59 protein-coding genes and 1 tRNA gene (1 of these 60 running past the window's edge) are annotated in these 54,314 nt (G+C 63.6%); 26 read left to right on the top strand and 34 right to left on the bottom strand.

Annotated features, from left to right (window positions below; all coding sequences use genetic code 11):
* Positions 1-829: the 5' portion of a helix-turn-helix domain-containing protein gene (locus PCJ49_RS13250; protein WP_269911321.1), read on the bottom strand. It extends 356 nt beyond the left edge of the window; 829 of the gene's 1,185 nt are visible here — the first part of the coding sequence; it begins with the start codon at positions 827-829; its stop codon lies beyond the left edge, outside the window.
* A 495-nt stretch (positions 830-1,324) separates the two neighbouring features.
* Here PCJ49_RS13250 and PCJ49_RS13245 point away from each other — a divergent pair, with 495 nt between their 5' ends.
* Both PCJ49_RS13245 and PCJ49_RS13240 read left to right on the top strand, forming a co-directional pair.
* Positions 1,325-2,113 (top strand): trypsin-like peptidase domain-containing protein, encoded by a 789-nt coding sequence (locus PCJ49_RS13245; protein WP_269911320.1) that lies wholly within the window; start codon positions 1,325-1,327, stop codon positions 2,111-2,113.
* Positions 2,114-2,253: 140 nt separating this feature from the next.
* The gene (locus PCJ49_RS13240) at positions 2,254-2,553 is read left to right on the top strand and encodes a hypothetical protein (protein ID WP_269911319.1); all 300 of its coding nucleotides are present in this window, start codon (positions 2,254-2,256) and stop codon (positions 2,551-2,553) included.
* A 233-nt stretch (positions 2,554-2,786) separates the two neighbouring features.
* On the opposite strand, the gene PCJ49_RS13235 is transcribed toward PCJ49_RS13240, so the two are convergent.
* The 4 genes from PCJ49_RS13235 to ccmA form a co-directional block, all read right to left on the bottom strand.
* Positions 2,787-3,422, bottom strand: coding sequence for a polymer-forming cytoskeletal protein (locus PCJ49_RS13235; protein WP_269911318.1), 636 nt, complete (start codon positions 3,420-3,422; stop codon positions 2,787-2,789).
* Positions 3,406-4,836 (bottom strand): M23 family metallopeptidase, encoded by a 1,431-nt coding sequence (locus PCJ49_RS13230; protein WP_269911317.1) that lies wholly within the window; start codon positions 4,834-4,836, stop codon positions 3,406-3,408. Before PCJ49_RS13230 ends, PCJ49_RS13235 begins: the two co-directional genes overlap by 17 nt.
* A gap of 223 nt (positions 4,837-5,059) precedes the next feature.
* A complete protein-coding gene (gene ccmB / locus PCJ49_RS13225) occupies positions 5,060-5,725 on the bottom strand; it encodes a heme exporter protein CcmB (RefSeq protein WP_089288834.1) in 666 nt (221 codons plus the stop codon).
* A complete protein-coding gene (gene ccmA / locus PCJ49_RS13220) occupies positions 5,722-6,441 on the bottom strand; it encodes a heme ABC exporter ATP-binding protein CcmA (RefSeq protein ID WP_269911316.1) in 720 nt (239 codons plus the stop codon). The genes ccmB and ccmA overlap by 4 nt, the downstream gene beginning before the upstream one ends.
* 767 nt (positions 6,442-7,208) lie before the next feature.
* On the opposite strand from ccmA, the gene PCJ49_RS13215 reads away from it, so the two are divergent.
* The gene (locus PCJ49_RS13215) at positions 7,209-8,336 is read left to right on the top strand and encodes a type III PLP-dependent enzyme (protein WP_269911315.1); all 1,128 of its coding nucleotides are present in this window, start codon (positions 7,209-7,211) and stop codon (positions 8,334-8,336) included.
* A gap of 280 nt (positions 8,337-8,616) precedes the next feature.
* Positions 8,617-9,309 (top strand): TorF family putative porin, encoded by a 693-nt coding sequence (locus tag PCJ49_RS13210; RefSeq protein WP_269911314.1) that lies wholly within the window; start codon positions 8,617-8,619, stop codon positions 9,307-9,309.
* 210 nt (positions 9,310-9,519) lie between these two features.
* Here the strand turns inward: PCJ49_RS13210 and PCJ49_RS13205 are convergent, their stop codons facing one another.
* Complete coding sequence (locus tag PCJ49_RS13205; RefSeq protein ID WP_269911313.1) at positions 9,520-10,116, bottom strand: shikimate kinase; 597 nt, start codon at positions 10,114-10,116, stop codon at positions 9,520-9,522.
* Between the two features lie 259 nt (positions 10,117-10,375).
* Here PCJ49_RS13205 and PCJ49_RS13200 point away from each other — a divergent pair, with 259 nt between their 5' ends.
* The 3 genes from PCJ49_RS13200 to PCJ49_RS13190 are packed head-to-tail and all read left to right on the top strand — an operon-like array spanning position 10,376 to position 13,346.
* Positions 10,376-10,513, top strand: coding sequence for a hypothetical protein (locus PCJ49_RS13200; protein ID WP_173012469.1), 138 nt, complete (start codon positions 10,376-10,378; stop codon positions 10,511-10,513).
* Positions 10,497-12,332: a hypothetical protein gene (locus tag PCJ49_RS13195; RefSeq protein WP_269911312.1), complete on the top strand. Its 1,836-nt coding sequence runs from the start codon at positions 10,497-10,499 to the stop codon at positions 12,330-12,332. The genes PCJ49_RS13200 and PCJ49_RS13195 overlap by 17 nt, the downstream gene beginning before the upstream one ends.
* Before the next feature lie 3 nt (positions 12,333-12,335).
* A complete protein-coding gene (locus tag PCJ49_RS13190) occupies positions 12,336-13,346 on the top strand; it encodes a site-specific tyrosine recombinase XerD (protein ID WP_269911311.1) in 1,011 nt (336 codons plus the stop codon).
* 52 nt (positions 13,347-13,398) lie between these two features.
* Here PCJ49_RS13190 and PCJ49_RS13185 read toward each other — a convergent pair whose 3' ends face one another.
* The 4 genes from PCJ49_RS13185 to rlmN all read right to left on the bottom strand — a co-directional run bounded on the left by PCJ49_RS13185 (position 13,399) and on the right by rlmN (position 17,031).
* Positions 13,399-13,980: a periplasmic heavy metal sensor gene (locus tag PCJ49_RS13185; protein ID WP_269911310.1), complete on the bottom strand. Its 582-nt coding sequence runs from the start codon at positions 13,978-13,980 to the stop codon at positions 13,399-13,401.
* Positions 13,977-14,534 carry a hypothetical protein gene (locus PCJ49_RS13180; protein WP_269911309.1) on the bottom strand — a complete coding sequence of 186 codons (558 nt, stop codon included), beginning with the start codon at positions 14,532-14,534 and terminating at the stop codon, positions 13,977-13,979. The genes PCJ49_RS13185 and PCJ49_RS13180 overlap by 4 nt, the downstream gene beginning before the upstream one ends.
* Positions 14,535-14,548: 14 nt before the next feature.
* Positions 14,549-15,154 (bottom strand): RNA polymerase sigma factor, encoded by a 606-nt coding sequence (locus tag PCJ49_RS13175; RefSeq protein WP_269911446.1) that lies wholly within the window; start codon positions 15,152-15,154, stop codon positions 14,549-14,551.
* A 677-nt stretch (positions 15,155-15,831) separates the two neighbouring features.
* Complete coding sequence (rlmN, locus tag PCJ49_RS13170; protein ID WP_089288740.1) at positions 15,832-17,031, bottom strand: 23S rRNA (adenine(2503)-C(2))-methyltransferase RlmN; 1,200 nt, start codon at positions 17,029-17,031, stop codon at positions 15,832-15,834.
* 164 nt (positions 17,032-17,195) lie between these two features.
* Between rlmN and PCJ49_RS13165 the strand changes: the two genes are divergently transcribed.
* The 4 genes from PCJ49_RS13165 (at position 17,196) to PCJ49_RS13150 (ending at position 21,154) form a co-directional block, all read left to right on the top strand.
* Positions 17,196-17,567: a hypothetical protein gene (locus PCJ49_RS13165; protein ID WP_269911308.1), complete on the top strand. Its 372-nt coding sequence runs from the start codon at positions 17,196-17,198 to the stop codon at positions 17,565-17,567.
* Between the two features lie 68 nt (positions 17,568-17,635).
* On the top strand, positions 17,636-19,087 hold the full coding sequence (locus tag PCJ49_RS13160; protein ID WP_269911307.1) for a methyl-accepting chemotaxis protein: 1,452 nt from the start codon (positions 17,636-17,638) through the stop codon (positions 19,085-19,087).
* Between the two features lie 374 nt (positions 19,088-19,461).
* Positions 19,462-19,668 carry a hypothetical protein gene (locus PCJ49_RS13155; RefSeq protein ID WP_269911306.1) on the top strand — a complete coding sequence of 69 codons (207 nt, stop codon included), beginning with the start codon at positions 19,462-19,464 and terminating at the stop codon, positions 19,666-19,668.
* 25 nt (positions 19,669-19,693) lie between these two features.
* Entirely contained in the window at positions 19,694-21,154 is a 1,461-nt protein-coding gene (locus PCJ49_RS13150) for a methyl-accepting chemotaxis protein (protein ID WP_269911305.1), read from the top strand.
* Between the two features lie 30 nt (positions 21,155-21,184).
* On the opposite strand, the gene PCJ49_RS13145 is transcribed toward PCJ49_RS13150, so the two are convergent.
* A complete protein-coding gene (locus PCJ49_RS13145) occupies positions 21,185-21,685 on the bottom strand; it encodes a hypothetical protein (protein WP_269911304.1) in 501 nt (166 codons plus the stop codon).
* Positions 21,685-23,919, bottom strand: a complete 2,235-nt coding sequence (locus PCJ49_RS13140; protein WP_269911303.1) for a S9 family peptidase — start codon at positions 23,917-23,919, stop codon at positions 21,685-21,687. Before PCJ49_RS13140 ends, PCJ49_RS13145 begins: the two co-directional genes overlap by 1 nt.
* A 284-nt stretch (positions 23,920-24,203) precedes the next feature.
* Between PCJ49_RS13140 and PCJ49_RS13135 the strand changes: the two genes are divergently transcribed.
* The 3 genes from PCJ49_RS13135 to lnt all read left to right on the top strand — a co-directional run bounded on the left by PCJ49_RS13135 (position 24,204) and on the right by lnt (position 28,186).
* The gene (locus tag PCJ49_RS13135; RefSeq protein ID WP_269911302.1) at positions 24,204-25,778 is read left to right on the top strand and encodes a diguanylate cyclase; all 1,575 of its coding nucleotides are present in this window, start codon (positions 24,204-24,206) and stop codon (positions 25,776-25,778) included.
* Positions 25,779-25,827: 49 nt separating this feature from the next.
* Positions 25,828-26,511: an HAD family phosphatase gene (locus PCJ49_RS13130; protein WP_269911301.1), complete on the top strand. Its 684-nt coding sequence runs from the start codon at positions 25,828-25,830 to the stop codon at positions 26,509-26,511.
* Positions 26,512-26,593: 82 nt separating this feature from the next.
* The gene (gene lnt / locus PCJ49_RS13125; protein WP_269911300.1) at positions 26,594-28,186 is read left to right on the top strand and encodes an apolipoprotein N-acyltransferase; all 1,593 of its coding nucleotides are present in this window, start codon (positions 26,594-26,596) and stop codon (positions 28,184-28,186) included.
* Positions 28,187-28,198: 12 nt separating this feature from the next.
* On the opposite strand, the gene PCJ49_RS13120 is transcribed toward lnt, so the two are convergent.
* The 11 genes from PCJ49_RS13120 to PCJ49_RS13070 all read right to left on the bottom strand — a co-directional run bounded on the left by PCJ49_RS13120 (position 28,199) and on the right by PCJ49_RS13070 (position 36,173).
* Entirely contained in the window at positions 28,199-28,645 is a 447-nt protein-coding gene (locus PCJ49_RS13120) for a PIN domain-containing protein (RefSeq protein ID WP_269911299.1), read from the bottom strand.
* Entirely contained in the window at positions 28,642-28,887 is a 246-nt protein-coding gene (locus tag PCJ49_RS13115) for a type II toxin-antitoxin system prevent-host-death family antitoxin (RefSeq protein WP_269911298.1), read from the bottom strand. Before PCJ49_RS13115 ends, PCJ49_RS13120 begins: the two co-directional genes overlap by 4 nt.
* 71 nt (positions 28,888-28,958) lie before the next feature.
* The gene (locus PCJ49_RS13110) at positions 28,959-29,384 is read right to left on the bottom strand and encodes a nuclear transport factor 2 family protein (RefSeq protein WP_269911297.1); all 426 of its coding nucleotides are present in this window, start codon (positions 29,382-29,384) and stop codon (positions 28,959-28,961) included.
* A gap of 70 nt (positions 29,385-29,454) precedes the next feature.
* Positions 29,455-30,351, bottom strand: a complete 897-nt coding sequence (locus PCJ49_RS13105) for a ParB/RepB/Spo0J family partition protein (protein WP_269911296.1) — start codon at positions 30,349-30,351, stop codon at positions 29,455-29,457.
* Positions 30,344-31,153: a ParA family protein gene (locus tag PCJ49_RS13100; protein ID WP_089288747.1), complete on the bottom strand. Its 810-nt coding sequence runs from the start codon at positions 31,151-31,153 to the stop codon at positions 30,344-30,346. Before PCJ49_RS13100 ends, PCJ49_RS13105 begins: the two co-directional genes overlap by 8 nt.
* A 45-nt stretch (positions 31,154-31,198) precedes the next feature.
* On the bottom strand, positions 31,199-31,804 hold the full coding sequence (gene rsmG, locus PCJ49_RS13095) for a 16S rRNA (guanine(527)-N(7))-methyltransferase RsmG (RefSeq protein ID WP_269911295.1): 606 nt from the start codon (positions 31,802-31,804) through the stop codon (positions 31,199-31,201).
* A 66-nt stretch (positions 31,805-31,870) separates the two neighbouring features.
* On the bottom strand, positions 31,871-33,730 hold the full coding sequence (gene mnmG / locus PCJ49_RS13090) for a tRNA uridine-5-carboxymethylaminomethyl(34) synthesis enzyme MnmG (protein ID WP_269911294.1): 1,860 nt from the start codon (positions 33,728-33,730) through the stop codon (positions 31,871-31,873).
* An 86-nt stretch (positions 33,731-33,816) separates the two neighbouring features.
* Positions 33,817-34,116, bottom strand: a complete 300-nt coding sequence (locus PCJ49_RS13085; protein ID WP_269911293.1) for a hypothetical protein — start codon at positions 34,114-34,116, stop codon at positions 33,817-33,819.
* 70 nt (positions 34,117-34,186) lie between these two features.
* Complete coding sequence (gene mnmE, locus PCJ49_RS13080) at positions 34,187-35,503, bottom strand: tRNA uridine-5-carboxymethylaminomethyl(34) synthesis GTPase MnmE (RefSeq protein WP_269911292.1); 1,317 nt, start codon at positions 35,501-35,503, stop codon at positions 34,187-34,189.
* Positions 35,504-35,547: 44 nt separating this feature from the next.
* Positions 35,548-35,916: a (2Fe-2S) ferredoxin domain-containing protein gene (locus PCJ49_RS13075; RefSeq protein WP_089288751.1), complete on the bottom strand. Its 369-nt coding sequence runs from the start codon at positions 35,914-35,916 to the stop codon at positions 35,548-35,550.
* Positions 35,913-36,173 carry a DUF6489 family protein gene (locus PCJ49_RS13070; RefSeq protein ID WP_089288752.1) on the bottom strand — a complete coding sequence of 87 codons (261 nt, stop codon included), beginning with the start codon at positions 36,171-36,173 and terminating at the stop codon, positions 35,913-35,915. Before PCJ49_RS13070 ends, PCJ49_RS13075 begins: the two co-directional genes overlap by 4 nt.
* A 186-nt stretch (positions 36,174-36,359) precedes the next feature.
* On the opposite strand from PCJ49_RS13070, the gene PCJ49_RS13065 reads away from it, so the two are divergent.
* From PCJ49_RS13065 to PCJ49_RS13055, 3 genes are all read left to right on the top strand, one after another.
* Positions 36,360-38,402 carry a thioredoxin domain-containing protein gene (locus tag PCJ49_RS13065; protein ID WP_269911291.1) on the top strand — a complete coding sequence of 681 codons (2,043 nt, stop codon included), beginning with the start codon at positions 36,360-36,362 and terminating at the stop codon, positions 38,400-38,402.
* 71 nt (positions 38,403-38,473) lie between these two features.
* Positions 38,474-39,169 carry a dienelactone hydrolase family protein gene (locus tag PCJ49_RS13060; RefSeq protein ID WP_269911290.1) on the top strand — a complete coding sequence of 232 codons (696 nt, stop codon included), beginning with the start codon at positions 38,474-38,476 and terminating at the stop codon, positions 39,167-39,169.
* Positions 39,170-39,278: 109 nt separating this feature from the next.
* On the top strand, positions 39,279-40,253 hold the full coding sequence (locus PCJ49_RS13055; RefSeq protein ID WP_269911289.1) for a quinone oxidoreductase: 975 nt from the start codon (positions 39,279-39,281) through the stop codon (positions 40,251-40,253).
* Positions 40,254-40,306: 53 nt separating this feature from the next.
* Here PCJ49_RS13055 and dnaQ read toward each other — a convergent pair whose 3' ends face one another.
* From dnaQ to PCJ49_RS13030, 5 genes are read right to left on the bottom strand one after another with little or no spacing between them, the layout of a single operon-like run.
* Positions 40,307-40,987, bottom strand: a complete 681-nt coding sequence (dnaQ, locus tag PCJ49_RS13050; RefSeq protein ID WP_269911288.1) for a DNA polymerase III subunit epsilon — start codon at positions 40,985-40,987, stop codon at positions 40,307-40,309.
* A complete protein-coding gene (coaE, locus tag PCJ49_RS13045; protein WP_269911287.1) occupies positions 40,980-41,654 on the bottom strand; it encodes a dephospho-CoA kinase in 675 nt (224 codons plus the stop codon). The genes dnaQ and coaE overlap by 8 nt, the downstream gene beginning before the upstream one ends.
* A complete protein-coding gene (locus PCJ49_RS13040) occupies positions 41,651-42,499 on the bottom strand; it encodes a shikimate dehydrogenase (protein ID WP_269911286.1) in 849 nt (282 codons plus the stop codon). Before PCJ49_RS13040 ends, coaE begins: the two co-directional genes overlap by 4 nt.
* Positions 42,500-42,512: 13 nt before the next feature.
* Entirely contained in the window at positions 42,513-43,127 is a 615-nt protein-coding gene (locus PCJ49_RS13035) for a nucleoside triphosphate pyrophosphatase (RefSeq protein WP_269911285.1), read from the bottom strand.
* Positions 43,127-44,008 (bottom strand): pyruvate, water dikinase regulatory protein, encoded by an 882-nt coding sequence (locus tag PCJ49_RS13030; RefSeq protein WP_269911445.1) that lies wholly within the window; start codon positions 44,006-44,008, stop codon positions 43,127-43,129. Before PCJ49_RS13030 ends, PCJ49_RS13035 begins: the two co-directional genes overlap by 1 nt.
* 540 nt (positions 44,009-44,548) lie before the next feature.
* On the opposite strand from PCJ49_RS13030, the gene hemE reads away from it, so the two are divergent.
* From hemE to PCJ49_RS13005, 5 genes are all read left to right on the top strand, one after another.
* Positions 44,549-45,595, top strand: a complete 1,047-nt coding sequence (hemE, locus tag PCJ49_RS13025) for a uroporphyrinogen decarboxylase (RefSeq protein WP_269911284.1) — start codon at positions 44,549-44,551, stop codon at positions 45,593-45,595.
* 25 nt (positions 45,596-45,620) lie between these two features.
* Complete coding sequence (locus PCJ49_RS13020) at positions 45,621-46,670, top strand: hypothetical protein (protein ID WP_269911283.1); 1,050 nt, start codon at positions 45,621-45,623, stop codon at positions 46,668-46,670.
* An 85-nt stretch (positions 46,671-46,755) separates the two neighbouring features.
* A complete protein-coding gene (locus PCJ49_RS13015) occupies positions 46,756-47,310 on the top strand; it encodes a NifU family protein (RefSeq protein ID WP_089288762.1) in 555 nt (184 codons plus the stop codon).
* A gap of 294 nt (positions 47,311-47,604) precedes the next feature.
* Positions 47,605-48,699: a glucosaminidase domain-containing protein gene (locus PCJ49_RS13010; RefSeq protein ID WP_269911282.1), complete on the top strand. Its 1,095-nt coding sequence runs from the start codon at positions 47,605-47,607 to the stop codon at positions 48,697-48,699.
* Between the two features lie 105 nt (positions 48,700-48,804).
* Complete coding sequence (locus tag PCJ49_RS13005) at positions 48,805-49,395, top strand: malonic semialdehyde reductase (RefSeq protein WP_269911281.1); 591 nt, start codon at positions 48,805-48,807, stop codon at positions 49,393-49,395.
* A 29-nt stretch (positions 49,396-49,424) separates the two neighbouring features.
* On the opposite strand, the gene ddpX is transcribed toward PCJ49_RS13005, so the two are convergent.
* Positions 49,425-49,976, bottom strand: a complete 552-nt coding sequence (ddpX, locus tag PCJ49_RS13000; RefSeq protein WP_269911280.1) for a D-alanyl-D-alanine dipeptidase — start codon at positions 49,974-49,976, stop codon at positions 49,425-49,427.
* Between the two features lie 128 nt (positions 49,977-50,104).
* Here ddpX and tsaB point away from each other — a divergent pair, with 128 nt between their 5' ends.
* Positions 50,105-50,791 (top strand): tRNA (adenosine(37)-N6)-threonylcarbamoyltransferase complex dimerization subunit type 1 TsaB, encoded by a 687-nt coding sequence (tsaB, locus tag PCJ49_RS12995; protein ID WP_269911444.1) that lies wholly within the window; start codon positions 50,105-50,107, stop codon positions 50,789-50,791.
* A 1-nt stretch (position 50,792) separates the two neighbouring features.
* Positions 50,793-51,299, top strand: a complete 507-nt coding sequence (locus PCJ49_RS12990) for a GNAT family N-acetyltransferase (protein WP_269911279.1) — start codon at positions 50,793-50,795, stop codon at positions 51,297-51,299.
* On the opposite strand, the gene PCJ49_RS12985 is transcribed toward PCJ49_RS12990, so the two are convergent.
* Entirely contained in the window at positions 51,296-51,544 is a 249-nt protein-coding gene (locus PCJ49_RS12985; protein ID WP_269911278.1) for a sulfurtransferase TusA family protein, read from the bottom strand. The genes PCJ49_RS12990 and PCJ49_RS12985 overlap by 4 nt on opposite strands.
* Positions 51,545-51,640: 96 nt before the next feature.
* On the opposite strand from PCJ49_RS12985, the gene PCJ49_RS12980 reads away from it, so the two are divergent.
* On the top strand, positions 51,641-52,063 hold the full coding sequence (locus tag PCJ49_RS12980; protein WP_089288768.1) for a MucR family transcriptional regulator: 423 nt from the start codon (positions 51,641-51,643) through the stop codon (positions 52,061-52,063).
* Between the two features lie 115 nt (positions 52,064-52,178).
* Here the strand turns inward: PCJ49_RS12980 and PCJ49_RS12975 are convergent, their stop codons facing one another.
* The 3 genes from PCJ49_RS12975 to PCJ49_RS12965 form a co-directional block, all read right to left on the bottom strand.
* On the bottom strand, positions 52,179-52,511 hold the full coding sequence (locus tag PCJ49_RS12975; protein ID WP_269911277.1) for a hypothetical protein: 333 nt from the start codon (positions 52,509-52,511) through the stop codon (positions 52,179-52,181).
* Positions 52,512-52,695: 184 nt separating this feature from the next.
* Positions 52,696-52,772 (bottom strand) — tRNA-Arg (locus tag PCJ49_RS12970).
* Between the two features lie 127 nt (positions 52,773-52,899).
* The gene (locus PCJ49_RS12965; protein ID WP_089288770.1) at positions 52,900-53,106 is read right to left on the bottom strand and encodes a hypothetical protein; all 207 of its coding nucleotides are present in this window, start codon (positions 53,104-53,106) and stop codon (positions 52,900-52,902) included.
* A gap of 164 nt (positions 53,107-53,270) precedes the next feature.
* Here PCJ49_RS12965 and PCJ49_RS12960 point away from each other — a divergent pair, with 164 nt between their 5' ends.
* Positions 53,271-53,645 carry a hypothetical protein gene (locus tag PCJ49_RS12960; RefSeq protein WP_269911276.1) on the top strand — a complete coding sequence of 125 codons (375 nt, stop codon included), beginning with the start codon at positions 53,271-53,273 and terminating at the stop codon, positions 53,643-53,645.
* A 138-nt stretch (positions 53,646-53,783) separates the two neighbouring features.
* On the opposite strand, the gene PCJ49_RS12955 is transcribed toward PCJ49_RS12960, so the two are convergent.
* Positions 53,784-54,203 carry a hypothetical protein gene (locus PCJ49_RS12955; RefSeq protein WP_269911275.1) on the bottom strand — a complete coding sequence of 140 codons (420 nt, stop codon included), beginning with the start codon at positions 54,201-54,203 and terminating at the stop codon, positions 53,784-53,786.
* Positions 54,204-54,314 lie beyond the last annotated feature (111 nt).

Genomic DNA, 54,314 nt, shown 5'->3' with positions numbered 1-54,314 from the left:
TGGTGACCACCGGTTCTGATTCCGGCACGGCCGGATCAGCGGGCGGCGGCGGGGTCATGCCCTGGCCCAGATCGGGCAGCTGCGGCACCTCGCTCTCCTCCTCCCCCATCGGGCCGGCGGGGCTGGTGTCGGTGGCGGGCATCCCGGCATCAGCGGCGGTACCGGCCGGGTTGGCCGGCGGCAGGGCCGGGCCGGGGGCTGCACCGCTGGCCCCGATTTCAGGCGCGGTGGGGCTGGAGGCGCCGACCAGCGCTTCCACCTGCCCCGCGCTCATCTGCGTGGTGGTGGGTGGCGGCGGTGGCGGGGTGGGCAATTGTTCCCCATAGATCAGCTTGGACAGACGTTCCGGCAGTTCCGGCACCAGATCGCCCACCGATCGGTCGGACGCCGACAGCGCATACCAGCCCCCATAGACCAGCAGGCCCAACAGGGCCGCAATCAGCATCACCGCCCCACCCGGCACGCGATTTTCATTCACCGGTACGGGGAAATAGAGTTCCTGGACCTGATCCTGGCCGGCCGAGTCCTGCTTGAAACGCTGCAAAATGGCGCCGGCATCCAGCCCCACCGTCTGGGCATAGGTGCGCAGGAAGCCCACCGTATAGGCCTGACCGGGCAGGTCGCCCCAGCGCCCCTCTTCAATCGCTTCCAGGTAATGCTGGCGGATGCGCAGGCCCGCCGCCAGCTCCGGCAGCCCATAGCCCAGCGCCTCGCGTTGCTGGCGCAGCCATTCGCCGACATGGCGCGGGCCGGCGACCGGCTGCGGTTCCGCCGCAGCAGCCCCCGCCATGTCGCGCATATCCTGTGATCGCCCGTGATGATCCGCCATGGCTCCCCTGCCGGTTTGGCCCCAGCCCCTCCGATGCCGGCACCGGTCCCGGTGACGGGCGGTGTCGGAATGATCTGCCTCTCTCTTAACAACCCCATCCCTGCGGCGCAACAAGGGTACCGGGGGATCGGGGGTGTGACAATTGCGGGCAGCACACGATTGTACACCTCGCCAACGCATGGGGGTGCGGCATCAGGGCCGACTGGTGGTGCGCCAGGAACATCATTATAAAGGCGTGGAACGTGATGTCTGGGTGCCGAAGGCAGGTGTCGCCCCATCATGCTTGTTCGACCGCTGGTGCGGCGGGGTTACTGGAACGGCAAACCGTCCCCCCGATGCCGGACCACCAGCGGGGTTCGATCCATGGATAATGTTTGCGATGTACGTGATTTACATGGCCCTCGGGCTGCTGATCGGCCTGCCGTTCGCCGGCATTTTCTATTACGCCATCTGGATGGTGCTGACCGGCGATCCGGGTGGTCCCGACCACCGGCTTTGACGGGCGGCGGGCGGCGTCGCTGTTTTCCGGGGCTGGCTTTCCTGGCGGCGCTGCTGCTGCTGTTCAGCCCCTTTCCCGCCCTGGCGGGGGTGGGCGATGTGCCGCCGCTGCGGGCCCCCGGCGTGGCGGCGGATGATGCGCGGCGCATCGTTGATATCAACACCCCGCCCTGGGACGCCGTGGCGCGGGTTCAGACCAATATCGGCAGCCGCTGCACCGGCACCCTGGTGGCGCCCCGGCTGGTGCTAACGGCGGCGCATTGCCTTTATAATCACCGCACCCGCCAGCTGTTGCAGCCGGTTTCCCTGCATGTGCTGTTCGGCTACGCGCTGGGGGAGTATCGCACCCATCTGACGGTGGAATCGCTGCAGGTGGGGGCCGGCTATGACGGCACCAAACCAGGGGCCAGCCTGGGGCGTGACTGGGCCTTGCTGCGCCTGTCCGGCGATGCCGGCGTGCGGCCGCTGCCCTGGCAGGGCACGGCACCGATGGCGGGGCAGACGGTGGCGGTGGCCGGTTTCAGCCAGGATCGCACGCATCTGTTGATGGTGGACCGCGATTGCCCCCTGCGGAACCTGCAGGAAACCGATGCCGGCCGGCTGCTGATCCATGGCTGTTCGGCCAGCCGGGGCACCAGCGGCGGGCCGGTGCTGCAGCAGGAAGGCGGCGTCTGGCGGGTGGTCGGCCTGAACATCGCTGCCGGTGCCGGCGGCAATATCGGCCTGTGGCATCCCGCCATCCAGGGTGCCATCACGGGCCGATCCAGCCCCGCAGCGGCACCCTAATCCCTTTGGGTTACTCAGTAAAAGACGGGCATGTCCCCGTCCGATCACAGCTTCCCGACGTTTGTTTGTGGCAGGGTTTCGGCTCGAACCCCATGCGTCCGTCATTTTGGCGGCGTTCCACAGAATATAGGGAAAAGCAGATGCGTCGTTCCATCGCCGCCGCGCTCGCGGTCCTTCTCGCCGCCGGCAGTGCCTTGCCGGCGCTGGCGCAGAGCAACTCCACGCCGGCCCCCGCTGAAGGGGCCCAGGCCACTGGCAGTGCCGCCGGGGCCGGTGCCGCCGGTGTCGCCAGCGGCACCCTGACTACCGCCGCGGTTGTCGGCGCCGTTGCGGCCGCCGGCATCATCGCCGTCGCCGCCTCGGGTGGGGATGATGATGAGCCGAACGGCAGCACCCCGCCGGCCACCAGTACCAGCACGGCCACCAGCACGGCCCGCTGATCCACTCCAACTTCAAATGTCACGGCTTGCCGCTGCTGAAACCCTCGCCCCTGGCGGGGGTTTTTGCTGTGGCCCACTGCCAGCGCCTATCCCGGCACCCGCTCAAGAAGACGGGCCCCGCCACTGGTGGGGCAGATAATCAAGAACATGCCCCTTGTTGGCCAACGATCACGGGCCCGTGACCGCGTAAGCGCCCGGCGACTGAACGTAAAGTCCCCCTCCACCGGTCACGATCAAGAGAGATTGATAAGAGGCTGGTCAGGCCGAACCTGTTCGTTGGTAGGGGGAGCTGTCTCCGGTTCCGTCTTCTCGGCCGGGGCTGCGGCCACGGGGTCGGTCACGGTCGACTCGACAGGTTCCAGAGCGGGGGGAACGTCATCGGTGACCGGTGGCGGTTCTGCCTCAACCCCGGCTTCGCCCTTCGTCTCCACCGGGGCGGCCAGCATCCGGGGGGCGGCATCGGCGCCGCGCCGGCGGACCGCGCCTTCAAAGCTGGCACCGGGGGCGATTTCCAGCATGGTCTGTATGACATCGCCACTGACGCTGGACCCGTTCAGCAGGAACACCTCGTCGGCATTGATCTCCCCCTGCACCCGGCCATGGATACGCACGGTGGCGGCGAAGATATGGCCCTGTACGCTGCCGGTGGCGCCGATGATCAGCCGGGCGCAGCGCACATCCCCGCGGATGCTGCCTTCCACATGCACTTCGCCCGGCGTGTCCAGATCGCCGGTGATCACCATGTCGCGGCTGATGATGGAAGGCATGGCCTTCTTTTCCGCCCCGGTCTGGCTGCTGCCATTGCTGCCGGATGGGCCATTGCCGGGGCGGGCACCGGCCTCGATGCGTTCCTTAACCTTCGCAAACATGCCGGCTTTTCTCCATGAAACGCAGGGGATCCACGGGTTTGCCTTCCAGCAGAACCTCGTAATGCAGATGCGGGCCGGAGCTGCGGCCGCTATTGCCCAGGGTGCCGATCTGGCTGCCGGGGTCCAGAATGTCGCCTTGCTTCACCAGCACCTTGCCCAGATGGGCATAACGGGTATGGACGGCGAAACCATGGTCCACCTCCACCATGCGGCCATAGCCTTCATCGAAGGTGACGGCCACCACCTTGCCGGCGGCCGGCAGGGTGACGGGGGAGCCCTCGCGGGCCACCAGATCCAGGCCGGTATGGGTGGCCCATTCATTGGTGAAGGGGTCGCGCCGGCTGCTGAAACCGCTGGAGGTATAGAAATTATCCACCGGCGGGGTCAGGGGCAGGTAATTGCTCAGGGAGCGTAATTTGGCCTGACGGTCCAGGCTGGCCTCCAGCTGCTGCAGGGCGGCCACCGCTTCCGGCGGCAGTGCCGCTTCCGGCAGGGCGGGCAGGCCGACCAGCGGGCCACCGCTGGCGGCTGGCTGGTCGGCCATGGCGGACAGAACCTTATCCAGATTGATGCCGGTGCCCTTCAGCTCGCTTTCCAGCATCCCGACGCGCAACTGGGCATGGCCGTTCAGGCGGGACAGCAAGGCCACCTGACCGGCCGCCACGGCCGACATGCGCTGTTCGGCGGCGGCCAGCCGCACGCCCATGGCGTCACGCTCCGCCTTGGCGGACTCTGCTTCGCCATAGCGGCGCAGGGCGTCGGCCTGCGCCTCTGCCAGGGCGCGGGACAGGCCGCTGCTGGCCAGCAGCAGGGTGGGCAGATTGCCTTCTTCCTGCGACAGCCCGCCGATGGACAGTTCCAGTGCGGCGGCGGCCGCCTGGGCGCGGCGGGTGGCAAATTCCTGGCTGGCCTCTGTGATGGCGGCCAGCGATTGTTCGGCAGCGCTGAGATGGCTGCCGCCCTCCTCCCCCTTGATGCGCAGGGGGGCCAGTTCGGCGCGCGCCGCCAGCAGCACCTGGCGCAGCGGCTTACCGCCTGGCTGCTCCGCCTCCGCCAGGGCATTGAAGGCGGCATCGATGCGGGTGCGGGCCTCCTGCTCTTCCGCCAGGGCGGTGTTCAGGGCATTGCGGGCATTGTCCAGCTCCTCCGCCATGCGGGAAAGCTGGTCGCGGCTTTCGGCCAGCTGGCGGGCCAGGGTATCGGCACCCTGCTCCACATTGGCGATGTCTTTCCGGCTGTGATCCAGGCTGACACTGACACCGATCCAGCCGCCCAGGGCGGCGACCATGCCCAGCAGGGCCAGACCGACATAAAGCGCCGGGCGCAGGCGCTGGCGGGGACCGATGGTGACGGAACGGACGTGATCGTCATCAACAATGATGACCTGTTCGCTGCGTGTGAAGAAACCCAGCAAATCACCCCCCCGTCAGCATTTGGCCGGGCCTGTTGTGCCATGGCCGGTAAAGCCATGGCGGCCCTTTGATTCCAGACCCCGTCATCGCTGAACCTGTTGAGATGATCTCACCGCAATCAGGTTTGGTGGCGGTTCCGGCCGGGAAATCGACCTTATGGGAACCCTGCCTTTCGGGCAAGCCGTAATGGGGGGTGTTATATCCCAAAGATATAGGCTGGGGCCGTTAATCCAGGGCCGTGCGTAGGGCGGCGGCCACGGCGAAGGGGGCCAGTGTGGCCGCCCCAGCCAGCAAACCGCCCAGCAACAGCAGATGCGGCCGGGCGCTGTGGCCCATCAGGGCGGCATCGATGGCGGCAGCGGCGAAGATCAGCGCGGGGATGTATAGCGGCATCACCAGCAGCGGCAGCAGCACGCCCCCGCGCCGCGCCCCCAGCGTCAGCGCTGCCCCCACCCCGCCGATCAGGCTGAGCAACGGCGTGGTGATGGCAAGCGCCAGCAGCAGAATGGGAAAACCCTCGGCCGGCAGGTTGAGGAACAGGGCCAGCAGGGGGGAGGCCAGGATCAGCGGCAGGCCGGTCACCAGCCAATGGGCCGCCAGCTTGGCCACCGCCACCGCCTCCAGCCCCGGCGGGGACAGTGCCAGCAGTTCCAGGCTGCCATCTTCATGATCGGCCTGGAACAGCCGGTCCAGCGACAGCAGGGAGGCCAGCAGGGCCGCCACCAGAATGACGCCCGGCGCGATGCGGGCCAGGATGCCCGGCTCCGGCCCGATGCCGAAGGGGAACATCACCACGCACAGCACGAAGAACAGCACGGCCATGGCGGCATCGGCCCCCTGGCGCAGGGCCAACCGCAATTCCCGGCGCAGCAGATGCCAGATCGCCTTCATGCCGCTTCCCCATCGGCTGCTTCATCATCGGCATCGTCCGCATCGGCGCTGAACCGGGAGACGTCCAGCACCTGGGCGCCCGGCAGATCGATGGCGCTGTGGGTGGACAGCACCACCATGCCGCCATCCCCCCGGTGCCGCGCCATCAGGGCGGCCAGCCGCGCCACCGAGTCGCGGTCCAGGGCGGTGGCCGGTTCATCCAGCAACCACAGGGGCGCATGGGCCGCCGGGGCCAGGGCCAGCCGGGCCAGATTGACCCGCTTCTTCTGCCCGGCCGACAGGTAGCGGCCGGGCATATCGGCGATGTGCGACAGCTCCACCTGGGCCAGGGCGGCCTGCGCCCGGACCGTGGCATTGGGCAGCCCGTCCAGCCCGGCCCAGACGCAGAGATTTTCCAGCGCCGTCAGGGCCGGTTTCACCGCATCCTGGTGGCCGGCATAGCGCAGCCGGGCGCGGTGCGCCTCCATATCCTCGGCAATCGGGCTGTTCTGCCAGAAAAGCCCGCCGGCAAAGGGGCGCGACAGCCCGGCCAGCAGGCGCAGCAGGCTGGATTTGCCGCTGCCATTATGGCCGACCAGCAGCAGCGCTCCGCCGGCGGCCAGGCTGAATTCCAGCTGGGTGAAAACCAGCCGGGCCCCGCGCAGACAGGTGAGCGCACGCGCTTCCAGCAAGGCGCCCGGTGAAGCGGCGGCAGTGGGGGAAGGGGCGGCACGCACGATGATCGGTCACTCCGGCAGCGGGGTCGGGGCCGCACGATGCCAGAAAGGGCGGGGCGGATGCCAGGAAATCCGCCAAAGAAAACGGCCACCGCGGGGGCATCTGCGGTGGCCGAGAATATCACCGGTTCGGGGCAGAACCGGTTTTGACAAGGGCTGATCCGCTGAGGGGGGCACCTGGGGGCGGCCGAGACGGGGTGTCTCAAAACGCATCGGCATTTCCCAGAACCTGAGCTGATCGGCCCGTGAGATAAAAATGGGCGGCGAAAGTGGCGAAATTTTGATTTGAATCGCCTGCGCCCCTGATCTGCAGAATTTAATCGAACCGACACAAAAAAGCGCTTTATCCTCACGGGCTTCGGCCCTATATAGCGCGCATTCGCAGCGCACGTGCCTATGGCCCCCACACCCGTCGCCGCCTGCTTTCAAGGATGAAAGCACATAAAGGTGGATGACGGAGCCGTCGACCCGGTGGGGTTATGCAACGACGTAACGCGTATCCTCGTCCGTCCCTTAAGCAAGGCGGCGAATTGGAGGCTACGATGGTACTTGTTGTTGTCGGTGGGCCCGCCGTGCCTGCCCTTCTCCGTCTTTTCAGTCAGCTCCCGGCCTATGGCGTGCGGGGCATTGCTGGTTCTGTGACCAGTATCTGACCCGCTTGGGCCGGCCGTTGCGGCACGCTTGAGCGGAACCGGACCCGGGATGGGTCCGGCTATACTGTCTTTTCCACCCGACATCATCCAATTTGCTTGGCCTCGGAGTCCGCGATGACCGAGAAGATCGCCCGTTTCTTTGCCGAACAGTCCCCCGCCACCCCCTGCCTGGTGGTGGATCTCGACGTCGTGCATGACAATTATGCCAAGCTGGCCGGCGCCATGCCGGACGCGCGGATTTTCTATGCCGTGAAGGCCAATCCGGCCCCGGAAATCCTGCGCCTGCTGGCGCAGTCCGGTTCCTGCTTTGACACGGCATCGGTGCCGGAAATCCAGTATTGCCTGGAGGCCGGCGCCTCGGCCGACCGCATCTCCTTCGGCAATACCATCAAGAAGGCAGCCGATATCCGCACGGCCCATGAACTGGGTGTCAATCTCTTCGCCTTTGACAGCATCGAAGAGCTGGAAAAGATCGCCGACCATGCGCCGGGGGCGCGCGTCTTCTGCCGCATCCTGACCTCGGGTGAAGGGGCTGACTGGCCGCTGTCGCGCAAGTTCGGCTGTGAACCCGCCATGGCCAAGGAACTGCTGCTGCAGGCAGCGACCATGAATGTCGTGCCCTATGGCGTGTCCTTCCATGTCGGCAGCCAGCAGCGCGACCTGCGCCAGTGGGATATCGCGCTTTCCACCTGTGCGGAGATTTTCCGCGCCTGTGAGGAAAAGGGTGTGGCCCTGAAGATGGTCAATATGGGCGGCGGCTTTCCCACCCGTTATCTGAAGGATGTGCCGACCAGCCAGGCCTATGGCGAGGCGATCAATGAGAGCCTGCGTCGCCATTTCGGCAACCGCATCCCGGAAACCATCATCGAGCCGGGGCGCGGCATGGTGGGCAATGCCGGCATCATCCAATCTGAAGTGGTGCTGATCTCCCGCAAATCGGCCAATGACGACAAGCGCTGGGTCTATCTGGATATCGGCAAGTTCGGCGGTCTGGCAGAGACGATGGACGAGGCCATCAAGTATCCGATCCAGACCGAGCGCGATGGCCCGGCCGCCCCGGTGATCCTGGCCGGCCCCACCTGCGACAGCGCCGATGTGCTCTATGAAAAGGCGGAATATCACCTGCCGGACAGCCTGAAGATCGGCGACAAGGTGACCATTCTGGCCACCGGCGCCTATACCACCACCTATAGTGCGGTGAATTTCAACGGTTTCTCACCGCTGAAGGCTTACTACATCTGATCCGGGCCTTATACCCGATCTGGTTACCCGCACAGGCCGCCCCACAAGGCGGCCTGTGCTTTTATGTGCAAACGTTCATAATTTAGGCAGGTTTGGCGCAACTGCGTATTTATTTTGCAACAGTCGGCGGGATTGTTGCACAGCAATATAACGGTATCTGGCCGTTCAGTGAACAAACCTACATATTTCGGTTGTCTGGGTCTGGCCTCCGGCAAACTGGCATCGCTTTTGCTGTTGTGCGGACGGACCCTAAACATAATGCCTCATAATGGAGTGGTTCATGCGTTTCTCCCGGTTGCTCGCCTCCACGGCCGTTGTTGCCCTGATGTTCGCCGGCGCGTCCGCGGCCCAGGCTGAATCCCCGTTCACCTTCACCGGTTCCGCCGCCATCACCTCTGATTACGTGTTCCGTGGCGTCAGCCAGACGCAGGAAGATCCTGCCTTCCAGGCCGGCCTGACCGTCAACCATGAAAGCGGCTTCTTCGTTGGCGCCTGGGGCTCCAATGTCGATTTCGGCACCGATGCCGATGTCGAGCTGGACGTGTTCGGTGGCTATACCAACACGGTGGATAACCTGACCTATACGGTTACTGCCCTCTACTACACCTATCCGGGTGCGGACAGCGATCTGAAGTATAATTACTTCGAGGCGGGCCTGGATCTGGCCTATGCCATCGACAAGCTGACCCTGACCGGCAAGGTCTATTACTCGCCGAAATTCTTCGGCACGGCGGGCGGCAATGCCTGGTACCTGTCGCCGGGCTTCAGCTTTGCTGTGACCGACATGATCTCGATCAACAGCGCCATCGGCTTCAATGAGCTGGAAAACGGCACCGATTACAAGGATTGGAGCGCCGGTGTGGCCCTGAAGTTCGCGCCGTTCACTGTTGATCTGAAGTATATCGACACCGACGTGAAGGGCGACAAGAACGCCGATTCGCGTTTTGTGGCGTCCCTGACCTACGCCTTCTGATCGGGCGTCGCTTACACGGGTGCCGTGGCACCCCCAGCAAATGGTCCAGGAAGCGGCCGGCCCCTTATCGGGCCGGCCGTTTGCTATTATACCAATCTCCCAGGCCCGTTGAAAAAGCCGACCGCTGATCTGATGATTTAGGGTCTGGTCAGACGGTGAATGTGTTCAGAGTTCTGGTTGGCAGGAGCCAACAGCGGGTTCACCCTTGGTTTAATCTTCACCGTCCGGGATGGGAACCGCATCGGCTGCCCCCCCGTCCCCCAGCGCCAGATGGGCGCGCAAGGCCGCCAGCACCCGTTCGGTGGTCTGGTCGGGCGGGCTGTCGTCGCTGTCCACCGTCAGGTCGGCTTCGGCATAGACGGGGTAGCGGATTTCCATCAGCCGGCCCAGAACCTCCCGCGGTTCGCCCTGGCGCAGCAGCGGCCGATGGTCGCGCCGGGCCGTGCGCTGGACCAGCAGGTCCAGATCGGCGCGCAGCCAGACCGACAGCCCATGGTCACGGATCATGGCGCGGGTCTGCGCATCCATGAAGGCACCGCCGCCGGTGGACAGCACCTGCACCGGCGGCTGTTCCAGCAGCCGGGCGATGACGCGGCGTTCCCCATCACGGAACCCCGCCTCCCCGAACCGGTCGAATATTTCCTGGATGGTGCAGCCGGCGGCCCGTTCGATCTCATGATCGGCATCCACGAAGGGCAGGCCCAGCCGGGCGGCCAGCCTTTTGCCGATGCTGGTCTTGCCGGCCCCCATCAGGCCGATCAGCACGATGGTCTTGGGAATGGCGGGGCCGGAGCTTTTGGCGGACATGGGCTTTCTGATCCAATGAAGGCGGCCGGAATGTGGCAGCGTTGCCAGCCCCGGCACCGGGCGGTATGGTGGCGGGGTTGGTTTGGCCGGTGTCGGCGGTTTCCATAGCATGGGCCGACCGCCATCCGCATCCCCCAAGGCCGGGGGGCCGGCCCCGCCCCTGTGGCGGGGGCCCGGCAACCGGCCCGATCGGCCCCCGTTACGACGCGCCGGGGGCGGGGTCGTTCCTTTTCCGTGGCGCGCCTGGAACCGGTTGTTCATGAGCAAGCTGTTGTCGATCCTGCTGTTGCTGGTCCTGGTTACGGGGGTGGGCGGTTTCGCCTTCCTGGCCACCTGGGACATGCCGGCACCCTCGCAACCGGTGGAACGGGTGATACCGAATGACCGGTTCGGCTGATCGCCGCAGGGCGCCGGTGCGGGCGCTGCTGCTGGCCGGGGTGGCGCTGGGCCTGCTGGCCGGTCCTGCCCTGGCGCAATCGGGGGCGCCTGTGCCCCTGTTCCCCCAGGCCCGGCCGGCCGATCAGCCGCCGGCAACCTCTCCGGCACCGGCCGCCCCCGCGCCTGACCGCCCCGCGTCCGATCCGCTGGCGGCCCCGGCCAACGATGGGGCCGGGCGCAGCGCCCTGCCGCTGGACACTCCCCCGGCGGACGGGGCGGGCGGCGGCGGCGATGCTGCCGCCAATGCCCCCAGCCCCCGCGCCCCCAGCGGCATGATGGTGGAGGAGTTGAAGGCCCCCGATCCAGATGGGGTGGGCACGCTGCGCGCCAATGAGGGCGGTTTTCCCGCCGATCTGTGGGCCGGCACCTCCCGCGTGGAGGCCGAAGCGCTGCTGGCCGGCATCCCGGCCGGCCTGTCTTCCCCCGCGCTGCGCGACGGCACCCGCCGGCTGCTGTTGAGCGTGGCCGACCTGCCCGCCGGGGAACCGGCAGCGCGCAGTCTGGCCGCCCTGCGGGTAGAGGCCTTGACCCGCATTGGCGATCTGGCCGGGGCTGATGCCCTGCTGGACATGACCAACGAACCGTTGAAGGACGAGGCGACGGCCACGGCCTGGACGGAACTGACCTGGCTGGCCGGCGACCGCGAACGGGCCTGCACCCGTGTCGGCGATTTTCTTGGCCGGTTCAACCATGCTTCCTGGCAGAAATGGCAGATGGTCTGCCAGATCGCTGCCGGCAATACCGATATGGCCCTGCTGGGCATCGATATCCTGCGCGAACAGGGCGACAAGGACGATATCTTCTTCCGCCTGACCGAAGCGGCAGCCGCCGCGCAGAAGACCCCGGTGAAAGGGGTGGCGGAACCCAGCCCGGTGCAACTGGCGCTGATGCTGGCATCCGGCCGCCTGCCCCCGCCGGAGATGAAGGTGAATGCCGCCGGCCCGCTGGCGGCCCTGGCGCGGGCGGAACAGATCCCGCTCGTGCAGCGGGTGGGCTTTGCCGAACGCGCCGCCCTGCTGGGCGGCATGGAGGCCACGGCCCTGACCGCCTTTTATGAACAGGTGGAAGGCGGTGACCCCAAGGCCATGACGGCCGCGGCGGCCCGCAAGGCCACCCCTTTGTTCCGCGCCCAACTGGTGAAGGCGCTGCGCGCCGAACCGGCTCCCGCCGCCAAGGCCGGCCTGTTCAAGGCCGGCATGGTGGCTGCCAGCACCGGCCAGCAGGCGGGCACCTATGGCCGGCTGCTGCTGGAACAGACGGCAGATTTCCGCCTGACGGTGGGGTTTGCCGTGGTGGCCCCGCTGGTGGCCCGGCTGGCCCTGCTGCAGGATGATCCCAAGGCGGCGGCCCCCTGGATCACCCTGGCCCGCGATGATTACAACGCCAACAAGGATGAAGGGGCCTTTGCCCGGCTCTGGCCGCTGGCCGCCGCCTATGGGCTGGTGCGGGAGGTGGAGATCGACAAGACCCGCTGGCTGCGCGATCTGGGCGGCAATGCTGCGCGCGATCAGGCCGATCAGGTGCTGTTGATCCTGTCGGCCCTGGAACGCACGCCCGATCCGCAGCCCCCCTTTGCCGATGGCAGCCCGGTGGGCGGCAAATCCAAGGCGGCGGCTTGGCTGGATGCGGTGGCGCTGCTGGGGCCGGAAGGGGTGGCCGGTGCGGCGGCGACGGATATTGCCGAGATTGTCGCCAATCTCAACCGCGCCGGCTTGAAGGATCAGGCCCGCCGTCTGGCGGTGGAGGCCATCGCCAGCCTGCTGCGTCCGGTCGGCTGAACCATGGCGGTAACGGGGGAAAAACCGACCGGGGCCAAGGCACGCCCTGGCCGCCCGCGCAAGGCGCCGGCCCCGCTGCCGCCCTGGGTGGATGGGTTTCTCGACATGATCGTGGCGGAGCGCGCCGCCTCCGCCAATACGCGTGATGCCTATCGCCGCGATCTGGGCGATGTCGCCGCCTTCCTGGCCGCCCAGGCCCGCCCGGCACTGGATCGGGCCAGCAGCGACGATCTGCGGGCCTATCTGGACCATCTGGCCGCCGATCAGGTGAAGGCAAAATCATCCGTGCGCACGGTGGCGCGGCGGCTGTCGGCCCTGCGGCAATATTATAAGTTCCTGGTGTCGGAAGGGGTGCGGGCGGAAGACCCGGCCTCTGTGCTGGACACCCCACGCCAGGGCCGGCCGCTGCCCAAGATATTGGGGGAAGCGGATGTGGTGGCCCTGCTGGCCGCAGCATCCCGCCGGGGCGCGCCGGAGGGGCGGCGGCTGAATGCCCTGCTGGAAATCCTCTATGCCACCGGCCTGCGCGTCTCCGAACTGGTGGGGTTGCCGGTGGCGGCGCTGATGCGCGATGGCCGCGCCCTGGTGGTGCGCGGCAAGGGCGGCAAGGAACGGCTGGTGCCGCTTTCCGTGCCGGCGCGCGAGGCGCTGACGGCCTATCTGCCCGACCGGCCCTATTTCATGACGCCGGGGCGGGAGAGCAAGCAGCAGCATTACCTGTTCCCCTCCCGCGCGGCGGCAGGCGTGCTGACCCGCCAGCGTTTCGGCCAGTTGCTGAAGGAACTGGCGATGGAGGCGGGCCTGCCCCCGTCCAAGGTCAGCCCGCATGTGCTGCGCCATTGCTTTGCCACCCATCTGCTGGATCATGGGGCGGATTTGCGCTCGGTGCAGAAGATGCTGGGCCATGCCGATATCGGCACCACGCAGATTTACACCCATGTGGTGGGCGAACGGCTGAAACAGACGGTGGAACGCCACCACCCGCTGGCGCGCGGGGGGCCGAAGAAAGGGTAGGGGGCTGCCCGTCTGTCATTTCCCGGCCTCCCCCGCGCAAGCGGGGAAGGCATCATTGCGCAGACGGCGGCGGGTTCACCATGCGGTCGCGGTTCATCGGGATGGCGCCGGGATGGGGTCCCATTCCGTCACCCGGTTCCCCCTCCGCCCCGCCACCGTCGACAAATCGACGGGAAAAGCGGGACTCGGCCAGTTTGCGCCGACCCTCCGGCGACATCTTCGCCAGGGCTTCCACGATTTCCGCAACGCGCGCCCGGTCCAACGCATCCCGCTTGGCGGAAAGCTGTTCAAACGCGGCCAGCAGGGCCGGGGCGTCGAACGGGTCGGCTTTGACCAGCTCCAGCATGGTTTCAAACTGGCCCCGCACCTCCGGCCCGGCCAGCCTGAACCGGCCGCCGCCTTTTTCCAGCACATCGCGCAGAATATCGGCATCGGCGGGCGGCAGGTCGTTCAGCGACTGGCGAAACAGCATCAGGTCACGTGCCGGGCCCGGCATCGCCCCGCTGATGGCGGGTGAGCCTGCTACCGGCTGGCGGCTATGGCCCAGCCAGTCCGGCACCAACATGCCCAGCAGGAAAAGGTTCAGGCCGACCGACCCCAGCAGGGCGGTCCGCAACAGGTTCTGGCCACTCATTCAAACAGGCTTTCCAGGGAATAGGGGGCCAGGAACAGGGCGGGCAGGTTGCTGCCCGTCTCCTCCACCGGGTGGGAAGCCATGGGGGCGCCCGCCGGTTTGGTACTGGCGGAACTGGCGTGCAGCGGCGTCAGCATCCCCACCAGCAGGCCGAAGGCCGTGCAGCTGGCCAGGCTGGCGGCGCGCGACCAGCCGGGGGAGGGCAACAGCCCCCATAAAAGCGCCAGCAATCGGCCCCGCCCCCAGCGGGACGCCGGGCGCTGCGGTTTGCGGTTGCTGTTGACCGCCGGCCCCGGCAGCGGCAATGCCGCCAGCGCGCCCGACACCACGCGGTCCAGCCGGGCTGCATCCACCTGCGGGGCCGGCATGGCATCCAGCAGCGCATCCAGGGCGGCGGCTTCCCGCAAGGCCACCCGCGCCGCATGGGAACGGGTCAGCAGCGATTGCGCGGCCGCGCGCTGTTCGGCCGGCCAGCGGCGCATGGCCGCGCCATGCATATCCAGCATCTCCCGAAAGGCGGCCAAATTCATGGCGCCCGTTTCGGGTTCAGCCATCCTGTCTGTTCGGTTCATCCTTCATTCTCCCCCACCCCGGTGACCCCCATCGCTGCCAGCCGACCGCGCAAGGCGCGTCGTGCCCGTGCCAACAGCGACTCGACGGCGGGGACGGACAGTTCCATCACCCGTCCCGCCTCGGCAGCACTCATCTCCTCATAATAGCACAGGGAAATGGCTGCCCTCTGCCGTTCCGGCAAGTCGGCCATGGCCGATGCCATTTGTGCCGACATTTCCCGCCGCGCAATCACGGATTCCGCACCCGGGGCCGGATCGGCCATTTCCGGGGCATCCTCCAGCGGGGCGAAACCCGGCCGGCGGCGGCGGTCGATACAGAGATTGACCACCACCCGGTGCAGCCAGGTGGAAAAACGGGCGCTGCCGCCCGCCTGCCATTGCCCAGCGCGCGCCCACACACGCACCCAGGCTTCCTGCACCACCTCGTCCGCTTCCCCGGCACTGCCCAGGATACGCTGGGCAACAGCCAGGGCGCGCGCCGTGTGCCGGTTGGCCAGCACCGCAAACGCCGCCCTGTCGCCGTTGGCTATGCGGGCCAACAGCATGTCGTCATCCAGCAACGGCTCCACCGCATCCTTGGGAGTCGGCACGGCAACCTTCATCGTCACACCTTGGTTCCATGTGCCCCGCCAGGTACCTCTTCCCGTCAGGGCCGTCTGGATGTGCGGCCATGTTTGGCTGCCCATGCATTATACGGGCAGCCATTCGGGAAGCTGTCGGCTGGGGGCCTCCCCTCTTGCATAAAAAAGCCCGAAAAAAAATGCAACAGCCGCGAAGGTTTTTCTTGAGTGTGACGTATAAGCAATATCGCCACCCGATACGACGCCCCATCGGCATCGGGTTGACGGCGGACGGCGCCCACCCGTCCGGCCATCGGCTTTGGCGATCTGGGTACCGTCCCCGGCCCCTGCCGGCCCGCCTCCCCCGCCCCTCTTGGCGGGTAGCGCGGGCCGGGGGCGGACCCCTTTCAGTTCTTCGTTCTTGATTATCTCTTCCCCAAAAACTTCAGGCCCCGCCAGTGGCGGGGCCTGTTTTCTTGAGCAGGTGCCGAAATGTGCGCTGGTGGTGGGCCACAGCAAAAATCCCCGCCAGGGGCGGGGGCTTCAGCAGCGACAAACTGTGACACCATTCCCCCATGAGCGCGCAAGCCAAGCACCGCATCGTCCGCTGTCCCGGCGGAAAGTGGTTGCGGCCCCAAGGCAAACCCGACAGCGACGGCTTCCAGCATTATTGGGCACGGGCAACCGACTGCCGGGTCTGCCGCCCCGGGAGATTGGTATCACAGCGCCAGTGCCGCCTCCTTGGCCGCGATCTGGGCAGCATATTCGGCTGCCAGGATCTTGTGCTGTTCCAACTGGGCGGAACGCTGGGAAGCGCTCGCGCGCTGGCTCTCACTCTTCAACTGGCCGCAGGCGGCCAGGATATCGTCGCCACGCGGGCGGCGGATCGGGCTGGCATAGCCGGCCTCGTTCAGATAATCGCTGAACTTCTCAATCTGGTCCCAATCGCTGCGTTCAAACGGCGAACCGGGCCAGGGATTGAAGGGGATCAGGTTGATCTTGGACGGAATGCCGCGGATCAGGCGCACCAGCTCGCGCGCGTCCGCCATGCTGTCATTCACGCCCTTCAGCATCACATATTCCCAGGTGCAGCGCCGGGCATTGTTCAGGCCCGGATATGTCCGCACCGCTTCCATCAATTCCTTGATCGGGTACTTGCGGTTGATGGGCACGATGCGGTCGCGCAGCTCATCATTCACCGCGTGCAGGGAAACGGCGAGGTTGACGCCCAATTCCGCGCCCGCCCGCTTCATCATCGGCACCACACCCGACGTAGACAGGGTGATGCGCCGCTTGGAGATGGAGATACCTTCCCCATCCATGATGATCTTCAAGGCCTTGGCGACATTGTCGTAATTATAGAGCGGCTCCCCCATGCCCATCATGACGATGTTGGAGAGCATCCGGCCATCCGGCGGGCTGGGCCATTCGCCCAGATCGTCGCGGGCCAGCATCACCTGACCGACAATTTCATCCGCCGTCAGATTGCGCACCAGGCGCTGGGTGCCCGTATGGCAGAAACGGCAGGTCAGCGTGCAGCCGACCTGGGAGGAGACGCACAGCGTGCCGCGATCTTCCTCGGGGATGTGGACAGCCTCCACCTCCTGCCCGTCATGGAAGCGGCAGAGCCACTTGCGCGTGCCATCTTCCGACAGCAGGGCCTTCATCGGGATGGGCCGGTCGACGACGAAATGCGCCGCCAGCTTTTCCCGCGCCGGCTTGGCCAGCGTCGACATCTGCGCGAAATCGGTGGTGCCGCGATGGTAGATCCAGTGCCAGACCTGCCGCGCGCGGAACTTTTCGAAACCGGCGGCAACCAGCGTTGCCTCCAGCTCTTCGCGGGAAAGCCCAACAAGATTGGTCAGCCCGTCCGCGCGGGGGGCGGCGGCGAACTTGTCGCTGTGATTTTCGATACCCATGATGTGCCGATAGATGGGGCAGAAACCGGCTTCTGTCAAAGGCGCAGCCGGTCAGGGTGCCTTGCAGGCGCTGCGGGGCACCGGCAAGGCCGGCGCAGGGGCAAAAGACGAACCGAATAAGGCAAGTTCCAAACTATCTGCCGAACCCTATGCAGAAGGCCAGATTGCGTGATACGAAAAAAAACGACAGTTTTGTCGACACGCCATCAGGAATTCCAACAATGAAGAATCACCATCATATCGTGATCTGCATCGTTGCCTTGGGTGGTATCCTGCTTCCTTTACTGCTGAGTGGTCGGGCACCAGCGGCCATTGGAACCGTGGCCGTAATGATGGCACCCTGGTTATCCCAGCAGAGCCAGACCCAGTGGCTGGCACAGTCGGGGGTTCTTCTGCGTGAGGCGGGTATGCTGCCGGGCAGCTGGATTGTCGAGGTGGAAGATGCTGCGACCGCAGCGCGGCTGTCACAGCTGCCCGCCCTGACCTTCCCCAGCCGGGCAAGCGGCTGCACTGGCGGGCCACCGACACCCCGCTGAGGGGCGGCAAGAACAAAACCAAAATATCGAAAACAGGGCTTGGCTTAACTGGCTGGGAATTTTGAGAAATGCTGTCAATCAACACGATCCGCCTGCGGGCCCTGGTTGGCTTTGTTGCCTTCTTCTGGGCCTGTGTCCCGATTACAACCCTGGTCGCTTACCTGGACAAGGTGAGCGTCCTGGGGGGCACGGCGGGGGCCGCCCTGGTTGCCACCATTGCCACGATTGCCTGGCGGGGTGGCATGGCGCGCCCCGCCATTGAATATCTGTTTGCCATCCTGGGCATGGTGCAGGTCTCCATCATGGTGGCCTGCGCCGAAGGCCCCTGGCAGATCGATTTCCACATGGTTTATTTCGCCGTGTTGGCGATGCTGGCCGTGTTCTGTAACTGGAAGGTGATCGTGGTCGCCGCCGCCACGGCGGCGGTGCATCATCTGACCTTGAGCTTCCTGACCCCCTGGCTGGTGTTCGGCAATGGCGGGGAGAGCATTCTGCGGGTGCTGTTCCATGCTGTGATCGTGGTGATGGAAACCGCCGTGCTGGCCTGGCTTTCGCACAACATGGAAAAAGCCTTCAGCAATGTTGAAACTGCCCTGGCCGGCACGGTGGTGGAGGTGGAACGGCTGAAACGGGAGCAGATCGCCGCCGAGGAGGCCCGCCGGGCCGAACTGATCGCCCTGAATCACAGCTTGGCCGACCGGTTTGCCAGCGATGTGCAGACGCTGACCCAGCGCATGGACGGGGCGGTGCGCACCCTGCGCCATGAGGCGGAGATCATGGGCCGGCAAGTCAGCGATACGGAAAGCGCCACCCAGGGAGCCAAGGCCGAAGCCGCCGATGCTGTCAGCCACGCCGCCAGCGTGGCCGGCACGGTTGAGCAGATGGCGGCCACCATTGCCGAAGTATCGCAGACGGTGGCTGCCACCGCCAGCCGGGTGCGGGAGACGACGGCTGATGTGCAGAATGTCGAACGGCGGGTAGCGGAACTGTCAGATGCGGCCAGTAATATCGGCAATGTGGTGCAGCTGATCGCCAGCATTGCCGGCCAGACCAACCTGCTGGCGCTGAATGCCACCATCGAAGCCGCCCGCGCCGGGGAAGCCGGCAAGGGCTTTGCCATTGTCGCCTCGGAAGTGAAGAATCTGGCCACCCAGACCGCCAGGGCCACCGAGGAGATCAGCCGGCAGATTGCCGAGATTCAGGCCGTGACCGGTACCGCTGTCACCGCCATTGGCGAGGTCTCCCGTTCCATCGGTGCGGTGGATGACAGCGCCACCGACATCGCCGCCGCGATGCGCCGTCAGGAAGGGGCGGTGGTGGAAATCACCCAGTCAATCCAGGCCGTCTCCAACCGCACGGCCAGCCTGGGCAGGGTGATCGGTTCCATGGCCGACGTCGCCAACAAGATTGCCGATGCCATCCATAAAACCAGCCAGACGGCCGCCGATACCGAACAGATGGGATCGGACATGAACAAGCGTCTGGATGCCTTCATCCAACAGTTGCGCCGGGCGGCCTGATCCGCCGATAAGAAAGCGCTGCGGATCACACCCTGGATCGGGACCGACTGTCCCGATCCAGGGTGTTGCTTATTTGGGGAACCACAATCGCTTCCGGGACAGTCACTGGCAGTCTCTAATAAAGACGCAAGCGTTGTTCATTACAACTTTTCCAAATCTCCTATATCCAAATCTCGGCAATTGTATCTGACCGGTTGGATAGGTGGCGATGGCAACAGCCCCGCCTATTTCCTGCGTCATTGATCCACTTCACCTTCGCCTCTGCCGACATGCCCAGACATTCACTCAAGCTGCTCTGGCTTGTGGGATGCCTATGCCTGTCATCACCCCTTTTGGCCGCCGGGCTGTTGCAGCCCGCGCGGGGAACCATGGCGGTGATGCTGTGGCCTTGGCAGCCCCAGGAAAGCCAGCTGCGCATCCTGGCCGCCACCGGCGTGTCATTGCGCCAGCCTGGGACCATGCCAGGTGTGTGGATTGTGGAGGTGGAGGATGCTGAAACGGCCGCCCGCCTGTCACGCGTGGCGGTGTGGCGGCTGCCCTCAACGGCGGCTGGCTGCGTACCCTCGCCCAGCCGGGCCTGACCGACCAGAACCGAGGTCTTCCCCCATGTTGTCGATCACCACCATCCGCCAGCAGGCGCTGCTGATCTTCACTTTGTTCTTCTGGGCCTGTGTTCCGGCCGCCTTTGCCACGGGTTTGTTAAGCGGCATTGGCAGCGCAACACCGCCATTGCTGGCCGCTGCGGTGGCACTGATCGCCACGCTGGCCTGGAAAGGCGGCATGGCCCGGCCAGCGGTAGAATATCTGTTCGCCATGCTGGCCATGGTTCAAGTGTCGGTGCTGGTGGCATCGGCGCAAAATGGCTGGCAGATTGATTTCCACATGGTCTATTTCGCTGTACTGGCCATGCTGACCGCCTTCTGCAACTGGCGGGTCATCCTGCTGGGGGCCGGGGTGACGGCGGTACATCATTTATCCTTCAGTTTCCTTTTGCCATCCCTGGTGTTCGGCACGGAAAGCGGCAGCCTGGGCCGCGTGCTGTTTCATGCGCTGGTGGTGGTGATGGAGACGGGGGTACTTTCCTGGCTGGCCTATGGGCTGGAACGCAGCTTTGCCGCCAGCGACAGCGCCACGCAGCGGGCGGAGGCAGCAGCAGCGGAAACCGAGCGGCTGCGCCATGCCCAGCTGGCCGCGGAGAATGCCTTGCGGGCCGAACGCACGGCCGTGCAGAAATCGCTGGCCGATCGCTTTGCCGCCGACGTGGAGACCATCACCCGCCGCCTGGATGCGGCGGTTCGGGGCCTGCGGGACGAGGCGCAGATCTTGGGCAATCAGGTGGCGGATACGCAGAGCGCCACCCGATCAGCCCGGGGCGAGGCGGTGGATGCCATCAGCCATACCGCAGCGGTGGCCGCCGCCGTGGAGCAGATGGCCGCCAGCATCACCGATGTCACCCGCACCATCCACCAGACCGCGACCCAGGTGCGGGAGACGGTGCAGGAGGTACGGCTGGTGGAAGGGCAGGTGGCGGATCTGTCGGGCGTGGCGGAACGTATTGGCGGGGTGGTGCAGTTGATCGCCGATATTGCCGGCCAGACCAATCTGCTGGCGCTGAACGCCACCATCGAGGCGGCCCGTGCCGGAGAAGCAGGCAAGGGCTTTGCCATCGTCGCGTCGGAGGTCAAGGGGCTGGCCAATCAGACGGCACGGGCGACCGAGGATATCAGCCGCCAGATCGGCGAAATCCAGAGTGCGACCCAGGCGGCCGTCGCCGCCATCAGCACCGTGGCCCGCTCCATCGGGGCGGTGGATGGCAACACGGCGGAAATCGCCGCCGCCATGCAGCAGCAGCAAGCCACGGTGGGGGAGATCAGCCGATCCATTCAGACGGTTTCCGGTCGGGCCACCACCCTGGGCCAGCTGGTGGGGAACATGGCCGATATGGCCTCCTCCGTCGCGGGTGCCATCGGCAAGACAACTGCCACAGCCGGTGATGCGGAACGGATGAGCGGGGAAATGAACCGGCGGCTGGGCGCCTTCATCCATGACCTGCGCCAGGCCTCCTGATGCTGTCATTGCCTGCCGGGGCCGGGCGGATCAATCCGGTCCCGGCAGGTAATGGCCCAGGGCCAGGAAATTTTCCCGCGTCGCCTTATCCACCACCAGCCCGCGCGCCAGCACGGCCTCGGCGACACGGGCGGCGATGGCATCGAAACCTTCCAACTGGCTTTCCAGCGCCAGCCGCCGGCCACCACCGGCCAACACCAGACGCATCCAGCCGCCGGACCGGTCACGCTTGGTTGCGTAATATTTCAGGCTGACCCTCTCCAGCGCCGCCCAGTCGATGCGCCGCTGCCACAGGCCGGTAACCTGCAGGCCCGCCGCATCCACCCGGATGGTTTCCAGCTGGCGGGCCAGGGTGCGCAGGGCGAAGACCAGGAACAGGCCCGCCACTGCGCCCAGCGGCACCGCGATCACCGGATGCGGGGTGACCAGCAGGAATGGCCCGCCGGACAGGGCCAGCCCCGCCGCCGCGCGCAGACCATCGGCCTTTTGCGCATCGGCGGGGTAGCGGGCGATGATGCCGCCCTCCATCATCACTGGCTGATGCCGTGGGCACGCAGGATGAAAGCCTGGGACAAAGCCACCTCCTTCAGCTTGTCGAAGCGGCCCTTGGAGCCGCCATGGCCGGCCGTCATTTCTGTCTTCAGCAGCACCACATTATCATCCGTCTTCATCACCCGCAGCCGGGCCGCCCATTTGGCCGGCTCCCAATAGGTGACGCGGTAATCATTCAGCCCCGCCGTGATCAGCAGCGGCGGATAGGGCCGCTTGGCCACATTGTCATAGGGGCTGTAGGTCTTCATGACCTTATAGACGGCTTCATCATTGGGATTGCCCCATTCCGGGTAATCGCTGGCGGTCAGCGGCAGCGTATCGTCGAACAGGGTGTTCAGCACATCGACGAACGGCACATGCGCCACCGCCCCGGCGAACATGCCATCAGACGCCATGTTCAGCACCGCCCCCATCAGGGTGCCACCGGCGGAGCCGCCCTCAATGGAGATATGGCCGGGGCTGCTATAGCCCTGGTTCACCAGGAACTGCGCTACATCGATGAAATCATGGAAGGTGTTTGGCTTGTTCAGCACCCGGCCGGCATCGTGCCAGGGCCGGCCCATTTCCTCGCCACCCCGGATATGGGCGATGGCATAGGCGAAACCGCGATCCAGCAGGCCGATGCGGGCGCTGGAGAAGCTGGGATCAATGGCAATGGAATAGGAACCATAGCCATAGAGATGCAGCGATGCCTTGCCGTCCTTCTTGAAATCCTTGCGATAGACGATGGAGACGGGGATCAGCGTGCCGTCGCGCGCCGGTGCCATCAGGCTTTCCGACGTATAGAGCGTGGGATCATAGCCGCTGGGGATTTCCTGCACCTTGCGGGTGGTCAGGCTGCGGGCGGCCAGATCGTAATCATAGGTGGTGGGTGGTGTGACCAGCGAATTGTAACGCAGGCGAATCGTGCCGGTGTCATAAACCTCATTATTCGCCGCCGCCACGGCGAAGGCGGCATCGGGGAAGGCGATCGTATGGGTATCGCCCTTGGCATCGCGCACCCAGACCTGCTGGTTGCCATCCTGGCGGCCGAACACCACCAGCCAATCCTTCAGCGCCAGCAGGCCGGTCAGATATTGCCGGTCAGAGGCGGGCATCACCTCCTGCCAGTTCTTTTCCGACCAGTCGGCCAGCGGCGCCTTCACCAGCCGGAAATTCAGGTGCTTGTCATTGGTCAAAATCCACAGCGTATCGCCCTGATCGGCCACGCTGTACAGGTGGTTGTCCCGGCGGGGGATCACCACCTTGGGCTTGGCATCGGGCTGATCGGCCGGGATCAGCATGGTTTCGCTGGCTACCAGCGTGCCGCTGCCAATTTCGATGAAGCGGCCGGACTGGCTGGCAGAAATACCCACCCACCAGGAGGGGTCTTTCTCCTCATAAACCTCAATATCCGTGTCATTGGCGGCGCCCAGCGTGTGGCGCAGCACCTTTTTCGGCCGCTGATTCTCATCACGCAGCACATAGAACAGGGTCTTGTTGTCCGCCGCCCAGACGATGGAACCCGACGTGCCGGGAATCGGCTGGCCGATCAGCTCCCCGGTCGTCAGATCCTTGACCACCAGGGCAAAATCCTCCGACCCGCTGTCATCATAGCTATAGGCGAGGTAGCGCCCATCGGGGCTGGGCTCAAACCCGCCCAGGTCGAAGAAGCCCTTGCCGGCCGCCAACTGGTTAACATCCAGGATGACGGTTTCGCTGCCTTCCGCAGCATCCTGCGGGCGGCGGACATAAACCGGGTGATCCTGGCCGGCAGAATAGCGGCCTTGATAGATGTAATCGCCCTGGCGATAAGGCACACCGCTGTCATCTTCCTTGACCCGACCCTTTAATTCGGCGAACAGCTTGGCGCGCAAGCCATCCTCCTCCTTACCCATCACCTGCTCGGTATAGTTGTTTTCCGCCTTCAGGTAATCCAGCACCGCCGGGTCATCGACCTTGGGATAGGAGCGATCCCGCAGCCAGTCATAAGGGTCGATATAGGTGTCGCCATGGCGCACATGTTCCACCGGAACCTGTTGGGCAACGGGCGGGGCCGGGAAATTGCCCTGCTTCAGCGGCGGCAGCACGGTGGCCTGGGAATTGTGATCGGCGGACATCTCAGCCTGCTTGTTCGGGGTCAGGATATAGGCCGTGGCGACACCCGCCACCAGCACGGCAAACAGGGCGAGAACCGCCGGTTTGCCTTTATTGCCACGCGTTGAACCTGACATGCTGATCCCCTTGGGTGGATGAAGGGGGACAGGATATGCGCGTCGCCCGCTTCCTGCCAGTGCCTTGCCAACGCAAGAAAATTTCCTTCCCTTTCGCTTCCCGCCCCATGCTGCATGGCGATAATAAGGACAAGCATTTCAGGAAAATTCGGCTATACTCCCCCCGGATTACAGATTGCATACAATCGTCGCGGCAACAGCGCTTCTGGAACGGCGGGGGAACAACCTGCCGGATGCAAGGGCTGGAATGGACGCGCAGGCACCAACCGGTTGGGGGATTATCGGTGGACGGGGTTGAGGATGATTTCCTGTTCGCGGAAGATGGGTCGCTGCGCGCGCCAACCCCTGCCGCCGCTTCCCCGGTCTCAACCGTGCTGGCCCCCTGGCGGGTGCTGATCGTCGATGATGACGAAGAGGTGCATAGCGTCACCCGCTATGCCCTGCGCAAGGTTAATTTCCGCAACCGGCCGCTGGAGCTGATTTCTGCCTTCTCCGCCGCCCAGGCGCTGACCATCCTGAAAGCGCAACCAGACATGGCGCTGGTGCTGCTGGATGTGGTGATGGAAACCGACGATGCCGGCCTGCGGCTGGTGCGGGCCATCCGCGATGATCTGGGCAATCACACCGTCCGGTTGATCCTGCGCACCGGCCAGCCCGGTCAGGCACCGGAAGAACGGGTGATCGTCGATTACGACGTGAATGATTACAAGGCCAAGACGGAGCTGACGGCGCAGAAGCTGTTCACCACCGTTATTGCTGCCCTGCGCGCCTTTGACGATATCGTCGCCATTGAAACCAACCGGCATGGCCTGCGCCGGATGATTGCGCTGGACGACCGGCTGCGCCCGGATATGGGCCTGGAAGCCTATGCCCAGACCGTGCTGGAACAGACGGGCGCCATCCTGGGGACAATGGTTGACGGGTTGGTCTGCGCGGTGGAAACCGACGGGAATGACAGCGCCGATGCGCCGCGTTATCGGCCGGTAGCCGCCAGCGGCAACTGGGCGGGCGAAGCGCTGCCCCTGCCGGGCCATCCGCTGCACCAGGCGCTGGCCGCTCTGGAAACATCCCGCCAGACGGGGGCGGCGGGTCAACGCGCCGGGCTTTATCTGCCAGGGCCGGATGGCAGCCTGTTCCTGACCCTGCTGGATTGCGGCCGCCCGCTGGGCCCGCTGGATTGCGACCTGCTGGGCGTGCTGGCGGCCAAGGTGGCGGCCGGTCTGGCCAATATCGTGCTGTATGAAAAGCTGCGCCGGGTGAATGCCGATCTGCGCAGCATGACCCAGACGCTGGAAAGCCGGGTGACCGAACGCACGCATGAGCTGATGGAAGCGAATGCCAAGCTGGAACGGCTGGCCAGCATCGACAGCCTGACCGGCATCATGAACCGCCGCTGCTTCATGGAACATGCCTTGCGGGAATGTGAGCGGGCAGGGCGTTACCATCGCCAGCTTTCCCTGCTGCTGATCGATCTGGACCGGTTCAAGCTGGTCAATGACAATCACGGCCATGCCGCCGGCGACACGGTGATCCGTCAGGCGGTGGAACGGGCCGCTGGCGTGTTGCGCACCAATGACTGCATTGCCCGCTATGGCGGGGAGGAACTGGTGGTGCTGCTGCCCGAAACCGGGCTGGAGATGGCCCAACGCGTGGCCGAACGTGTCCGCCAAGCCATCGGCGCCACCCCGATCCCGCATGAAAATGTCGCCATCCCGCTGACCGCCAGCATCGGTGTGGCCGAATGGTGTGGGGAGGCGGAAAGCCTGGACCAGTTGCTGGACCGGGCCGATCAGGCGCTTTATGCCGCCAAGCAGGGCGGCCGTGATCGTGTGGAACTGGCACGGGTGGCGCTGGCGTGATAGCCAGTGCACCTTCGTTCTGACAGATGGATCATCCCAGGCTGTTTCCATGACCAGGTCCGCCATGCTTGCCACCACCGCCCTGCCGCGCCCCATCCATGCCGTTGTCTTTGATATGGACGGGCTGCTGATCGACACAGAGCGGCATGTGAAACTGGCAACGCTGGAGACGGCAGCCGCCATCGGGCGGCCGATGCCTGAGGAATTCTATGCCGGCATCATCGGCACCCCCTGGACCGAAACCGTCACCCTGCTGCGGGATTTTTTTGGCGGTGAAGACAATTTGCGCGCTTTCATGACTGCGTTTGAGCCCCGCGTCACCGACCTGCTGGCCGATGTGGAGCTGATGACCGGCGTGGTCGATCTGTTGGACACGCTGGACCAGATCGGGATGCCGCTGGCCGTGGCCACCTCCACCGGTCGGCTGAAGGCTGACCAGCATCTGCGCCATGTCGGCATCCATCACCGGTTCCGCACCATCGTCACCCGCGATGATGTGACGCGCGGCAAACCCCATCCGGAACCCTATCTGACCGCAGCCGCCCGGCTGGGGGTTGACCCCGCCCATTGTCTGGCGCTGGAAGACAGCCATAATGGCATCCGCGCCGCCCATGCCGCCGGCATGATGGCGGTGATGGTGCCGGACATGCTGCCCGCTACGGCGGAAATCTCCGCCCTTTGTCACTATGTGGCCGATGATCTGCACGGGGTACGGCGGCTGATCTGCCCTTGAGGGGAAAAACCGGTGGGTGCTCACCATCATGCCGCAATTGCGCTATAGAATGGGTCATCCGCCGATTGTTCCTTGAGAGAAGATGAGCGCCCTTTCCCTTGAAGCCGGCCCGCTGGCCGGCCTTGCCACCCGCCTCAAGGAACTGACCGGCTGGCGGCTTTATGGGCTGGCAGCACTGGCCGGCGCCCTGGCAACGGCCAGCCTGCCACCATTCCATGCGCTGCCGCTGCTGCTGGTATCGTTTCCGCTGCTGCTGTGGCTGCTGCAGGGGGCGGGTACGGCGAAGCGCTGCTTCTGGGTCGGCTGGTGCTTCGCCTTCGGCCATCATGTGCCGGGGCTTTACTGGATTTCCGTGGCGCTGTTCGTCGATATCGGGCGCTTCTGGTTCATGCTGCCGCCCGCCGTGCTGGGCCTGCCGGCCCTGCTGGCCGTGTTTGTCGGGCTGGGCTGTCTGCTGCATCGTTGGCTGGTGGGGCGGTTCGGGCTGGGGCCGGTGGCCTCCCTGCTGGTCTTTGCCCTTTGCTGGGTGGGGATGGAATGGCTGCGCGGCCATATCTTCACCGGCTTTCCCTGGAACCTGATCGGTTATGGCTGGTGGCCGGTGAAGCCAGTGCTGCAGGCGGTTTCCGTCACCGGCATCTATGGCCTGTCGCTGCTGACCGTGCTGCTGGCCACGCTGCCGGCCCTGGCCGTGGGAGCCAACTGGCGTCACCCGGCCGCCGCCGGTTTGGCCGGGCTGCTGCTGCTGGCCGGCTGGGGTGGCTGGCGCATGGCGGGGCAGGGGATGGAGACGGTGCCGGGCGTGATGTTACGCGTGGTGCAGCCGAACATCCCGCAGACCCTGAAATGGGACCCCAATGCCAAGCTGAACAATGTCCGCCAGACCATCAACCTGTCCGCCGCCGACGGGTGGGAGAAGGTCACGCATATCATCTGGCCGGAAACCGCCATCCCCTATTTCCTGCAGGCCCCGGCCGATGGCAATGACAGCGCCGTGCTGGCCCAGACGGTGGGGCGTATTGCACCCGCCGGCGGCCTGCTGATCACCGGGGCGCCGCGCGCTGGTAAGGGCGCCGATGGGGCGGAGCATTATTATAACAGCCTGTTCGCCCTGGATGCGGGCGGGGCCATCACCGCCAGTTTCGACAAGTTCCATCTGGTGCCGTTCGGCGAATATATGCCGCTGCGCGATTTCCTGCCTGCGGGCATCAATGCCGTGGCGGCCTCTTCCAGCGATTTCAGCCCCGGTCCCGGTCCGCAAACCCTGACCCTGCCGGGCCTGCCCGCCTTCAGCCCGCTGATCTGTTATGAGGTGATCTTCCCCGGCCATGTCGCCCGCACCGGCGAAAACCGGCCGCACTGGCTGCTGAACCTGACCAATGATGCCTGGTATGGAAATTCCACCGGCCCCTACCAGCATTTCGCCATCAGTGCCGTGCGCGCGGTGGAGGAAGGGGTGCCGATGGTGCGGGCCGCCAATACCGGCATTTCCGGCGTGGTCGATGCCTATGGCCGCGTCACCGCCCGGCTGGGCCTGGGTGAAACCGGCCACCTGGATGCCGCTCTCCCCCTGGCTGCCCCGGTCACCCCCTATGCCCGTTTCGGGGATGGGATGCTGGCCATGTTAATGGCGCTGGTGGCTGGACTGGCGGTGCTGACACGGCGGGTGGGGTGAGTCTTTCCGGTTTTATTGCTGAAGAAGGGCAACCAATAACGGATGCTGCGGCCCCATTAAGGGGTTCACCACCGTAACCCCACCCCAGGTAAAGCCATTCTGCAGGTCTTCAGACAACAGCAAACGGCACCCCCCCTGCGAGGCAGCAACCAGAATAACGGCATCCCAGATACCGAAACCATGATCAGCGGCCAGATCTGCCGCCGTCACCATGATATCAGGCGATGTGGGGATCGTTTGAAAACTGTCGGACCAGCCAAGCAGAACCTCACGGGCCTGCAACTTGGACCGCCCTCCCTTACGCACCAGAACATTAAACAGCTCGCCCAAGACCTGGACGGGAATCAGAACCGATGCCTGTGGCAAATGGCGCAGCAGGGCATGAACGGTATCCCGTTTCAGCGCATCATTCACCCCCTCCGCATAGACCAGGATATTGGTGTCGAGCGCGATTCTCACCGTTCATCCTCATAAAGCTCATCGCGTGTCCAGCGCCCGGCCTGGACAATGGGTTGAGCTTCCAGGCGAGAAAGCAGGGCTTCGCGCGCTGCGGCTGGAACCTTGGTCTTCTCGTCAGCGGGTATGATACGGGCAACGGGTTTACCATGCGACGTCACCACATAGGATTGCCCCTCACGTACCCCGCGCAGGATGTGGGAAAATTTGCGGTTGGCATCCGCCGCAGAAATAGCCTCTTCCATGGCAAGCCCCATTTGTAGTGATAATAACTACTTTATGGAAAAATGAGATAAAGGGCAAGGGAGCCAGGGAGCTATTCCTGCGAACCCGGCAGCTTGCCCGGTTCTTCATAGGCGATGACCACCGCCAGCTTCCACCCGGCAGCCGCATCCCGCCGCAGCACATAGGAGGTGGAAAAGCGCATGATCTCCGCCCGGTCCTCGCTGCGCAGCAGCCATAGCACCTCGGCCCGCGCCAGATCGGGGCCGCAGGGCCAGGCCCAGACAGCGGCGGGCACCGGCCAGGCTAGGCCAATGCCGTGATAGGTGGCGAACATCGCCTCCACATAGTGCCGCACCGCCGCATCATCGGCATGGGTCAGCGGGTGGGCCGCCGTCAGCACCGTCAGCGGTCGGTCAAACAGGGCCGTCAGGGCCGCCGCGTCATAGGCGGCAAAAGCAGCGCTGTAGCGATCAAAGAAAGCCGCAACTTCGGCCCCGGTCGGATTCTCGCCATTCATGGATGCCTCCCATTAATTTATTGATTTTATTGCCATAAGAAAAAGGGGCGCCGAAGCGCCCCTTTGCAACTCACCGCCGCAGGATGCGGTTCAGCACCCCATCCAGCTGATCCAGATTGCGGTAATGGATCTGCAGCGTGCCCTTCGGCCCGTTGGCGGACAGTGTCACCTTCAGCCCCAGCGCGTGGGACATTTCCCGTTCCAGCGCCACCGTGTCCGGCGCCTTCTCCTTTGGCGCAGGGGCAGTGCTGGCCGGCTGTTCGGCCATGCGCTTCACCAGCGCTTCCGTCTGGCGCACATTCAGGCCCTGTTTGATGACCTCCTGCGCCAGGGCCAGCGGGTCGGCCGCCGTCAACAGGGCGCGGGCATGGCCCATGGACAGGCTGCCATCCTGCACCAGCGCCTTCACCGGGTCGGGCAGGGCCAGCAGGCGCAGCATGTTGGCCACATGCGACCGGCTTTTGCCAACGGCGCGAGCCAGATCTTCCTGCGTATGCTCAAACTCATCCATCAACCGCTTGAAGCCTTCGGCCTCTTCCAGCGGGGTTAGGTCGGCGCGCTGGATATTTTCGATCAGCGCAATTTCCAGCGCTTCACGGTCCGTCAGCGTGCGAACCAGCACCGGCACTTCATGCAGCCCGGCAAGCTGGGCCGCCCGCCAGCGGCGTTCACCGGCGATGATCTCATAGGATTGCGCACCCGGTGCCGCTGCAGGATCTTTACGCACCAGCAGCGGCTGCAGGATGCCACGCTCCCGCACGCTTTCCACCAGGGCCGACAGGTCATCCTCGTCGAACTTGCGGCGCGGCTGATATTTGCCGGGGTGAACATGGTCGATGGGCAGCAGCCGGGTCAGGCGAACCCGATCCACCTGCTGTTCCTCCTCACCACCCGTTGCCTCACCGAACAGGGCGGAAAGGCCGCGTCCCAGGCCGGTCCGCTGCTGATGCTTTTTCGGTTCATCCATAAGCCAACTGCCGCTTCCGCTCGCGCTTCAACATCTCGCCCGCCAGATGGATATAGGCCTGTGCGCCGGCTGACTTGTGGTCATACAGCAGCACCGGCTTACCATGGCTGGGCGCCTCGGACACCCGCACATTGCGGGGGATCACCGTCTCGTACACTTTCTCCCCGAAGAAGCCGCGCACATCGGCGGCCACCATGTCGGAGAGATTGTTGCGACGATCAAACATGGTCAACACCACGCCGTTGATTTCCAGCGTGGGGTTGAAGGCGCGCTTCACCCGCTCAATCGTGCGGATCAGATGCGACAGCCCTTCCAGGGCATAGAATTCACATTGCAGCGGCACCAGCACGGCATCCGCCGCCGCCAGCGCATTCAGGGTCAACAGGCCCAGGGCAGGGGGGCAATCGATCAGAATATAATCGAAGCCGCCGGTGGATTTTTCCAAACTGTCCTTCAGGCGGAACTCCCGGCGTTCGACGCCGACCAGTTCCACCTCAGCACCCGACAGATCGACATTGGCCGTCACCACCCACAGGCCGGGGACCGTGGTTGTCACCGCCACCTCTTCCACCGTCAGGTCGGCAAACAGCAGATCATAAATGCCAAACTCACGGTTCGACTGGGGAATGCCCAGGCCGGTGGAGGCGTTGCCCTGCGGATCATTATCGATGATCAGCACGCGCTTGCCCACCGCCGCCAGGGCGGTGGCCAGGTTGATGGTGGTGGTGGTTTTCCCCACGCCGCCCTTCTGGTTGGCAAGCGCGATGATATGGGCACGGGTGGCGGGAATGGGCAGAGACATGCTCGACACTCTCGTTAACCTCAGGTTTGGCGCGCGTGACGCGGATCAGCGCGGAGAAATGTCGGACAGGCGAAGCAAGGTGCCCGCCGCGTCAGTCTGGCTTGGAAAACGCTCAATCCGCATATTCCAGGAATCTCGCACGGCGGTCAATTCATCCTCCGCCGTCTTGCCCTTGGGGAACAGGCAAACACCATCCTTTTTTAACAGGCGGTGTGCCCAGGGCAACAACATGGTCAGTTCCGCCAGGGCACGCGCCGACACAATATCCGCCGGCGGCACCTCTGCCACCTCAATCCGCACGGCATGAACGGTGGCCGGGGCCCCCGTCAAGCGGGCGGTTTCCCGCAGAAAGGCGGCCTTGCGTACATCGGATTCCACCAGATGCACCGACGGCACCCCCATGATCGCCAGCACCAAACCGGGGAAGCCGGCACCCGATCCCAGATCGACCTGAACCTGGGTTCCTGCAGGGACCAGCGCAAATAACTGGGCGGAGTCGGCCAGATGCCGGCCCCAAATATCATCCAGAGTGCTCTTGGCCACCAGATTGATGGCCGGGTTCCACTTGCGAAGTTGGGCCTCATAGACCTGCAGCTTGTCCAGTGTTTCACGTGAAACACCGAAACGGGCCTGGAACTGCGCCGGGGTCATCAGCATCCTCTAAGGCAACGGAACAGGGGCCAGCGATAACGAAGCCGGCCCCCCGTCGTCAAGCGATCAAGCGGCTGTATGCCGCTTCTTCACATGGCGCAACAGGGCGGTCAGCGCTGCAGGCGTCATGCCGGGTATACGGGCAGCAGCCCCCAGGGTCGCCGGCTTGGCGTTGCGCAGCTTCTGCCGGATTTCGGCAGAGAGGGAGGCGATGCTGTCCGGGTCCAGATCGGTCGGCAGTTCCAGCGCCTCATCCTTGCGGAAGGCGCGGATATCCGCCTCCTGCCGGTCCAGATAGCCGGCATATTTGCCATCGATTTCCACCTGTTCGGCAATGTCTGGCGACAGGCTGTTCAGTTCCGGCCAGACCTGGCAGAGGCGGGGGAAATCAATCTCGGGATAGCGCAACAGGTCCAGCGCCGTGCGGCGGACGCCATCCTTGTTGATATGCAGCCCGTGCTTCTCCAACTCATTCGGCGTGGCCGACAGGCCAGTGACCAGGGCGCGCGCCTCGGCCAACGCCTGCTTCTTCTCCGCCCAATGGGTGGCACGTTCCACCCCGACCACGCCGATGGACAGGCCCCGATCGGTCAGCCGCTGGTCGGCATTATCGGCACGCAGCAGCAGGCGGTATTCCGCCCGGCTGGTGAACATGCGGTAAGGTTCGTTGGTGCCGCGCGTGATCAAATCATCAATCAGCACCCCGATATAGGCTTCCGCCCGGTCGAGCACGAAGGGGGCTGAACCGGCAACGGCCAAGGCGGCATTGATGCCGGCGATCAACCCCTGGGCCGCCGCTTCCTCATAGCCCGTCGTACCGTTGATCTGCCCGGCCAGGAACAGGCGGGGCAGGCGGCGGGTTTCCAGCGTGCGGGTCAACTCCCGCGGATCAATATAATCATATTCGATGGCATAGCCGGGCCGGATCATCCGCACCTGTTCCAGGCCGGGGATGTGCTTCAGGATTTCAAGCTGCACATCGCGCGGCAGGCTGGTGGAGATGCCGTTGGGGTAAACCGTGTCATCGTCCAGCCCCTCCGGCTCCAGGAAAATCTGGTGCCGGTCCTTGTCAGCGAAGCGGACAATCTTGTCTTCCACGCTGGGGCAATAGCGCGGACCAATGCCTTCGATCTGGCCGGAATACATCGGCGCCCGGTGGATATTCTCCCGGATGATGCGATGGACCTCCTCGGTCGTATAGGTGATGGCGCAGTCAATCTGCGGCGTGGTGATGGCGCGGGTGAGGGTGGAGAAGGGCGGCGGCGGCATGTCGCCCGGCTGTGCCTCCAGCCCGGCCCAATCAATGGTCTTGCCGTCCAGCCGGGGCGGCGTGCCGGTCTTCAACCGGCCCAGGGCAAAGCCCGCCCGTTCCAGCGTGTCGGACAGGCCGAGGGCCGGCGCTTCGCCCACACGGCCAGCGGGAATTTTCTCTTCACCAATATGGATCAGGCCACGCAGGAAAGTGCCGGTGGTCAGCACCACGGCCCCCGCGCGGATGGTTTCGCCCGTCGCCGTCACCACGCCGGCGCAATGGCCGGCGGCATCAATCACCAGATCCTCCACCGCGGCCGCGATGATGGTCAGGTTTTCCTGTGCCGCCAGGGCCGCCTGCATAGCGTTGCGATAAAGCTTGCGGTCGGCCTGGGCGCGGGGGCCGCGCACAGCAGGGCCCTTTGACCGGTTCAGGATGCGGAACTGGATGCCGCCCTGGTCGGTGACGCGACCCATCACCCCATCCAGCGCGTCGATCTCCCGCACAAGATGGCCCTTACCCAGGCCACCAATGGCCGGGTTGCACGACATCTCGCCAATGGTTTCGATCTTATGGGTCATCAGCGCGGTGCGGGCCCCCGCACGCGCCGCCGCAGCGGCAGCCTCGCATCCCGCATGGCCGCCGCCAACCACGATCACATCATAGTTCTGCATGGGGCGGAAAATACGGCGAAATGGTTCGCCTGTCAAAGCGGCGGGTGCGCATGGGTACTGATAAATTAAGCTGGGAAACTGGAAAATTACCTTTTCTTATCGAAAACTATGTGGAGTATGAAAAATACAAACGCCCCAATACCCCCAATAGCCCATGTATCAAATTTCCCCCAAGGAGTTTTAAGAGATAGACTAAAATATCCTCCACTTAATACACCCCATCCAAACATAAAAATGAAAATTCCCCACAATATAATAAAAATTGCCTGTATTGGTTGATTTATGAAACCGTTTATTATTGATTTTCTGTCTTCTTTCTTTGTAATAAAATTATAAACTGTTAAAACCAGCATAAAATTTAATATAATAAATCCTAAGGCGGCCATGCATCACCTTTATTATTGCGGAGAATTAATATTTTCTCAATTACATGAGTATTGAGATTAGAGCCTACTTCTATTTCCCAATACAGAAATCCCGGAAGATCACGTCCAGCAGTTCTTCCACATCCACCCGGCCGGTGATGCGACCCAGCGCACGGGCGGCAAGGCGGACATCTTCGGCGGCCAGTTCGGGCAGGGGGGCGGAGAGCGCCCGCTGCAGGTTCTCCCGGCATTCTTCCAGCGCCGCCCGGTGGCGGGCACGGGTGAGGGCGGGCGCACCGGAGGGGGCGTAGCGGCGGGAAACCTCATCGGTCAAAGCCTGCAACAGCGCCGGCACCCCATCCCCGGTGCGGGCGGAGACCTGCAGCACCGGCTGGGCGGAAAGCGGCGGGGTGGCGCCCGGCTGGTCCGCCTTGTTCATCACCAACAGCGCATCGCCATCGGCTAGGGCTAGGGTCGCCGGGTCGGGATCGGACAGGCCATCGAAGACCAGCAGTTTCAGGTCCGCCTTGGCCGCCCGGTCCAGTGCCCGGCGGATGCCTTCGCTTTCCACCTGATCGGCGGCATCGCGCAGGCCCGCCGTGTCGGCCAGCAGCACCGGATAGCCGCCCAAATCCAACTGCACCTCAATCACATCGCGCGTCGTGCCGGCCTGGTTGGAGACGATGGCCACATCACGCCGCGCAATCGCGTTCATCAGGCTGGATTTGCCGGCATTGGGGGCCCCCAGGATGGCGATGGAAATGCCATCGCGCAGCCGTTCCCCCCGGCCCTGATCGGCCAGATGGGCGGACAGCTCCTCCACCAGGGTCAGCACCACCGGGCGCACGGCGTCGGACAGGCCACCCGGCAAATCCTCCTCGGGGAAGTCGATATCGGCTTCCAGATGGGCCAGCGCGCGGGTCAGCCGGTGCCGCCACCCCTCATAAAGCTGGCCCAAGGCGCCTTCCATCTGGCGCAGGGCCTGGCGGCGCTGCGCGGCGGTTTCGGCATCCACCAGATCGGCGATGGCCTCCGCTTCCGTCAAATCCAGCTTGCCATTCTCAAAGGCCCGCCGGCTGAACTCCCCCGGTTCGGCCACGCGCAGACCCAGATGGGTCAGGGCGCTGGTGGCCGCGTTTAGCACCGCCCGCCCGCCATGCAGATGCAGTTCCGCCACATCCTCACCGGTAAAGCTGGCCGGGCCGGGGAACCAGAGCAACAGGGCCTTGTCGAACAGCTCCCCCGTCGCCGGATCGGTCAGGCCCGCCAGCCGGGCCATGCGCGGGCGGGGCAGGGTGCCGGCCAGCGCCAGCAGGGTGGGGCCTGCAGCGGGGCCGGAAATCCGGATCACCTGCACCCCGGCACGGCCGGCGGCAGAGGCCAGGGCAAAAATCGTATCGGCCTGCATCAGCGGTGTTTCACGTGGAACATGGAAGGGATCGGTGGGAAGGCTCAGCCCTGACGGGCGGCAATATCTTCGGGCTTTTTGTCCTGCGGCTGCAGCATCAGCCGTTCCACCCGCGCGCCTTCCACCAGATGGGTCTGCAGGATCTCATCAATATCCGCCTTGTCACGGAACGTGTACCAGACCCCTTCCGGGTAGATCACCAGACACGGCCCAAGCTCGCAGCGGTCCAGACAGCCGGCATTATTGATACGCACCTGCTTGCCCAGACCCAGGCCGGTGGCCTTCTTCTTCATATAATCGCGCAGCTCATCCGCCCCCTTTTCGCGGCAGCAGCCACGGGGGTGGCCCGGCTCCCGCTCATTGGTGCAACAGAACACATGGGCGCGGAAATACAGGGCGGGATCGTCGCTCACTTCTTGCCATCCTTCGGCCCGGTGCCCATGGCGTTGGACATCTGCGACCACATTAATTTTTGGAACTGTTCAAAGCCCTGCAGCCCCATGGGCAGCCAGGTCTTGAACATGGTTTCCGGGTCCATGGCGGCGATGTTGGCGGAAAGCTGATCCTGCATCTGCCGCATCAGCGCCTGTTGCATGGGCTGCACATCGGGCAAGCCCATGAAGGTCCGCGCCTCCTCCGGCGTACAGTCGATATCGATCGTGACCTTCATGCCGCACCTTCCGCGCTGTTGCTGGCGCGACAGAGTGCGCCAGCCATGTTCCGGTTCGGGCTGGATTTTTCCCGCACCCTGGGTTCAACACAAGGATAAACTAAATGAGAGTCATGGGCCTGACGCGTTTGTCTGGCAGAATGACGAAAAAGAGAAGCGGCGTGGCAGCGCCGCAGGAGAGAATCAATGTCCACAAACGCCAACAGCACCAGCGGTAACCGGTTGGGAGAAGAGACCAGCCCCTATCTTCTGCAGCACAAGGACAACCCCGTCCATTGGCTGGCCTGGGGGCCGGAAGCGCTGGCCAAGGCCAAGGCGGAGGGAAAGCCCATTCTGCTGTCAGTCGGCTATGCCGCCTGCCATTGGTGCCATGTGATGGCGCATGAGAGTTTCGAGAACCCGGCCATCGCCGAGCTGATGAACCAGCTGTTCATCAATATCAAGGTGGATCGGGAGGAGAGGCCGGACATTGACCAGATCTATCAGCAGGCCTTGGCGTTGCTGGGCCAGCAGGGTGGCTGGCCGCTGACCATGTTCTTGACGCCCGATGGGCAACCTTTCTGGGGTGGCACCTATTTCCCGCCGGAGGCCCGCTGGGGCCGCGCTGGCTTCCCAGATGTGCTGCGCGGGGTGGCGGCGACATATCTGCGCGAACCGGACAAGGTTCAGCGCAATGTCACAGCATTGCGCGATGCCATGCTGCGGCTGGCCCAGGGGCGCCCAGGCAGCGATGTCGGGCCTGATACGCTGGTGCAGGTGGCGGGTCAGTTGGTGCGCGAAATTGATCCGCGCTGGGGTGGCATTGGGGAGGCACCAAAATTCCCCCAGCCTTCCATCTTCGAACTGCTATGGCGGGCCTATCGGCTGAGCGGTAAGCCGGAATTCAGCGCCGCCGTCACCCATACTTTGTCCTGTATGGCGCAGGGCGGCATCTATGATCATCTGGGCGGCGGCTTTGCCCGTTATTCCACGGATGAGATGTGGCTGGTGCCGCATTTCGAAAAGATGCTGTACGACAATGCCCAGCTTGTGGAGCTGATGGCCCTGGTCTGGGCTGAGACCCGTGACCCGCTGCTGGCGACCCGGATTGAGGAGACCATCGGCTGGGTGCTGACGGAGATGGTGGCCGAAGGCGGCGGTTTCGCCGCCACCCTGGATGCCGATAGCGAGGGGGAGGAAGGCCGCTTCTATGTCTGGAGCCTGTCGGAAATCCAACGCCTGCTGCCCGCCGATGATCTGGACCTGTTCTGCCAGACCTATGGGGTGACGGCAGAGGGCAATTGGGAAGATCACAATATCCTGACCCGCATGGGGCAGGCGGGGCTGAGCGATCCGGCAACGGAAGAAAGATTGGCCCGCTGCCGCGCCAGCCTGCTACAGGCCCGCGCCGGCCGGGTGCGTCCCGGTTGGGATAATAAGGTGCTGGCCGACTGGAACGGGTTGATGATCGCCGCCATGGCCAAGGCAGCGGTTCTGTTCGACCGGGCCGATTGGCTGGGGGCCGCCCGCACCGCCTTTGCCTTTGTCAGCGAACAGATGACCCGGCCGGATGGACGGCTGTACCATAGCTGGCGCGACGGCCGTGCCCGGCATGATGGCACGCTGGAAGACCATGCCAATATGGCCCGTGCCGCCACGGCGCTGTATGAGGCAACCGGGGACCGCCGCTTCCTGGATCAGGCCGAACGCTGGGTTGGCCTGATCCAGAAGCATTTCCATGATGATGCCGATGGCGGCTATTTCGTCACCGCCGACGATGCTGCAGGGCTGATCATGCGGCCCCGTCATGCCCATGATAATGCCGTGCCTGCGGGCAATGGTACCCTGGTTGGCCTGTTCAGCCGCCTCTGGTATCTGACCGGCAAGGATGAATATCGCCAGCAGGCCGACGCCCTGATCACCGCCTTCGCCGGGGAGGTGGGGCGGAACTTCTTCCCCCTGGCAACCTATCTGAATGGTATTGACCTGCGCCATAACGGCATCCAACTGGTGCTGATCGGGCAACCGGGGGAACAAGGGCTGCAGGCCCTGCAGCAGGCGTCCAACAGCCTGTCCTTGCCCAACCTGATCAGCCTGCATTTTTCAGCCTGCGATGAAATTCCCCCCGGACATCCAGCGGCTGGAAAGGCTATGGTTAACAATCTGGCGACGGCTTATGTATGTCGTCAGCAAAGCTGTTCGTTACCCGTGACAGGGCCCGAAGAACTGCGTCGCCTGCTTGGGGCGTAAATAGTCGGGGCCCTTATGTCAGTGCTTTCATCCGACCCTTTTTCACCACCACCTTGTGAAGGATTTTTCCCATGACCGAGGTTACGATCCAGGCCAATGATGGCGGCAGCTTCAATGCCTATCTCGCCGCCCCTGCAGGGGGCGAGGGCGCAGCGATTATCGTTATTCAGGAAATTTTCGGCGTGAATGCCAACCTGCGTGCCATTTGCGACAAGTACGCGGCGCAGGGTTATTTTGCCATCGCCCCCGATCTGTTCTGGCGCCAGGAACCCGGCGTTTCCATCACCGACCAGACGGAAGAGGAATGGAAAAAGGCCTTTTCACTCTATCAGGGTTTCAACGAGACAAAGGGCGTGGAAGATCTGGAAGCCACGCTGGATTTCATCCGCGCCTATCCCGGCGTCAATGGCAAGGTCGGGTCTGTCGGTTTCTGCCTGGGGGGCAAGCTGGCCTATTTCATGGCCACCCGCACGGACGCCGATGCCAATGTCAGCTATTATGGTGTGGGCATTGAGGCCAGCCTGGGTGAGGCGTCCGCCATCGTGCATCCGCTGCTGATGCATATTGCGGAGAAGGATGGCTTTGTGCCGCCCGAGGCTCAGGCCAAAATCCGTGAGACGCTGGCCGGCAACGCGCTGGTGGAACTCCACACCTATGAAGGCCAGGACCATGCCTTCACCCGCATCGGCGGCAAACATTATGATGAGCGCGCCGCCACCATCGCCCATGGCCGCACGGCGGAATTCTTCGCCAAGAACCTGGCGTGATGATGAAGGACAGGCCCTGTGATGATCATCGCAGAGGCTGAGTGTTCCCGCTTGCATGATCAGGGCCGGCCATTGCGCCGGCCCTTTTCTTTTCCGCAGGAGTGAAGTGATGACCCATGCCATCCGCGTACACAGCCATGGCGGGCCCGAGACGCTGCGTTGGGAGCCCGTGACCGTCGGCCAGCCTGCAGCGGGGGAAGTGCTGATCGAGCACAAGGCGGTGGGGTTGAACTTCATCGATGTCTATTTCCGCACCGGGCTCTATGCCGCCCCCTTACCCTTCACGCCCGGCATGGAAGGGGCGGGCCGGGTGCTGGCAGTGGGACCGGGGGTGGATTATCTGGCGCCGGGTGATCGGGTTGGCTATGGCAATTCACCCCTTGGCGCCTATGCCGAACAACGGCTGATCCCGGCGGAGCGGTTGATCAAGCTGCCCGACTGGCTGGACGACCAGACGGCCGCCGCCATGCTGCTGCAGGGGCTGACGGCGCAGTATCTGCTACGACAAACCTATATGGTGAAGCCGGGCGATACGATCCTGATCCATGCCGCCGCTGGCGGGGTAGGGCTGCTGGTTTGCCAATGGGCGAAGGCTTTGGGAGCCACGGTGATCGGCACCGTGGGCAGTGCGGAGAAAGCGGCCCTGGCGCAGGCCCATGGCTGCGACCACACCATCCTGTATCGGCAGGAAGATGTGGTGGCACGGGTGCGGGAACTGACGGGCGGCAAGGGTGTCGATGTTGTTTATGACAGCATCGGCAAGGATATGTTTGACCGCAGCCTGGATTGCCTGAAACGGCGCGGCCTGATGGTCAACTTCGGCAATGCCAGCGGGGCAGTGCCGCCGGTGGATATCAGCATCCTGAACAAAAAGGGCGGGTTGTTCCTGACCCGCCCGGCACTTGGCCATTATGCCGGGACACGGGCGGAGATGCTGGCCATGGCGGATGACCTGTTTACCGTGGTGAAAGACGGCACGGTGAAGGTAAACATCAATCAGCGCTTCGCCCTGCAGGATGCGGCCGAAGCGCATCGGGCACTGGAAAGCCGGGCAACGACGGGTGCAACGGTGATGGTGGTCTAACCAACCGCCATCACCCATGAACAGGGGCAGTAAGGTGTTTCACGTGAAACACCTTACTCCGACAGCCAGAGCGGTGACTTGAAGCCCTTGATGAAAGCCTCATGCGCTGCCAGCTCTTCTGCGGTTGGCGCGTGCGGGCGGGGGGGACGCGCCACCCGCTTGATCACCACCGGGCCGCTATCCGTCGCCTGCGACGCCGGCCCACCGGCCAGCACAAGGTCGGGCTGGCGACCGCCCATCAGCTCAAGATAAACCTCTGCCAGCAGCTGGGCATCCAGCAGGGCGCCGTGCAGGGTGCGGTTGGAATTGTCGATCTCAAACCGGCGGCACAGCGCATCCAGGCTGGCGGCGGCACCGGGGAAGCGCCGACGGGCAATCTTCACCGTATCGATTACCGGGTTGGTCAGCTTGGGCATTCCCAGCCGCGCCAGCTCCGCATTCAGGAAACCCATATCGAAGCTGGCATTGTGGATCACCAGCGTACTGTCGCCGATGAAATCCAGAAACTCGCCCACCACCTCGGCAAAGACCGGCTTGTCGGAAAGAAAGGCTGCAGACAGGCCGTGAACCGCCTCCGCCTCTGCAGGCATGTCGCGTTCGGGGTTGATATATTTGTGCAGCACCTTGCCGGTGGCGATATGGTTGAACGTCTCCACACAGCCCAGCTCCACCAGCCGGTCGCCATTCAGCGCATCAAGGCCGGTGGTTTCGGTATCCAGAATGATCTCACGCATGGGGCTTTTTCCAGCGGCTGAGGAAAGGGGACATTTGATCACGGGGCAGGCGGCGCGGCGGCCAGACCCGGCCAGCCGCCTGCAGAGGCAAGCTCTTAACGATAAGCGCCAAGTGGCGGAAGGTGACGGCACGGCCCAGGCCGGTCGGCACCGTATAATCCGCCAGCCGGCGTTTCAGCCCGTCCGGCATCTGCCGGGCCAGAATGCGATCCAGCTTCACCGCATCCATGCCCGGCCGGGCCAGCACCCGCGACCGCTGCAGGAAGCGGGGGGCGGAGACGACCAGCACCTGATCCACACGCGCCCGGCCCCCCGTCTCATATAGCAGCGGGATATCCATCGCCACCAGCTTCATGCCGCGTTTTGCCTGCAGACGCAGGAAGTCACGCGACGCCTTCTGCACCAGCGGATGCACCAATGCTTCCAGCCGCTGCAGGGCGGCCGGGTTACCCAGCACGGCGGCGGACAGGGCCACCCGGTCAACCGCCCCATCCCGCACTACTTGCGGAAACAGGGCCTGGATGGGAGCGACCGCCGCACCGCCACGGGCATAGAGCCGATGCACCGTGGCATCGGCGTCATGCACCGGGCAGCCCAGGCGGCGCAGCATGGTGGCCGCCGTGGATTTGCCCATGCCGATGGAACCGGTCAGGCCCAGAACAATCATACCGGCCCCAATACATGCCGGCGCAAGGCGTCTGTCACCTGCGGATCCGTGCCGAACCAGGCATGGAAACCGGGCCGGGCCTGATGCAGCAACATGCCCAAACCATCGACAATGGCATTGCCGCGATCCGTCGCCGCCTGCAGCAAGGGGGTGATCAGCGGGGTATAGACGATATCCGTCACCAGGGCGGTGCCGGGCAGGGACGACAGGTCAATCTGCAGCGGCGGCTGACCCTGCATCCCCTGGGTGGTGGTATTGACCAGCAGGGCCGCCCCCTGCAGGGCCTCGGCCCGGTCTTCCCAATCCAGCACCTGCAGACGCGGATCGGCCAGATCGCTGGTCAGTTCTTCTGCCCGCGCGCGGGTACGGTTCAACAGGCGGATGCCAGGGGCACCGGCATCCAGCAGCGCCACGGCCACGGCACGGGCAGCACCACCGGCCCCCAGCACCACCGCCGCACCGCTGCCGACATCCCAACCTGCAGAGGCGCCGGCCTGCAGGTTCTGCCAGAACCCATACCCATCGGTATTGCGGCCTTCCAGTGAGCCATCGGGCAACACCAGTACCGTGTTCACCGCCCCGATGCGGCGGGCGCTGTCATCCAGCCGATCCACCAGCCGGAACGCCGCCTCCTTATGCGGGACGGTGACATTGCAACCGCGAAAACCCAAGGCGGGCAGGGCACGCAAGGCCTGTTCAATCCGATCGGGTGGCACCGCCAACGGCACATAGGCACCATCGATGCCATACTGGTTCAGCCAATATCCATGCAGCAACGGGCTGCGGGAATGGCCAATCGGCCAGCCCATCACACCTGCCAGCAAAGCCTTGCCGGTCACCATCATCAAAGTCCCTTTGTTAAACCGGCAGCAGACGCCGCACGCGCAGAAAATCCAGCAGGGGCAGCAAGGGCAGCCCCTGGATGGTGAAATGATCACCCTTTACCCGGCTGAACAATTGGGCGCCCAACCCTTCCAGCATATAGGCACCGGCACAGCCCAGCACGGCATCACCCGCCAGATCCAGATAGCGTTCAATGAAGCCATCCGATAAAGGCCGCATGGTCAGTTCTGCCTGATCAATATGGTGCCAGACACGGGCACCATTATGAAACACCACGACGGCGGAATAGAGCCGATGGGTGCGGGCCGACAGGGCGCGCAGATGTGCGAATGCATCGGCCCGATCAATCGGCTTGTCATACCAGACGCCATCACATTCCAGCATCTGGTCGGCCCCGATGACATAGGGGCCGGTATATTTGCGGGCCAGCTTGGCGGCCTTCAGGTCGGCCAGCGCCTCGGCCACCTCCGGCGGGCGCATCCCGGCGGCCTTGCCGGAATGTTTCATCTCCTCCTCATCCACCCGCGCGGCCTCGGCATGGACCTCCAGCCCGGCCGCCTCCAGCATCCGGCGGCGGGACGGGCTGGCGGATGCCAGGATCACCGGTTCGGCTGACAGAAAGGCCGACATCAGGCTTCCTCCTCGGACTTGCCCGCCGGGGCTGACGGGACGGCCGCCACGGCGACCCCGTGCGGCATCAATTGCGGACGACGGCGGGACAGGATCATCATCACCTCCGCCGCCGTCTCCTCGATCGAGCGACGGGTGACGTCGATCACCGGCCAGCCCTTGCGGGTATAGAGCCGCCGCGCCTCCATCAATTCTTCCCGCACCTTTTCCGGGTCGACATAAGAGGTGTCGTCGCCCTGGTTCAACAGCCGCAGCCGGTTGCGACGGATGGCCACCAGCCGTTCGGCATCCTTGGTCAGACCGACAATCAACGGCCGGCTCAACAGGTCCAGTTCCGGCGGCAGGGGACAACCGGGCACATAGGGGATATTGGCCGCCTTGATGCCGCGATTGGCCAGATAGACGCAGGTGGGCGTCTTGGAGGTGCGGCTGACCCCGACCAGAATGACGTCAGCATCATGCAGACCCCAGGCACTTTGCCCGTCATCATGGTTAAGGGCGAAATCCATCGCATCGATACGGTCGAAATATTGCGCGGTCAGCGCGTGCTGGCGGCCGGGCTTGCTCTGGCTTTCCAGGCCTAGATAGGCCGCCAGCGCATTGATCAGCGGATCCAGCACGGGGATGCAGGGAATACCCAGCTCCCGGCAGGTTTCCTGCAGGCGGCGGCGCAGCTTGTCATTCACCAGGGTGAACATGACCATGCCGGGATTTTCCCGGATGCCATCGACCACCATGTCCAACTGCCGCTCGGTCCGCACCAGATTCCAGAAATGTTCGACCGGTTCGGCCTGTTCGAACTGGCTGGTGCAGGCGCGGGCAACGGAGTTGATCGTTTCCCCCGTCGCATCGGAAACCAGATGCAGGTGGAAGCTGCGCACATCCCCCGTCGGTTTGGCCGGGCTGGCGGGCAGGGGGCGGATGGGGGGCGGCGGGGTTGTCGGCATCTGCAGGGGACCATCCTGGGGACAAAGGGGAGCGCATCTGTGAACAAGTCGGCAAAATGCGCCAAGCCCTCGATTCAATCAAGGTAAGCCCGGATTCCATGAGTCCGCTTGCTGGACGGGGGATGAGTTTCGCAGACCCATGGGTGAATCAAGGACGAATCGGGCCTGACTGCACTTTTATCCCCAGAATCCGCAGCCTCTGCGAAACAAGGATTTCCCTGGAAAATGAACCAATCGTGCGCACGCTTTTCCACAGAACTTTTCCACACATGAAATGGGCCTTCCAGCCTGTGGACAAAGATGCGGACAAATGGGAATTACCGTTATCCACAGGCCCTACTTCTTACCTCCATCCTAACTAAAAAAATAAAGAGTTATAGGGAAGGGATGGGATAAGGTCGGGTGGAGACCCCGAGATCGGGAACCGGATGTCGGGCAAGGCCCGGCGTAATCGTGTGCAGCCGAGAAGACGAGATGACGCTCAAGCCGATGCTGGCCGCCCTGGCCGGACAGACCCAGACCCCGCCGCCTTTCTGGTTGATGCGTCAGGCCGGCCGCTATCTGCCGGAATACCGCCAGGTGCGGGCGCAGGCCGGTGGATTTCTCGATCTGTGCCTGAACCCGGAACTGGCCTGCGAGGTGACGCTGCAGCCGTTGCGCCGGTATGGCATGGATGCGGCGATCCTGTTCTCCGACATTCTGATCATCCCCTGGGCCCTGGGACAGGGGCTACGCTTCGCCGAAGGAGAAGGCCCGGTGCTGGACGCCATCCGTGACGCAAGCGGTCTGGCGGGGCTTAAACCGGAGGGAATGCACGACAGGGCGGCCCCCATCTATGAAACCGTGTCACGCATTCGGGCCGCCCTGGATGACCGGACCACCCTGATTGGGTTCGCCGGCTCGCCCTGGACGGTTGCTTGCTACATGGTGGAAGGTGGCGGGTCGAAGGAATATGCCAAGGTCAAGCGCTTCGCCTATACCGATCCGGCCGGGTTTGACCAGCTGATCGACATTCTGGTGACGGCCACCGTTGATTATCTGTCCGCCCAGGTGAAGGCCGGGGCCGAAGTGCTGCAGCTGTTCGACAGTTGGGCCGGGGCGCTGAGTGCTGCCGATTTCCAGCGCTATTCGGTGGAACCGACCCGGCGTATCGTTGCCGCGCTGAAGGCTCTGCATCCGGCGGTGCCGATCATCGGCTTTCCGCGCATGGCCGGGCTCAACCTCGTCTCCTATGTCGAACAGACGGGTGTGGATGCCGTCTCGCTTGACCCCTCGGTCCCGCCGGAATGGGCGGCGGCCCACCTGCAGGGCAAGGTGGCGGTGCAGGGCAATCTGGACCCGGTGGTGCTGCTGGCCGGTGGGGAGGCTTTGGAACAGGCGGCCTTGTCGCTGCTGGACCAGCTTGGGCAGGGGCCGTTCATCTTCAATCTGGGCCATGGCATCATTAAGGAAACGCCGCCGGAACATGTGACCCGGCTGGCGGGCTTGATCCGCGATTGGCAACCTGCGACAAAGGCTTGATCCTTTTTCGGAAACGGCTGCGCCCATGTCGCTTTATCCGTCCCCCCGATGGCGCATTGCCGTGGTGCTGCTGCGCCACGCAATGCCCGCGCAGCGGGCGGATGTGTTCGCCTACCTGCAGCGCCTGCTGACGGCGTTTCAGCCGGAAATGCCGCCCTGGCGCCGCCGGCTGAAGGCCCGGCTGGCGGCGCTGCGCTGGACGGACAGCGACCTGTTTCCGGCTGAGCCGGACCTGGGCCCCTGGCTGACAACCCTGGAAGAAAAGTTGTGGGATCAGGGGGATATCCGGCTGTTCCAGGCCCCCCTGCATGATGATGCCGCAATGGGCCGGGTGGTAGATGAGGTGGCGGAATGGCAGGCTGATGAAACCCTGCTGTTGCCGGCGGATCCGTTTTACACCCCGCCCCGCAATGGCCATGCCATGGATGCCTGGCGCCGATTGACGGCCGCTGCAGGTTTTCGCAAGGCCAACCGGGGTCTTTGCTGTCACCCGACCGATCCACTGATGCTGCGCGCCCTGGTGCGGCGGATCGCCCCGGTGCTGGAGACGGCCAGCCTGCAGGGCCGTGCGCAGGTGCTGATGGTGCTGCCCTGGGGCCTTGGAACAGCGGAGGGTGATCCCGCCCTCTGGCAGGCAGACCGGCTGGCCCGCGAATTATGGCCGTTACTGGGGCTGCAGCCTGGCTTGGTGACATTGTGTCAACTGGCGCTGCCCGGCCTGCCTTTGTCCTCCCCCACGCTGCCTGGGCTGCGGCCGGCGCTGGAGCGGCTGGGCACCTTGGGTGCGCCGGTGGTACTGGTGCCTTTTACGCCCTTGCCTGCAGGTCTGCAGGGCTGGGCGGAAAAGGCGGGCGTTCGGCACTTGCATCTGGTGGGGCCGGGCGATCCGGCCCTGGAAATGGCCTGGCAGACCCATCTGGTCCGGCAAGCCCGCGCCGGGCATGAGGGTATCTGCGCCGGCTTTGGGGCCCGCCAGTGTCCTGGAGAACACAGCCTGTGCCCTTATCGCAGCCCGGCCGTCTTTGCCCCGCCTGCAGCGGGGCTGCAACTGGCAGCCATGCGCGAGCGTGCTTGATTAAATCGGCAAACGGTCCCACCTTCGGCAGCAAAGCAGGTCCACATCCCGGCCATGCCGGGGGACGCCATGGGAATTATTGCCAATGTTCATCCAGACCGAAGAAACCCCGAACCCCGCCACCCTGAAATTCATCCCGGGCCGGGATGTGCTGGGCAGCGGCACGGCTGATTTCACGGACAGCCAGGATGCCACCAGCCGTTCCCCCCTGGCCGAACGGCTGTTTGCGGTGGAAGGGGTGACCCGTGTCTTCCTGGCGGGTGATTTCATCACCGTCACCAAATCCGATGGCCGCGACTGGTACGTGATGAAGCCCGGCATTCTGGGCGCCATCATGGAACATTTTGCCAGCGGCCGGCCGGTCCTGCTGCAGGCCCAGGCCGACGATAATCAGGTGAATGAGGATGACGACGAGATCGTCGCCCAGATCAAGGAATTGCTGGATACCAAGGTGCGTCCGGCCGTTGCCCAGGATGGCGGGGACATCACGTTCCATGGTTTTGAACGCGGTATCGTCTATCTGACCATGAAGGGGGCCTGTGCCGGTTGCCCCAGCAGCACCGCTACCCTGAAGTCTGGGATCGAAAATATGTTGAGGTACTACATCCCAGAGGTTGTCGAAGTGCAGCAAATCAGATAAGGTTTGCGCGACTGCCAAAATTTGAACTAAATTGGCAGGTAAATGCAGTGCCGGTGGGCGAAGCCCTTCCGGGGTCTTCAGGCCCCGCCGGCACCTCTTGATCGGTGGCTGAGGCCCAGGAAGGGCGTCACCGATAGGGCGCGTGCATTTACATTCGGCCGGCCCTTATTTCGGGCGTGATCGGCCAATACGGAGTTTGCTCCGGCACCGGGAACTGGGCGCCACACCCCATATCCAAACGATATGGCGGGCGGACTGTTCCCTTCGGCTTGGACAGTAAGGGGTTTAAATTCAATGCAGACAGACGCGAACGAGGGCCATACCGGCCCCCGCTATACGGCTGTTTGTGCCGTCTTCCTGTTGATTACCGTCATCATTCCTTCCACTGTTTTCACCTGGGCATCCGGGCGGACACTGGAGGCGACGGCGCGGGAATTCATCCTTCCGGTTTTACGCCCGGCCACGGCTTTTGCCGCTGTTCCGGTGTCAGTACCGGCTGAAAAGCCGGCCGGGGGGGATGAGGCCAGGATCGTTCAACAGGCCTTTGCGCTGGATGCGCGGGGCGCGTTGGATCTGTTCCAGCAGCGCGATTACCATATTGACGGCGTTCGCAGCGGTGAGCTGCAGGTGCCGCGTCTGGTGCTTAGCGATCTGCCCCTCGGCATAAAGAAGCTGGACAGCACGGATGAACGCAAGGCCGTCTTTGTCAAGACGTTGCTGCCGTTGATCCTGCTGACCAATGAACAGGTCCAGCGGGAGCGGGACCGTCTGCAGAAACTGGCGGCCCAGAAGGCTGCAGGCTATGCGCCGTCCCAGGCTGACCGCATCTGGCTGGCCGAGTTGGCGGGGCGCTATGGCCTGAAGGCTGAGGGCGAGGTCAATATGAAGGCCCTGCTGCAGCGGGTCGATGTGGTGCCGGTTTCCCTGGCCCTGGCCCAGGCAGCGGAAGAAAGCGGCTGGGGTACCTCCCGTTTCGCCCAGAAGGGCAATGCGCTGTTCGGTGAATTGACCTGGAATACCGAACATGAAGGCATCGTGCCGCGCAATCGCCGGCAGGGGGAGACCCATCGTTACCGTTCCTTTGATGCGCCCAAGGCCAGCATCGAAAGCTATGTCCAGAACCTGAACACCCACCGCGCCTATGCGCAGTTCCGCCAGGTGCGGGCCAGCTTGCGCGCCCAGGGGAAATCGCTGGACAGCCTGCAGCTTGCCAATTCGCTGGTAAGCTATTCGGAACGGGGCAATGATTATGTCCGTACCATCCGATCGCTGATCCGCGCCAATGAGCTGCGGGATTTCGATAATGCCGTGCTGCGGAATGACGGCATGGAACTGGTGGTCAATCCGGGCAAAAGCAGCGGCATTGTGGAAGCGTCGTTACGGCGTTGAAGGCTTGCCGCCCGTCTGCAGGTTGCGTCATAAGGGGAAGACTGGTTTCGTTGATAAACCGCTTGCCCGCCGCAACCCGGTGGCACCCAACAGACTGGATGCAAGATGAGCCATACCCTTGATCAGGCCGGCGCTGAGCTGCTGTTCACCCAGGCCCGCACCCATAATGCCTGGCTGGATAAGCCGGTGGATCCGACACTGCTGCACCGTATCCATGATCTGCTGAAATGGGGGCCGACCAGCGCCAATTGCAGCCCCTTGCGCGTGCTGTTTCTGACCAGTGCGGAAGCTAAGGAAAAGCTGCGCCCGGCTTTGTCGCAGGGCAATCTGGCCAAGACCATGACGGCACCCGTGGTCGCCGTGCTGGCTTATGACAACCAGTTCTATGACCATTTGCCCCACCTGTTCCCGCATACCGATGCGCGATCCTGGTTCACCGGCGATCCGGCGGTTGCGGCGGCCACGGCTTTCCGCAATGGCACCCTGCAGGCCGGCTATTTCATTCTGGCCGCCCGGGCGGTGGGGCTGGATTGCGGGCCGATGTCGGGTTTCGATGCCGGTCAGGTCAATGCCAGCTTCTTCCCCGATGGCCGTTATCAGGTGAATTTCCTGTGTAATCTGGGCTATGGCGATCCGGCTGGGCTGCATCCGCGCAGCCCACGCTTTGATTTCGCGGATGTCTGCCAGATTCTGTAAGGGATGAGCAGGGGTCGGCCCCGGTGTGATCACATCAGGGCCGGCCCCATCGCCGCATCCTCCACCAGCGGATAGGAGGCGGCGTCGGGCAATTGGTAATGCCACCATTCAAAGGCATAATGCTGCCAGCCGGCTGCCGCCATGATGCCCAGCAGCAAGGCGCGGTTACGCTGTGCCGTGACACTGATGCTGGTATCGCCATGATAGGCGATGGGCCGCATATCATCGAAATCGGTTCCCATCTCCAGCAGGTCACCGTCAGGTGTTGCCAGGGTCAGATCAATGGCCACCCCGCGCCCATGGCTGGACCCGATGCGCGGGTCGGCGATGAAGGTGGGATCAGGCAGCGCGTTCCACAAAGCCCATTGCGCCGCCGGTGGGCGATAGGCATCAAAAATATGCAGCCGCAGTCCCTGCGCTGCAGCCAGCCGAACCGCGACCTGCAGCCGTTCGGCCGCCTGCGGATGCAGCAGGCAGAGCGGCCGCGCGAAGATGGGCCTTCCCGTCAGATTATCCGCCGTGGCATAGCGAAGATCGAGATCGACATCGAAGGTCGGCGGGGCAATGGTCACGAAGGGCATGGGGCTGCAGGCTCCGGGCTGGTCTGGCCCCCTTTTGCGGCAAAAGGCGGATTTTCGCCAGAGTGCTGTGCCGTCCATATCATGGGAAAGGGTGGCCCGATGGGGCCGGTGAGGGGAATGGATTGGGCATGATCACCCTGGGGCTGGATACGGCGACCAGCGCCTGCGCCTGTGCGCTCTGGTCACAAAGCGAAGGTCGGGCCCTGGCCGTGCGGGCAGAGGAGATGCAGCGCGGGCAGGCCGAACGTCTGGTCCCGCTGGTGCAGGAGACCCTGCAGCAGGCCGGGCTGGGCTTTGGTGATATAGCCCGCATCGCTGTCACCGTCGGCCCCGGCACCTTTACCGGTCTGCGGATCGGTCTGGCGGCCGCGCGCGGCTTCGCGCTGGCCGCCAATTGTCCTCTGATCGGTGTCACCAGCCTGGAAGTGGCGGTGGCCGGTCTGCCCCCGGCCGCTGCAGGCCTGCAGGCCCTGGCTGCCATTGAAAGCCGCCGGGAGGAGCTGTTTCTGCAGCCCTTTGCCGCTGATGGAACCCCGCTGGCTGAGCCGGTCGATATGGCACCGGCCTTGCTGGCCGATTTCGCCGCCCGGCTGTTCCAGCCACAACCAATGGTTATTGTCGGCGACGCCGCACAACGGGCAGCCGAGGCATTGGGGCCATGGCCGGCGGGTCTGCAGGTGGTCACCACCCATGGTGGGGCGGAGGCGCTGGCCGGTGCCCGCATCGCCGCCCGCCTGGATGCGGCGGCCATTGCCGGCCGGCCGGCCGATCCGTTGTACATCCGTCCCCCCGATGTCACCCTGCCGGGTCGCTGACATGGCGATGGGTTTGCAGATCATTGAAGCCACCATGGCGCATCTGCCGGTGCTGGATGTGCTTCAGCAGCAGGCTTTTGCTGACCAGCAGACCAGCGGCCCGCCTTGGACGGAAGCCGCGATCGCCGGCATGTTGGGTATGCCCGGTGTTCTGACCCGCCTGCTGCACCGGGATGGACAGGCCTGCGGAATGGCCATGTGGCGTGCCGTGGCGGATGAGGCGGAATTGCTGACCATTGGGGTATTGCCCAATGGGCGCGGCCAGGGAATGGGCCGGACACTGTTGCTGGATGGGCTGGAAATACTGGCCGGCTGTGCTGTGGAAACAGTTTTCCTGGAGGTGGCGGTCAACAACCGCACGGCCATCCAACTCTATGAAAAGCAGGGTTTCACCACGGTGGGGCGGCGCCGTAATTATTATGGGGCAGGGGCCGCAACTGTTGATGCCCATGTCATGTCTTTGCGTATTTCCGAGCGGAAACAATCACCTGCCGAGCAGAACCGCTAGTTTTTCCGGATAAAAATCCGGTATGGGCCAGTAAGTTCGCCCGGATTTTCCGGTTGAACTTCATCCACCTCATATCCATGCTCACGCAGACTGGCGGGAACATTTTGCAGCGGTTCGCCGAAATTCAACCTCACTTCAAGGACTTGACCTTTTGGTAACTTTTCGACGGCAAGTTTTGTCCGCACGAATGTCATTGGGCAGACAAGGCTGGTGATGTCGAGAAAATGATTCACAGTGTTTTTCATCAAAGGCCATCCTTTTGGCACGCTTTAAAACGTTATTGCACATCACCAGAATAAGACTTATATCACGTGTGAGTTCCTTGTCCGGAGCAAAGATAGATGAACAGCGTTTCCTCCCAGCCCGAGCTTTTGTCTCTCACCACAGAGATTGTCGCGGCACACGTCTCCAATAATACAGTGGCGATCCATGATCTTCCTGCCCTGATCGAGCAGGTTTATCGTACCTTGTCCAACGTCGGCACCGAGCCGGTGGTGGTGAGCGAGAAGCCGCAGCCGGCCGTACCGATCAAGAAGTCGGTGACGCCGGAATATATCGTCTGCCTGGAAGATGGCAAAAAGTTGAAGATGCTGAAGCGGCATCTGAAGACCGCCTATAATATGAGCCCGGAAGAATATCGCGACCGCTGGGGTCTGCCCTCGGATTATCCGATGGTTGCACCCAATTATGCCAAGCAGCGCTCCCGTCTGGCCAAGCAGATCGGTCTGGGCACCCGCGCCCGCCGTCCTGGTGAGGATGAGTGATCCCGGGTTGGTAATTTGATCCGCGTGGGTATTTTTGCTCCGTGATCGCGTTTAGCGGCCATATGCATCATGCATATGGCCGTTTATGCATAGGGGCAGTGGTTTCAACACCTAATCAACTGTCGCACGGGTGACCGAAGCTGATGATATCAGCACGGCGATGATCCCCTTTTATGCCATAAAAATAATTATAGGGTGCTTCGAGATGGACGCGCATCGTCGAGCCCACCAATGCCTGATGACAGGCTTCGGCGACATGTGTTTGCATCACATTCTCTATTCCGGCATCCGATAGCCAATATTCGCTCGACCACCGTTTATAAGCTTCATTGGCTGTTTCGATGCCCTTCAAAACCGGCGCCACCAAACGCCAGGGCGTAAGCTGGGAGGGGAACAGCAGGCTGGTTTTGGTTTGGGTAGAGGACGTATCATCCAAAGCATCGATCATTCTACCCTCGTTGCTATTATAACGAGCATATCATAGCTATTTTTGATCGAATGTAGATGATTTTTGTTCCGTTTCCCCGCATCGGCCCTTTGGCACGGCAATGAACAGAAGCGTCATGCGCCAACACATGGCGCATTATCAGACTGATCTATTTCAGCCTGCCCAGTTTCATTTGAAGGGAAGGTGGCGGACCCGAATGGATTCGAACCATCGGCCTCTGCCTTCGGAGGGCAGCGCTCTATCCAGCTGAGCTACGGGTCCATGCCGGCCATCGTCCCAGGCTTCCTGGGCGGGCGGCGCGGACCATAGCGCATTGAAACCGGCTTGCAAATATTTTTCTCACGCATTTGGGGGGAAAGTGCGATGACCGGCCTTTCCCCCCTCTTTTTCAGCCCAGCATCACCCGCAGGGCCTGGCGTGACAGATCCTTCAGGGCATCGCGCATCCGCTGAATTTCGTTGGCGGCGGCTTCATAATCCGCGATCAGGCCGCCCACCAGGGTTGTCGGATCATCGGCATCATCCGGATAGCGGTCGCGTGCCCGGGTGGCGCGGCGCCGCAAACGATCCACAATATCCTCATCCGCGCTGTCCATTAGACTGTAAACCCCGTTAAACGTCATTCTGTCATGTCTTTAAGCATGGGGGCGAACAACAACAAAGCGATTTCCAGGGGATCAAGGCCGGCCATCTGACTGTTCATACGGGGGCATGGCCGGTTCGGGATTGCCGGGAATCAAATGCGCAGGGAGTGAAAAGCGTGAAACTGATCCATGGATGGAAGCTGCTCGGCCTTGGCCTCTGCTTCGGCCTGCCCTCTGCGGTGGCGGCAGCCGCGACGGAACCCGCTGGCTGTATCTTCGACGCGCCGCAGGGCAAGAGCTGCAGCTATACCGCCGAACGAGAGGGCGTGCATCAGATCCGCGTCACCCTGGCCGCACCGGGCACGGTGACGATTGCGGGCCAGCCCTGCGGCGGGAAGACGCAACCGGCCGCAGCCGGCCCAGGCTTCCAGGCCATCTGCTATGCCTATTTCAATAACGGCGCCGGCTATCGGATTGCGGCGAGCAGTTCGCCGACCGTCAGCATCAGTCCGGCGGAACCGCCAAAGGGCGAGGTGGTGCTGATCCCCTGACAACCCGTCCGTAATGCCGAAATATCGAATAAGGCAAAATACCAACGGTCAAAATTCTTGACCGTTGGTAGGGCGGTGGTCGCCGCGCGGCTCATGCCGCTGGTATTAATGATCTTGAGTTACCAGGATCATCGCGGATCAGCGGATGATGGTGCAGCTACCATAGATGCTTCCTTTTCTGCCCTTTAACGGGGCTGGAAGATCATTGCCGATCTCTGCATAGCCGCCAGCGATGGAAAGATCATCCGAAAGGGCAAGGTAGATCTGGGTTCCTTCACGATCATCTGCCCCTGAATCCAATCCCGCTTCGACCCGAACGCCGGATAATGATCCACCAATAGCGGGGAGCTGGAAGTAAGTACCGTTCACGGCAACTTGGAGAGGGGCACCAAAATTGGAATCGATCAGTAACCCTTTTGCTGGATAAGTCACGCCTGATTCTGAAGATAGATCGACATCCAGGACAAGCTGCATCGTCATGACGACGGGATTCTCACCAATGTCGGCAAAGGTAAGCATCCCATTAAACTTGAAACTATTGATAATCGGTCCGCTCATGATAAGTCCTCCAATTATGAGGACCTTATTTTCTGACCTGTGATTAAAAAAAACAATATATAACTTAGTTGAAATTCGCGATAACATAATTAATCAAGAAAAATCACATTT

Source organism: Niveispirillum sp. BGYR6, from assembly GCF_027568365.1.
Lineage (GTDB): Bacteria > Pseudomonadota > Alphaproteobacteria > Azospirillales > Azospirillaceae > Niveispirillum.
This window is presented reverse-complemented; position numbering and strand designations above follow the sequence as displayed.

What these genes read in the sequence shown, in the direction of transcription:
- PCJ49_RS13240 (WP_269911319.1), top strand. Translation starts at nt 2,254, where the DNA reads ATGCGTCGTTCCATCGCCGCCGCGCTCGCGGTCCTTCTCGCCGCCGGC.
- PCJ49_RS13235 (WP_269911318.1), bottom strand. Translation starts at nt 3,422, where the DNA reads ATGTTTGCGAAGGTTAAGGAACGCATCGAGGCCGGTGCCCGCCCCGGC.
- ccmB (WP_089288834.1), bottom strand. Translation starts at nt 5,725, where the DNA reads ATGAAGGCGATCTGGCATCTGCTGCGCCGGGAATTGCGGTTGGCCCTG.
- PCJ49_RS13215 (WP_269911315.1), top strand. Translation starts at nt 7,209, where the DNA reads ATGACCGAGAAGATCGCCCGTTTCTTTGCCGAACAGTCCCCCGCCACC.
- PCJ49_RS13210 (WP_269911314.1), top strand. Translation starts at nt 8,617, where the DNA reads ATGCGTTTCTCCCGGTTGCTCGCCTCCACGGCCGTTGTTGCCCTGATG.
- PCJ49_RS13205 (WP_269911313.1), bottom strand. Translation starts at nt 10,116, where the DNA reads ATGTCCGCCAAAAGCTCCGGCCCCGCCATTCCCAAGACCATCGTGCTG.
- PCJ49_RS13200 (WP_173012469.1), top strand. Translation starts at nt 10,376, where the DNA reads ATGAGCAAGCTGTTGTCGATCCTGCTGTTGCTGGTCCTGGTTACGGGG.
- PCJ49_RS13195 (WP_269911312.1), top strand. Translation starts at nt 10,497, where the DNA reads ATGACCGGTTCGGCTGATCGCCGCAGGGCGCCGGTGCGGGCGCTGCTG.
- PCJ49_RS13190 (WP_269911311.1), top strand. Translation starts at nt 12,336, where the DNA reads ATGGCGGTAACGGGGGAAAAACCGACCGGGGCCAAGGCACGCCCTGGC.
- PCJ49_RS13185 (WP_269911310.1), bottom strand. Translation starts at nt 13,980, where the DNA reads ATGAGTGGCCAGAACCTGTTGCGGACCGCCCTGCTGGGGTCGGTCGGC.
- PCJ49_RS13180 (WP_269911309.1), bottom strand. Translation starts at nt 14,534, where the DNA reads ATGGCTGAACCCGAAACGGGCGCCATGAATTTGGCCGCCTTTCGGGAG.
- PCJ49_RS13175 (WP_269911446.1), bottom strand. Translation starts at nt 15,154, where the DNA reads ATGAAGGTTGCCGTGCCGACTCCCAAGGATGCGGTGGAGCCGTTGCTG.
- rlmN (WP_089288740.1), bottom strand. Translation starts at nt 17,031, where the DNA reads ATGGGTATCGAAAATCACAGCGACAAGTTCGCCGCCGCCCCCCGCGCG.
- PCJ49_RS13160 (WP_269911307.1), top strand. Translation starts at nt 17,636, where the DNA reads ATGCTGTCAATCAACACGATCCGCCTGCGGGCCCTGGTTGGCTTTGTT.
- PCJ49_RS13150 (WP_269911305.1), top strand. Translation starts at nt 19,694, where the DNA reads ATGTTGTCGATCACCACCATCCGCCAGCAGGCGCTGCTGATCTTCACT.
- PCJ49_RS13145 (WP_269911304.1), bottom strand. Translation starts at nt 21,685, where the DNA reads ATGATGGAGGGCGGCATCATCGCCCGCTACCCCGCCGATGCGCAAAAG.
- PCJ49_RS13140 (WP_269911303.1), bottom strand. Translation starts at nt 23,919, where the DNA reads ATGTCAGGTTCAACGCGTGGCAATAAAGGCAAACCGGCGGTTCTCGCC.
- PCJ49_RS13130 (WP_269911301.1), top strand. Translation starts at nt 25,828, where the DNA reads ATGACCAGGTCCGCCATGCTTGCCACCACCGCCCTGCCGCGCCCCATC.
- lnt (WP_269911300.1), top strand. Translation starts at nt 26,594, where the DNA reads ATGAGCGCCCTTTCCCTTGAAGCCGGCCCGCTGGCCGGCCTTGCCACC.
- PCJ49_RS13115 (WP_269911298.1), bottom strand. Translation starts at nt 28,887, where the DNA reads ATGGAAGAGGCTATTTCTGCGGCGGATGCCAACCGCAAATTTTCCCAC.
- PCJ49_RS13110 (WP_269911297.1), bottom strand. Translation starts at nt 29,384, where the DNA reads ATGAATGGCGAGAATCCGACCGGGGCCGAAGTTGCGGCTTTCTTTGAT.
- PCJ49_RS13105 (WP_269911296.1), bottom strand. Translation starts at nt 30,351, where the DNA reads ATGGATGAACCGAAAAAGCATCAGCAGCGGACCGGCCTGGGACGCGGC.
- PCJ49_RS13100 (WP_089288747.1), bottom strand. Translation starts at nt 31,153, where the DNA reads ATGTCTCTGCCCATTCCCGCCACCCGTGCCCATATCATCGCGCTTGCC.
- rsmG (WP_269911295.1), bottom strand. Translation starts at nt 31,804, where the DNA reads ATGACCCCGGCGCAGTTCCAGGCCCGTTTCGGTGTTTCACGTGAAACA.
- mnmG (WP_269911294.1), bottom strand. Translation starts at nt 33,730, where the DNA reads ATGCAGAACTATGATGTGATCGTGGTTGGCGGCGGCCATGCGGGATGC.
- PCJ49_RS13085 (WP_269911293.1), bottom strand. Translation starts at nt 34,116, where the DNA reads ATGGCCGCCTTAGGATTTATTATATTAAATTTTATGCTGGTTTTAACA.
- mnmE (WP_269911292.1), bottom strand. Translation starts at nt 35,503, where the DNA reads ATGCAGGCCGATACGATTTTTGCCCTGGCCTCTGCCGCCGGCCGTGCC.
- PCJ49_RS13070 (WP_089288752.1), bottom strand. Translation starts at nt 36,173, where the DNA reads ATGAAGGTCACGATCGATATCGACTGTACGCCGGAGGAGGCGCGGACC.
- PCJ49_RS13065 (WP_269911291.1), top strand. Translation starts at nt 36,360, where the DNA reads ATGTCCACAAACGCCAACAGCACCAGCGGTAACCGGTTGGGAGAAGAG.
- PCJ49_RS13060 (WP_269911290.1), top strand. Translation starts at nt 38,474, where the DNA reads ATGACCGAGGTTACGATCCAGGCCAATGATGGCGGCAGCTTCAATGCC.
- PCJ49_RS13055 (WP_269911289.1), top strand. Translation starts at nt 39,279, where the DNA reads ATGACCCATGCCATCCGCGTACACAGCCATGGCGGGCCCGAGACGCTG.
- dnaQ (WP_269911288.1), bottom strand. Translation starts at nt 40,987, where the DNA reads ATGCGTGAGATCATTCTGGATACCGAAACCACCGGCCTTGATGCGCTG.
- coaE (WP_269911287.1), bottom strand. Translation starts at nt 41,654, where the DNA reads ATGATTGTTCTGGGCCTGACCGGTTCCATCGGCATGGGCAAATCCACG.
- PCJ49_RS13040 (WP_269911286.1), bottom strand. Translation starts at nt 42,499, where the DNA reads ATGATGGTGACCGGCAAGGCTTTGCTGGCAGGTGTGATGGGCTGGCCG.
- PCJ49_RS13035 (WP_269911285.1), bottom strand. Translation starts at nt 43,127, where the DNA reads ATGTCGGCCTTTCTGTCAGCCGAACCGGTGATCCTGGCATCCGCCAGC.
- hemE (WP_269911284.1), top strand. Translation starts at nt 44,549, where the DNA reads ATGACGCTCAAGCCGATGCTGGCCGCCCTGGCCGGACAGACCCAGACC.
- PCJ49_RS13020 (WP_269911283.1), top strand. Translation starts at nt 45,621, where the DNA reads ATGTCGCTTTATCCGTCCCCCCGATGGCGCATTGCCGTGGTGCTGCTG.
- PCJ49_RS13015 (WP_089288762.1), top strand. Translation starts at nt 46,756, where the DNA reads ATGTTCATCCAGACCGAAGAAACCCCGAACCCCGCCACCCTGAAATTC.
- PCJ49_RS13010 (WP_269911282.1), top strand. Translation starts at nt 47,605, where the DNA reads ATGCAGACAGACGCGAACGAGGGCCATACCGGCCCCCGCTATACGGCT.
- PCJ49_RS13005 (WP_269911281.1), top strand. Translation starts at nt 48,805, where the DNA reads ATGAGCCATACCCTTGATCAGGCCGGCGCTGAGCTGCTGTTCACCCAG.
- ddpX (WP_269911280.1), bottom strand. Translation starts at nt 49,976, where the DNA reads ATGCCCTTCGTGACCATTGCCCCGCCGACCTTCGATGTCGATCTCGAT.
- tsaB (WP_269911444.1), top strand. Translation starts at nt 50,105, where the DNA reads ATGATCACCCTGGGGCTGGATACGGCGACCAGCGCCTGCGCCTGTGCG.
- PCJ49_RS12990 (WP_269911279.1), top strand. Translation starts at nt 50,793, where the DNA reads ATGGCGATGGGTTTGCAGATCATTGAAGCCACCATGGCGCATCTGCCG.
- PCJ49_RS12985 (WP_269911278.1), bottom strand. Translation starts at nt 51,544, where the DNA reads ATGAAAAACACTGTGAATCATTTTCTCGACATCACCAGCCTTGTCTGC.
- PCJ49_RS12980 (WP_089288768.1), top strand. Translation starts at nt 51,641, where the DNA reads ATGAACAGCGTTTCCTCCCAGCCCGAGCTTTTGTCTCTCACCACAGAG.
- PCJ49_RS12975 (WP_269911277.1), bottom strand. Translation starts at nt 52,511, where the DNA reads ATGATCGATGCTTTGGATGATACGTCCTCTACCCAAACCAAAACCAGC.
- PCJ49_RS12965 (WP_089288770.1), bottom strand. Translation starts at nt 53,106, where the DNA reads ATGGACAGCGCGGATGAGGATATTGTGGATCGTTTGCGGCGCCGCGCC.
- PCJ49_RS12955 (WP_269911275.1), bottom strand. Translation starts at nt 54,203, where the DNA reads ATGAGCGGACCGATTATCAATAGTTTCAAGTTTAATGGGATGCTTACC.